This window comes from Streptomyces sp. NPDC003042 (assembly GCF_053591315.1).
This window is the reverse complement of sequence record NZ_JBSFTP010000053.1, coordinates 1-54,882: the sequence shown is the minus strand read 5'-3', so window position 1 is coordinate 54,882 and position 54,882 is coordinate 1. Positions and strand designations below refer to the sequence as shown.

Below are 54,882 nucleotides of genomic sequence, written 5' to 3'. Positions count from 1 at the left end.
GCCCCCCGCGCCGAGCCCGCCCCCGCCACCCCCCCCGCCGCCCGGCCCGATGGCCCCCCCCCCCCCCCCCCGGAACGGTGGAAGGGCGGGGCGGGGAGAAGCCCCGCGCAGCGGCACCCGTACCCGCCCGGCGGACGCCGGCTCCGGCCCGGCCGACCGGCCCCCGCATCGGGATGCGGACCACCCCGCCGCGGTCACGGACCGGCCCCCCGGGGTCACGGCGGCGGGTCACGGACCGGCCCCCCGGGGTCACGGCGGCGGGTCACGGACCGGCCCCCGGTCACGGCGGCGGGTCACGGACCGGCCCCCGGGTCAGGAGGGCGACAGGAGCTCCGCCAGGACGGCGGCGTGGCTCGTCCCCGGATCACGGACCGCCGTCAGCAGCGTCACCGGCCCGGCGGCCGCCAGCGCCCGCAGCCGCGCCAGTTCCTCCACCGCCTCCGGCTCCGCCAGCTCCGCCTCGTACCGCTGCCGGAACTCCCCGGCCGAGCCTCCGCCCCCGTGGAACCACTTCCTCAGCTCCGTCGACGGTGTCACCGCCTTCGGCCACTCGTCCACCCCGGCCGCGGCCTTCGCCAACCCCCGCGGCCACAGCCGGTCCACGAGGACCCTCACCCCGTCGTCCGGCTCCGGCGGATCGTAGACACGCCGCACCCGCACCCGGTCCGCCGACGCACTCACCCCGCACCACCTCCCAACCCCTTCACCTCGTCCCACACCGTCGGATCCAGCGTCCCCAGCCTGGTCCGGAACTCCCACAGCCACACCTCCGCCGGCCGGTCCGCCTCCAGGAAGCCGGCCCGCCCCCGCATACCCGCCACCCCCGGCGGCAGCGGGATCACCCCGGGTCGCCGGTCGTCGTACTTGCCCGTGATCCACGCGACCCGCGCCCGCTCCCGGTGGACCCGTACCGCCAGCACCAGACACGCCCGCCCGTCCCCCAGGCACCACAGCTCACCGGCCCGCACCCGCGGCGGTGGCCCCGGCCCGTGCGGCGGCGGCCGCGCGGTCCTCGCCGGATCCGGCCCCGTCCGCAGGACCCGCCGCGGGAGCAGCACCAGCACCGCCACGGCGACCGCCGCCGCCAAGGCGGGCCACCAGGACGTGTCCATATTCCGACCGTAGCCGCGCCGAAGGCCCCCGGCGCGGCAACTCCTGTACCCCTCGTCGCTCCCCTGGGTGACACGACAGGTGATTCCCCCCACAACGGCCTGCCGCGAAGGAGCGACCGGCGGTTCGGCGCCTTACGCTCGACCCACGCACGGCCCGCATTCCGTCCACGGACCGTCAACGGAGGTTCACGCTCCATGAAGCTCACCGTCGTCGGCTGTTCGGGGTCGTTCCCGTCCGCGGAATCGGCCTGTTCGAGCTACCTCGTCGAGGCCGACGGCTTCCGGCTGCTCCTCGACATGGGCAACGGTTCCCTCGGCGCGCTCCAGCGCCACTGCGGTCTCTACGACCTCGACGCGATCTTCCTGAGCCACCTGCACGCCGATCACTGCATCGACATGTGCGCGTACTTCGTCGCCCGCTACTACCGGCACGAGGGCGGCCGCTGCGGCGCGATTCCCGTCTACGGACCCGAGGGCACCGAGCAGCGCCTGACCACCGCCTACGAGGACGTCCCGGACGAGAGTTCGATGAGCGAGGTCTTCGACTTCCGCTCCCTGAAGTCCGACACCTTCGAGATCGGACCGTTCCGGATCCGTACCGAGAAGGTCCGCCACCCGGTGGAGTCGTTCGGCATCCGCGTGGAGCACGGCGGGCGTTCCCTCGTGTACTCCGGCGACACCGGCGCGTGCCCGGAGCTGGCGTCGCTGGCCGAGGGGGCCGACCTGTTCCTGTGCGAGGCGTCCTTCACGCACGGCAAGGAGGACATCCCGGACCTCCACCTCAACGGCCGCGAGGCCGGCGAGTACGCGCGCGGCGGCAAGGTCGGCCGGCTCGTGCTGACCCACATCCCGCCGTGGACGGACGCCGCGCAGAACCTGGCCGACGCCCGCGCGGTCTACGACGGCCGGGTCGACCTCGCCCACGCGGGCGCCGTGTACGAGGTCTGACGCCACGACAGCACGAAGCCCCCGCCCTCCCTTCCGGGAGAGCGGGGGCTTCGTCCGCGTACGGGGACTGCTACTTGGCCTCGGCCTTCACGAGCTCGGCGAGCTCCTCGTCGGACTCGCGGCCCGGCGTCGGCAGGTTGAACTTCGTGATCGCGAAGCGGAAGACGAAGTAGTAGACCACCGCGAAGCACAGACCGACACCGGCCAGGCCCCACGGGTTGTTGGCGATGCCCAGGTTCAGCAGGAAGTCGACCGCACCGGCGGAGAAGCCGAAGCCGTCGCGCATCCCCAGGGCCCAGGTCAGAGCCAGGGAGACACCGGTCAGCACCGCGTGGATCGCGTACAGCACCGGGGCGATGAACATGAAGGTGAACTCGATCGGCTCGGTCACACCGGTGACGAAGGCGGTGGCCGCGAGGGAGAACATCATGCCGCCGACGACCTTGCGGCGCTCGGGGCGGGCGCAGTGGACGATCGCGAGGCAGGCCGCCGGGAGGGCGAACATCATGATCGGGAAGAAGCCGGTCATGAACTGGCCGGCGGTCGGGTCACCGGCGAGGAAGCGGCCGATGTCACCGTGGACGGCACCGGTGGGGGTGTCGAAGGAACCGGCCTGGAACCACGGGAAGGAGTTCAGCAGGTGGTGCATGCCGATCGGGATCAGCGCACGGTTGGCGACACCGAAGATGCCCGCGCCGACGGCGCCCGAACCGGTCAGCCACTCACCGAAGTTGTGCAGACCCGTGCCGAGGACCGGCCAGATCAGACCGAAGACGATGCCGGCGACCAGACCCGCGAGGGCGGAGAGGATGGGGACCATGCGGCGGCCGCCGAAGAAGCCGGCCCAGTCGGGCAGCTTGGTCCGGTAGAACTTCTGGTAGAGCAGGGCGGTGATGATGCCCATCACGACACCGCCGAGGACACCGGCGTTGACCGCGGCGTCCACCATGACGATTTTGCCGTCGACGACCTTGGCGACCTTCGGAAGGTTGCTGTCGGTGAAGGTGGCGAGCACCTTCTGGAAGACGAGGTAACCGGTGACGGCGGCCAGGGCGGTGGAGCCGTCCGACTTCTTGGCGAAGCCGATCGCGATGCCGACGGCGAACAGCAGCGCCATGTTGTCGAGGATCGCGCCACCACCGGCGGCCATGTAACCGGCGATCTTGAGGATGAACGTCGGGAAGACGTCCTTGTCGCCGAGCATGTCGCCCGCACCCAGGCGGAGCAGGAGCGCGCCGGCAGGCAGCACGGCAACGGGGAGCATGAGGCTCCGGCCGATGCGCTGCATGACGGCCATCACGCCAGCGCCCTTCTTCTTTTCCGCGGCAGCGGTGGCTGTGGACATGGACTTCCTCCAGTGGGCAAGGCGCCGCCCAGGAGCAAGGAAGGGGGAGGCGACGTCTCAGAAAAGGGGGACCGCAGGACTGGATTCAGGCCCGCGTGGTCTACACCAATGGGTGGTGTAGACCAGTTGTAACACGGTGGGGGTTAGATAAGGAACCTTCAATTTCCTGTGGCCTACGCCACACCGGGTCCGGCCCGGCCGGATGGCGGGACCACAGGTCCTGCGGACATGGCGAAGGCCCCGGATCCGGGATCCGAGAGCCTCGCCTACCGGCGCCGAAGGGCCCGCCGCGGCCTGCCGGTCGCCCCTTGGTGGGTACGGCCCGCCGATCACGGCTTGGTGGTCACGGCTTGGTGGTCTCCGCCTGCATCGCCGCGATCTCCTCGTCCGACTCCCGGCCCGGCGTCGGGATGTCGAACTTCGTGATCGCGAAACGGAAGACCGCGTAATACACCACCGCGAAGCCCAGCCCGATCGGAATGATCAGCCAGGGCTTGGTCGCCAGGCCCCAGTTGATGACGTAGTCGATCAGGCCCGCCGAGAAGCTGAAGCCGTCCTTCACCCCCAGCGCCCACGTCACCGCCATCGACACACCCGTCAGCACCGCGTGGATCACGTACAGCAGCGGCGCCACGAAGAGGAACGAGTACTCCAGCGGCTCGGTGATGCCCGTGACGAACGACGTCAGACCCACCGACAGCATCAGACCGCCCACCTCCTTGCGCCGCAGCGGCTTCGCGCAGTGCGTGATGGCCAGCGCCGCCGCCGGCAGGGCGAACATCATGATCGGGAAGAAGCCCGTCAAGAACTGACCGGCATCCGGGTCGCCCGCCAGGAACATGTTGATGTCACCGTGCACCGTCTGCCCGTCCGGCTTGGTGAAGCTCCCGAACTGGAACCACACCGGCACGTTCAGGAACTGGTGCAGGCCGATGACCAGCAGCGCACGGTTCGCGATGCCGAAGATGCCCGCACCCCAGGCACCCAGACCCACCAGCCAGTCGGAGAAGCTCTCCAGCGCCTCACCGACCGGCGGCCAGATCCACAGACAGAGCGCGGCGAACGCGATCGCGACGAAGGACATGATGATCGGGACCAGGCGGCGACCGTTGAAGAAGCCCAGCCAGTCCACCAGCTTCACCCGGTGGTAGCGCTGCCAGAACCAGGCCGTCAGCAGCCCCATGATGATGCCGCCGAAGACCCCCGGGTTCTGGTACGTGTGCAGGGCGAAGGTGTCGGTCGGCGTCAGACAGCCGCCCCCGATGTCCGTCATCCCGGGCGGGCAGTCCTTGGGGAAGGCGTGCAGCACGCCGCGGTAGACCAGGAACCCCGCGACGGCCGCGAGCGCCGTGGACCCGTCCGCCTTCTTGGCCATGCCGATCGCGACGCCGACGCAGAACAGCAGAGGCAGGCCGAGGTCGGCGTCGAGCAGCGCGCCACCCGCGCCGGCCATCACCTTGGCGACGCTCGTCCAGTTCAGACCGTCCGCACCGAACACGTCCGGCTGGCCCAGACGGTTCAGGATGCCCGCGGCGGGAAGGACGGCGATCGGCAGCTGAAGGCTTCGCCCCATCTTCTGCAGCCCCTGGAACAAACCGTTCCACCACTTCGGCCGCGGCACTGCCGCGGCGCTGCTCGCGCTCATCGCGTCCTCCCTGACCGGCCGGTTTTTGGCAGCTGGGACACGTGCGGCACACTGGTGTAGACCAGTTGCCGGACGGTCTGCTGCTGATGGTCATCATTCGGCAGATACCAGACGCACGCCCGCGTAGATGGGCCAACAGTGAGTTACCGTGACGAAGCGGACGACGCTGTTATACGGCCGCCGAGACTCGTTCTTCGAAACACTCAGGGAGAAACACATGGCCACCAAGGCTGAGAAGATCGTCGCCGGGCTCGGCGGTATCGAGAACATCGAAGAAGTCGAAGGCTGCATCACCCGCCTGCGCACCGAAGTCCACGACGCGAGCCTGGTCGACGAGGCCGCCCTGAAGGCCGCCGGCGCCCACGGCGTCGTCAAGATGGGCACCGCCATCCAGGTCGTCATCGGCACCGACGCCGACCCGATCGCCGGCGAGATCGAAGACATGATGTGAGCTGAGCCCACCGGCTCAGCGGTACGCCACGACCCCGTCCCGGACCCGTCCGGACGGGGTCTTCGCACGGAGACACGGGCCCCGCCCCACAGGGACTAGGCTCGAACCATGTCTCGCATCGACGGCCGTACGCCCGAACAGCTCCGCCCGGTCACCATCGAACGCGGATGGAGCAAGCACGCCGAGGGCTCCGTCCTCATCTCCTTCGGAGACACCAAAGTGTTCTGCACCGCCTCCTTCACCGAAGGCGTCCCGCGCTGGCGCAAGGGCAGCGGCGAAGGTTGGGTCACCTCCGAATACTCGATGCTGCCCCGCTCCACCAACACCCGCGGCGACCGCGAATCCGTCCGCGGCAAGATCGGCGGCCGCACCCACGAGATCTCCCGCCTCATCGGCCGCTCGCTGCGCGCCGTCATCGACTACAAGGCCCTCGGCGAAAACACCATCGTCCTGGACTGCGACGTCCTCCAGGCCGACGGCGGCACCCGCACCGCCGCCATCACCGGCGCCTACGTCGCCCTCGCCGACGCCGTCGCCTGGGGCCAGAAGAAGAAGCTCATCAAGGCCGGCCGCAAGCCCCTCACCGGCACCGTCGCCGCCGTCAGCGTCGGCATCGTCGACGGCGTCCCCCTCCTCGACCTCTGCTACGAGGAAGACGTACGCGCCGAGACCGACATGAACGTCGTCTGCACCGGCGACGGCCGCTTCGTCGAAGTCCAGGGCACCGCCGAAGGCGAACCCTTCGACCGCAAGGAACTCAACGCCCTCCTCGACCTCGCCGCCGGCGGCTGCGCCGACCTCGAAGCCATCCAGCTCGGCGCCCTGGACCTGGGCACCCTCCAGACCCCCCAGGCCCCGCAGACTCCGCAGGTCCCGTAGGCCCGCAGCAACCGCCGGGCCCGGCCCGGCGTCTACGCAGTCACGGGTGCACGGTGTCGAAGCCGTGCACCCGTCCACGTATCCACGCCCTTGGGGGACCCGAAGATGAAGCCGAAGCTCCGCATAGCGGCCGTAGCACTGGCGGCCGCACTCACCGTCCCGGCCCTCACCTCCTGCAACGCCATCTCCACCGCCATGGACTGCGCCAACACCGCCGTCGCCATCGCGGACAGCGCCAACGACCTCCAGCAGGCCGTCTCCCAAGCCGGCAACAGCCTCCAGGACGCCCAGACCGCGCTCAACGAGATCGAAGCCAACCTCAAGAAGGTCGGCGACCAGACCGACAACGCCGACCTCTCCAAGGCCGTCGACTCCATGAACACGGCCGTCAAGAACGTCCGCACCGCCATCGAGAACGGCGACACCACCCCCGACATCAAGCCCGTCGCCGACGCCGCCTCCGAGATCTCCAAGGTCTGCACCCCGGGCTGAGACGCCCGGCGGCCGGAAATAATGGGACCCATGACCTCCTCCGCGCCCAGCCGCCGCCTCATCCTCGCCACCCGCAACCCGGGCAAAGTCACCGAACTGCGCGCCATCCTGTCCGACGCCGGCCTGCCGCACGAGCTGGTCGGCGCGGACGCGTACCCCGAGATCCCGGACGTGAAGGAAACCGGCGTCACCTTCGCCGAGAACGCCCTCCTCAAGGCCCACGCCCTCGCCCGGGCCACCGGCCTGCCCGCCGTCGCGGACGACTCGGGCCTGTGCGTCGACGTCCTGAACGGCGCCCCCGGCATCTTCTCCGCCCGCTGGGCCGGCGCCCACGGCGACGACGAGGCCAACCTCCGCCTCCTGCTGGCCCAGCTCTCGGACATCGACGACGCCCACCGCGGAGCCCACTTCTTCTGCGCGGCGGCCCTGGCCCTCCCGGACGGCACCGACCGCGTGGTCGAGGGCCGCCTCCTGGGCACCCTGCGCCACACCCCGTCGGGCACGGGCGGCTTCGGCTACGACCCGATCCTCCAGCCCCTGGGTGAGACCCGCACCTGCGCGGAGCTCACCCCGGCGGAGAAGAACGCCATCTCCCACCGCGGCCAGGCCTTCCGCGCCCTGGTCCCGGTGGTCCGGGAACTCCTGGGCTGACGCAGGGAGGCCGGGTCCCCCGATATCGGGGGACCCGGCCTCGTCCTGGTACGCCCGGTCGGATTCGAACCGACATACGTGGCCACCTAAAGACCACCGCTAACCAGGTCGCGTACGGGCGCGAGCAAGGGACACTCTACTGCTCACCGTGCCGCACAGTGGAAGTGGCATTACCGATTGCTTTGTCCACCACGGCACCACGTGCTGGTGACCGCATGACAGTTGGGGCACAGCAACCGCAGGTTCTCGCGGCGGTCGTCACTCCAGTCGCCGTTGATGTGGTCGACTTCCAATGTCATCGGCCGCCCGAGCCAGTCCGGAGTCGTTCCGCACATGTCGCAGCACTCCGCGACGCCGATCTCGCGCAGGGCGCGCCGCAGGAGGTGGGTGCGGGTGCGTCGTTCTCCGTCGTGCTTGACGAGGATCTCTGTCGCGACCCTCACTGGCGTCGGCCCCGGCTTGCCTCGTTGGTGTGCCTGGCCGAGGAAGTGCTCTGTCGAGAGGCCGTTCTCAGCCGTGAACTGGCGCAGGGCCGCACGCTGCCGACCGTTGTCGGGGAGTTCAAGGCGTCGTAGCGTCTCGGCGATGCTCTAGGACTCGGCCACCGCACTCCGGATCTCATCTCTCATCGCCGGTCGGCCTGCGCCTACCAGTGGGCCTGAAGTGGGAGACGTCGATCCCGTGGTGCGCGAATCGCCCCATCAAGTAGCGCCCAAGGCGCTCGTAAGGCTTGGTGCCTAGGTATGCGATGACCTCATCGATGTCGCCACACCTCTCCGCAGCCTCGGTCAGCAACTCCCGCGTGTAGCCGTTGCCGACGTTCATCGGCGCCCCTTTGCGCGGCCGCGGTACGAGTCGGTGGTGGAGTGGCAGTTGGGGCAGAGCAGCCGTAGGTTCTCGGGCAGGTTGTTGCGCCAGTTGCCGTCGATGTGGTCCACCTCCAGCGGCAGCGGATAGCCCTGCCAGGCCGCTGGGATGCCGCACATCTGGCACGTGTTCGGAACGCCCAGCGCGGTCAGCGCCTGCTTCAGCTGCTCGCTCTGCGCCCGACGGGCCTGGGGGTCGTCCCGCCTGACCAGAAGGCTTTCCGGGCTCCGGCGGACCTTGGTGCGACCGGCAGGCGACGGAAGCTTGAAGTGGGACGTGTCTATCCCGAACGCTTTGACTCTGCGGGTGATGTGCGTGTGGTGGCCGCCGACAACGTCGAGGCCGAGGCGCCGGAGCACCTCGCACATGGTCGTCGAGGCGGCGACGGCCTCCGCCAGGATTTCCCTCGTCCACTTCACCCCCTCCCGCTCGAAGTGGGAGACGTCCACGCCCAGCTTCTGCATGCGGTCGTGCACGTACCGCCGCGAGCCCCCCTTCGGGTCCACCCCCAGCTTCTCCAGCGCCTCCGTCAGCGTGCGTGACGTGCTCGCCGCCTCCGTCAGGCGTTCCTTCGTGTACGGGCTGATCGGCATCCGGCCCCCTCCGCTCCTGGCCGCGCGTGCGACCCTCGTACGGAGTAACGGACCGATAGTCGGACGGTTACGGCATTTCTCGTCCGATAAACGGAGCAGCCCGCACCGGTTTGATGCGGGCCGCTGTGTCGAAACGGGGTGGGATCAGACGCCGAGGTCCTTGATGATCTTGGCTACGTGGCCCGTCGCCTTCACGTTGTAGAAGGCGTGCTCGACCTTGCCCTCTTCGTCGACGACCACCGTGGAGCGGATGACTCCGGTGACCGTCTTGCCGTAGAGCTTCTTCTCGCCGAACGCGCCGTACGCCGTCAGGGTCGCCTTCTCCGGGTCGCTGACCAGGGTGACCTTGAGGTTCTCCTTCTCGCGGAACTTCGCGAGCTTCTCCGGCTTGTCGGGGGAGACGCCGATGACGTCGTAGCCGGCCGTGGCCAGGGCGTCCAGGTTGTCCGTGAAGTCGCAGGCCTGCTTGGTGCAGCCCGGGGTCAGGGCGGTCGGGTAGAAGTACACGATCACCTTGCGGCCCTTGTGGTCCGCCAGCGAGACCTCGTTGCCGTCCGCGTCGGGCAGGGTGAAGGCGGGGGCGGTGTCGCCCGGCTGAAGTCGCTCGCTCATCTGACAGTCTCCTCAGGAAGGGATCGATATGTCACGAGACTAAGCTGACAGACTGTCCATGACCGATCACGACCACGATCACGACCACGACGGAGGCAGCGCGGTGCCCGAAGCCAGGACCCCCGCACAGATCGAGGCGGACATCGTCCGCCGCCGTGAGCAGCTCGCCGAGACGCTCGACGAGATCGGTGTGCGGATGCACCCGAAGACGATCATCGGGGATGCGAAGGCCAGGGTCGCCTCCACCGTCGACCACACGGCCGGTCGGGCCTACGTGGCCGTGAACCGGTTCGTGACCGATGTGAAGGGCGCGCTGCGGCACGAGGACGGGACGGTCCGTGTCGAGCGGGTCGTGCCCGTCGCGCTGCTGGCGGCCGGTGTGGTCGGGCTGCTGGTGATGTCGGCGCGCCGTAAGCGCTGAGGACCCTCCGGCGTGCGGGGCGTACGTGGGCGGGTAGGTTTCGGGGCGTGAGCGACAACACCACTACCCACGACAAGATGCCCATCCGGATGCTGCACGACCGTGTGCTCGTGAAGTCCGACCTGCCCGAGGGGGAGCGCCGCTCGGGTGGCGGCATTCTGATTCCGGCGACGGCCGCGGTGGGCAAGCGGCTGGCCTGGGCCGAGGTGGTCGCGGTCGGGCAGAACGTACGCAGTGTGGAGCCGGGTGACCGGGTGCTGTACGACCCCGAGGACCGGGCTGAGGTCGAGGTGCGGGGGGCGACGTACGTGCTGATGCGTGAGCGGGATCTGCACGCGGTGGCCGCGGAGCGGCTGGAGGGGTCGAAGGATTCGACCGGGCTGTACCTGTAGAGCTGGTGACGTGTGAAGGGGCCGGTGACCGGGGTCACCGGCCCTTGGCATGGGGTTTTGCTACGGTGGTGGGGAACCCCCGACGAGACGCGCCGTACCGGGTTGCAGGACGACAAGACGACGCACCCCCGTTCCGCTCTCGTCCCGGAGGTGCCTGTCATGGCCTGGGTTCTGCTTCTCGTCGCCGGTCTGCTCGAAGTGGGCTGGTCGATCGGTATGAAATTCACCGATGGCTTCACCCGGCTGTGGCCCAGTGTGTTCACGGGTGCCGGGATCGTCGCGAGCATGGTGCTGCTGTCCTACGCGGCCAAGACGCTGCCGATCGGTACGGCGTACGGGGTGTGGGTGGGTATCGGTGCTGCCGGTGCGGCCGTGCTCGGTATGGCGGTGCTGGGGGAGCCCGTCACCGCCGCCCGGATCTTCTTCATCTGTCTGCTGCTGGTCGCCGTGGTGGGGCTGAAGGCGACCTCCGGTCACTGATGCGGTGAGGTCGGCCGGGTCATTCCAGGAAGTCGTCCGGGGGGCGCCGGCCTTCGGTGGCGCCGCCCTGGGTGGTGCCGTCCGTGGTCTGGCCGCTGGTCGTCTGCCCGCCGGTCGTCTGGCCCGCGTCGGTCTGCCCGCCGGTGGTCCGGCCGCTCGTCGTCTGGCCGCCCTGCGTCTGTCCTCCGTCGGTCTGGCCTCCTTGCGTCCGGCCGCCTTGCGTCTGGCCGCCCTGGCCCTGGCCGCCGTCCGTCCGGCCTCCGTTGTCCTGGCCGTCCGTTGGCCGGCCCGGCTGGGTCGGGGGGCTCGGCGGGCGGCTGCCCCGGGGTTGCTGCGGGGTGCTCGGCTGCAGCGGCGCCGGGGGTGGTGGGGGCCGGTCGGCGCCCGGCTGGAGTTCGAGTTCGAAGTCGACGGGGTCCGTGGCTTCCAGGGCCTCCTTCGTGTACGCCGCCCAGATCCGGGCCGGGTAGCCGCCACCGCCGATGCGGGATTCGCCGAGGGCGTTGTACAGCGATTGCAGGCTTCCGGTGTCGGGGTCCTGGCCCATCATCGAGACGACCGTGACCAGGTTCGGGGTGTACGCCGCGAACCAGGCCGAGCGGTCGAGTTCGGCGGTGCCCGTCTTGCCGGCGGCGGGGTGGCCGGCGGCGAGGGCGGCCGTACCGGTGCCGTTGTCGACGACGCTGACCAGCATGGAGGTGGTGGTGTCGGCGGCTTCGCGGCTGATGGCCTGGTGCGGGCTGCGGTCGGGGAGGTCGATGGTGTCGCCGCCCTTGGTGATCTTCTCCAGGAAGGTGTACGGGGTGTGGCGGCCGTGGTCGGCGAGGGTCGCGTAGGCCTGGGTCATGTCGAGGACGCTGGCCTGGAGGGTGCCGAGGGCCATGGCGGGGCCGGCGTCGAAGTTCGGGGTGTTCTCGGGGATGCCGAGGGCGACGGCGGTCCGTTTGACCTCGTCGGTGCCGACGTCGACGACCATCTGCGCGAAGACGGCGTTGACGGAGAGGTCGGTGGCGGTGTTGACGGTGATGTCGCCGTAGGACACCTGGCCCTCGTTCTCGGGGGCGTAGGGGATGCGGGTGCCGACGACGCGGCGTTTGTTGTCGCCGTTGTAGAGGGTGTGCGGGGTGATGCGGCGGCCGTCCTGGGTGCGCGAGTCGTTCTCGACGGCGGCGGCGAAGACGAACGGTTTGAAGGTGGAGGCGACCTGGTAGTCGTGCCGGGTCGCGTTGTTCACGTACTGCTTGGTGTAGTCGATGCCGCCGTAGAGGGCGACGACCTTGCCGGTGGCGGGGTCGATGGAGACCCCGCCGGCGCGTACGAGGCGGTCGGCCGGGCGCTTGTCGGGTCGGAGTCTGGCGACCATCTGCTCCTGGACGGCGTCGACGAAGGCGGTCTGGCGGCGTTTGTCGATGGTGGTGGTGATGCGGTAGCCGCCCTCGGCGAGGGTTTTGTCGTCGAGGATCTCGCGTTCGGTGATGTAGTCCTTGACGGCTTCCACGAGGTAGCCGCGCTGGCCGGAGAGGCCTGATGCCGGGCGGACCTTGCCGGGTTCGGGGAACCGGGCCGCGGCGCGTTCGGCCTCGGGCATCCACTTCTTCTTCACCATGCCGTCGAGTACGTAGTTCCAGCGGCCGACGGCGCGGTCGCGGCTGCGGGGGTGGGCGACGACGTCGAAGGCGCTGGGGGAGTTGAGGAGGGTGGCGAGGTACGCGCCCTCGGCGGTGGTGAGTTCGTCGACGTCCTTGCCGTAGTAGGCCTGGGAGGCGGCCTGGATCCCGTAGGCGTTGCGGCCGAAGTAGCTGGTGTTCAGGTAGCCCTCGAGGATGTAGTCCTTCGACTTCTCGCGACCGAGTTTGAGCGCGATGAAGAACTCCTTGACCTTTCGTTTCACCGTCTGTTCCTGGCCCAGGTAGTAGTTCTTGACGTACTGCTGGGTGATGGTCGAGCCGGACTGCTTGCCCTTGCCGGTGACCGTGTTCCAGGCGGCGCGGACCATCGCCTTGGGGTCCACCGCGCGTTCGGAGTAGAAGTCCCGGTCTTCCGCGGCGAGTACGGTCTGCTGGACGGTGCGCGGGATCTGTGAGAGCGGGACGTTGACGCGGTTGACCTCGCCGTCGCCGGCCAGCGGGGAGCCGTCGGAGTAGAGGTAGACGTTGGACTGGGCGGTGGCGGCGGCGTTGGCCGGGGGGATGTCGACCAGCAGATAGCCGGCGGTCAGGGCGCCGATGAGCAGCAGGGCGAGCAGTAGGAATCCGCCCAGGAGCATGCGCCAGGTGGGGAAGAGGCGGCGCCATCCGGTCCGCTTGCGGTTCCGTCGGGGCTTCTTGGCCGGGGGTGGCCGCTGTCCGGTGACCGGGCGGCCGCGTGGTGGTTGCCGCGGTGTGTGCGTGGGGGTGTGCGTCGGGGTGTCCGGGTCGCGAGGGATCCAGCCCGGTGGTGGTGACTGGTCGCTCATCTCCGGGGCTCCTTGTGACCGTGCGAAATATCCACTTCCGTACCTCATGGTGTCTACCCGATGGCCGGTGATTCTCCTCCGGACGGGCATAAATCGGTCGCGTGGCTCGCCCCTCCGCACTAAGCTCGCGCGCTTTGGCCGACGTAGGAACGACGTGGGAAACGGAGGGATACGGTGCGTCAGAGAGCGCGGCTCTACTTGGCCGTGGCGGCCGGCGGGTTCCGGCGCTACGCCACCTACGGGACGGCGACGGCCGCGGGGGTGTTCACCAACACCGTGTTCGGTTTCATCGTCGCGTACACGTACATCGCGCTGTGGGACCAGCGGCCCGGCCTCGGCGGCTACGACCAGGCTCAGGCCCTCACCTTCGTGTGGGTCAGCCAGTCGCTGCTGGCGGCGGGGTCGTTGCTCGGCGGGGGTTTTCAGGAGGAGTTGCAGGAGCGGGTCCGTACGGGTGACATCGCCGTCGACCTGTACCGGCCGGCGGATCTTCAGATGTGGTGGCTGGCGGCCGATCTGGGGCGGGCGGCTTTCCAGTTGGTGGGGCGGGGGGTGGTGCCGCTGGCGGCGGGGGCGCTGGCCTTTCCGTTGGCGCTGCCCGTGGATCCGGTGCGCTGGCTGCTGTTCCTGGTGTCGGTCGCGCTCGGGCTGGTGGTGAGTTTCGCGGTGCGCTACCTGTTGGGGCTGGCGGCGTTCTGGCTGATGGACGGGGCCGGGATCAACATGATGGCGACGGTCGTGACGATCTTCTTCTCAGGGATGCTGCTGCCGTTGACGGTGTTCCCGGGCGGCTTCGGCGAGTTGGTGCGCGTCCTGCCGTGGGCGGCGATGCTCCAGGTGCCGGTGGATGTGTTGATGGGCACGCACGAGGGGGCCGGGGGCGCGGTCCGGGCGCTGCTGTTCCAGGCGTGTTGGGCGTTCGTTCTGCTGGGTGCGGGACGGCTGGTGCAGTCGGCGGCGACGCGGAAGGTGGTGGTCCAGGGTGGCTGAGGCGACGCTGGTGCGGGAGGGGGAGGCGGTCGGTCCGCTGGTCGTGCCGCGGCGGAGCCGGGCGTGGGAGGGGCTGCGCGGCTACGGGTTGATCGTGGGGATGTGGATCCGGTCGACGATGACGTACCGGACGTCGTTCTTCCTGTCCACGTTCGGCAACGCGGCGATCACGCTGCTGGATTTCGTCGCGATCTACGTCATGTTCTCGCACGTGGACGTGCTGGGCGGTTTCGCGCTGCCCGAGATCGCGCTGCTGTACGGATCCTGCTCGGCCTCGTTGGGGCTGGCGGACCTGTTGCTGGGCAACACCGACCGGATCGGTGCGCGGATCCGGGACGGTTCGCTGGACACGATGCTGGTGCGGCCGGTTCCGGTGCTGGCGCAGGTGGCGGCGGACCGGTTCGCGCTGCGCCGGCTGGGGCGGGTCGCGCAGGGGCTGGGGGTGCTGGGCTGGGCGGTTTCGGCGCTGGAGGTGGAGTGGACGGCCGGGAAGGTGCTGCTGGTGCCGGTGATGATCCTGGCGGGGGCGGGGATCTTCGGGGCGGTGATGGTGGCCGGGGCGGCGTTCCAGTTCCTCGCGGGGGACGCGGCGGAGGTGCAGAACTCCTTCACGTACGGGGGCTGCACGATGCTGCAGTATCCGCCGACGGTGTTCGCGAAGGACCTGCTGCGCGGGGTGACCTTCATCGTGCCGCTGGCCTTCGTCAACTGGCTGCCGGCCCTGTACGTGCTGGGGCGGCCCGATCCGCTGGGCTTGCCGGGGTGGGTGGCGTTCGTGAGCCCGCTGGTGGCCTTCGTGGTGTTCCTGCCCGCGTCGCTGGCGTGGCGCGCGGGTGTCCGTTCGTACCGAAGCACGGGGAGCTGATCCGTGATGTCTGGGGCTGTGGCGGTGGATGCGTTGATCTCGCTGGACGGGGTCGAGAAGGTTTTCGACGTACGGCGCCGGGTGAGCCTGATGCGCCGGGAGAAGCGGCAGGTCAGGGCCGTGGACGGGATCAGCTTCGAGGTGGCGCGGGGCGAGATGGTCGGCTACATCGGGCCCAACGGTGCGGGGAAGTCGACCACGATCAAGATGCTGACCGGCATCCTCACGCCGAGCGGCGGGCGGTTGCGCGTCGCGGGCATCGATCCGGCGCGGGAGCGGATGCGGCTCGCGCACCGGATCGGGGTGGTGTTCGGGCAGCGCACGACGCTGTGGTGGGACCTGCCGCTGAAGGACTCGTACGGGCTGATGCGGCGGATGTACCGGATTCCGGCGGCGCGGTTCAAGGAGAACCTGGAGCGCTGCGTGGAGCGGCTGGACCTGGCGGAGCTGCTCGACGTACCGGTGCGGCAGCTGTCGCTGGGACAGCGGATGCGCGGGGACATCGCGGCGGCGCTGCTGCACGATCCGGAGGTGCTGTACCTGGACGAGCCGACGATCGGGCTCGACGTGGTGAGCAAGGCGAAGGTACGGGGCTTCCTGCGGCAGCTGAACGAGGAGCTGGGGACGACGGTGCTGCTGACCACGCACGACCTCCAGGACATCGAGCAGCTGTGCGAGCGGGTGATGGTGATCGACCACGGGCGGCTGATGTACGACGGGCCGCTGGGCGGGCTGCACGCGGCGGGGCCAGCGGGGGAGAGCGAGCGCACGCTGGTGGTGGACCTGGAGCGGGAGCTGGCGCCGATCGAGGTGGAGGGGGCGCGGGTGGTGAAGGTGGAGGGGCCGCGGCAGTGGCTGGCGTTCCCGGCGCAGGCCTCGGCGGCGCCGCTGGTGGCGGCGGTGGCGGCGCGGTATCCGCTGCTGGACCTGTCGGTGCGGGAGCCGGACATCGAGGACGTGATCGCGCGGATGTACGCGGGGCGGGGGTGATGCACGGGGTGGAGGGATCAGGGATGAGTCAGGGGTGGGGGGCGGGGTCGGGCCATTCAACTGCGCGGGATCAGTGCATAGGGTGGTTGGCATGACTGACGAGCGGCCGGACCGGCCGGAGCAGCCTCGCGTGCCGGAGCTGAGGGCGTCGGATGCCGACCGGGACCGGGTGGTGGAGCGTCTGCGGGACGCCGTCGCCGAGGGTCGGCTCGACATGGAGGAGTTCGAGGAGCGGCTGGGGGCGGCGTACGCGTCGCGGACGTACGCGGAACTCGAACCGCTGACGGCCGACCTGCCGGGGCCGGGGCCGGGGGTGTCGGTGGCGCCGGTCGCCCCGGTGGCGGGACCGGCGTCGGGCTCGTCCTGGCCGGCCCGGATCGGCGGGGCGGGTACGTCGGCCACGGCGGTCGCCGTGATGTCGGGGTTCCAGCGCAAGGGGTACTGGACGGTGCCGGCCCGCTTCACCGCGGTGGCGTTCTGGGGCGGCGGTGAGCTCGACCTGCGCGAGGCCGACTTCGCGGAGCGCGAGGTCGTGATCAACTGCGTGGCGATCATGGGCGGCATCCAGATCACGGTGCCGCCGGGTGTGGAGGTCGACGTACGGGGCTTCGGGTTCATGGGCGCCTTCGACGACCGGCGCGAGCGCCCGGGTCCGGCGGAACCGGGCGCGCCGCGGGTGGTCGTGACGGGCTTCGCCTTCTGGGGCGGGGTGGACGTCAAGGTGAAGCATCCGAAGGGCTCGAAGGCGGTGGAGGGCGGCGACACGGCCCGCAAGGAGCTGTAGGGCCGCCGGGGCCTCCCGGCGCTGGACCGCCCGCCCGGGACACGCCTGCCGGACGGACCCGTACGGCCCAGTGCCCGCCGGGGACTGGCCCGTACGGCGCCGGGCCGCCCGTGATGTGGCCGTCCGGGACCAGCCCGGCGCCCGGGACGCGCCTGCCTGGACGGGCCTGCCTGGACGGGCCAGCCTGGAGGGACCCGCCAGGTCCCGTGCACGCCCGTTCCCGTGCACGCCCGGGACTGCCCGCCGACGACCCGGCCCGTACGGCGCGGGAACGCCCGGGACGTGCCCGTACGGGACCGGCTCGACGCCCGATACGTGCCCGTACGCGACCGGCCTGGCGCCCGGGTCGGGGCCGCCCGGACCGGTCCGTACGGCGCGCCGGGAACTCCCCGGACCTCCCGGGAGTCGGATGCTATGCAGACGAAACCGGCCACCGGGGGAAGGCAGGAGCCCGTGGAAGACCTGGACGACCGCACCAGAGCCGACGGGGCGGAGGCCACCGTGCCTCCGCCACCGCCGGTGCGCGGCGTGTTCGTGTTCAGCCCGGCCGACGCGGAACGGCAGCGCGGGGTCCGCCGGATGAAGATCACCGCGACGGGTCTGCTGATCCTGGTCGCGCTGGTCTACGTACTGGCCAAGTACGCCCAGCACGGGTGGGGCGCGGGCGGCTGGGCCGGGTACGTCGCGGCGGCGGCCGAGGCGGGCATGGTCGGCGCGCTCGCGGACTGGTTCGCCGTCACGGCCCTCTTCCGGCGTCCGCTCGGCCTTCCCATCCCGCACACGGCGATCATCCCGACGAAGAAGGACCAGCTCGGGGTCACGCTCGGGGAGTTCGTCGGCGAGAACTTCCTCTCCGCGGACGTGGTGCGCGCTCGGCTGCACGCGCTCGGCATCGGCGGCCGGCTCGGCGCCTGGCTGGCGGAGCCCGCGCATGCCGACCGGGTCACGGCGGAGCTGGCCACGGCGCTGCGCGGGGCGCTGACCGTGCTGCGCGATTCCGATGTGCAGGCGGTCGTGGGGGAGGCGATCACGCGGCGGGCCGAGAGCGCCGAGATCGCGCCGGGGATCGGCAAGACGCTGGCGAAGGTCGTCGCGGACGGCGGTCACCGCCGGGCGGTGGACCTGGTGCTCGTCAAGGCGCACGACTGGCTCGTCACGCACGGGGAGTCGGTGATGGACGCGGTCCAGGGCGGGGCGCCGGGCTGGACGCCGCGTTTCGTCGACCGGAAGATCGGCGACCGCGTGTACAAGGAGCTGCTGCGTTTCGTCACGGAGATGCGGGACATGCCGGAGCATCCGGCGCGGGGGGCGGTGGACCGCTTCCTGACCGACTTCGCGTCCGACCTCCAGTCGGACACGCAGACGCGGGCGCGGGTGGAGCGGCTGAAGTCGGAGATCCTGGAGCGCGACGAGGTCCAGGACGTGATCGCCTCGGCGTGGTCGGCCATCCGTACGATGATCATCTCGGCGGCGGAGGACGAGCGCAGCGAACTGCGCCTGCGCGTCCGCTCCTCCCTGCTGGCCCTCGGCGCCCGCCTGGCCACCGACGGCCGGCTCCAGAGGAAGGTGGAGGGCTGGCTGGAGGGCGCGGTGGTGTACGTGGTCACCACGTACCGGACCGAGATCACCTCCCTGATCACGGACACGGTGGCGGGCTGGGACGCGGAACACACCTCCCGCAAGATCGAGGCCCACATCGGCCGCGACCTCCAGTTCATCCGCATCAACGGCACGGTGGTCGGCGCCCTGGCGGGCCTGCTGATCTACTCGGTCTCGCGCGCCTTCGGGGCATAGCGGGTCTCCGCCGGCGGAAACGGCAGCTCCAGCTGTCCGTACCCCCGGGCGGTGACGGCCGGCGGCGCGGCGCGGCTCGCGCCGAGCACGAGGAGTGCGCGCAGGGCGGCGATGACGTCTGCCGGTGTGTCGCGGAAGATCGCGGGCGTCGTGCTGGCGACGAGGACTCCGTGGGATTCCAGGCGGAGGCGGCGGTGCAGGGTGGCCTGCCATGCGTCACGTGTGTAGTGGTACTCGGCGGAGTCGATCTCCAGAGCCACCCCCTCCTCCGGCCAGTACGCGTCCGGGCTGGCCAGGAAGCGGCCCGACGGGCTGTACAGGCGGGCGTTCCAGAGGGGCGTCGGCAGATCCGTGGCCGTGAGGGTGTCGCGAGCGTGGCCCTCGGCGACCGAGCGGACCCCGGCGATCAGTTCGGCGGCTGCGGCCCGGATGGCGGGGCGATTGCGGATACGGCCGGCACGGAGTTCGGCGTGCAGATCGTGTGGGTGGCACCAGCCGCCCTGGACGACGTTGGCCAGTACGGAACGCACCAGATCCGCATCGGCGGTGCGCGCCGCGAAGTCGGCGGCGGCCCGGACCGGGCGGGCGCTGGGCACGCCGCAGACCTGGATGGTCGCGGGCCAGCGCGTGGTGGACCGGGGGCGGACGGGGCCGACGGCCGCGACGGATCGCGGAGAGCGGACGAGTACGTCCAGCGGCTGGGGCGGGGCGTCGCGAATGCCGAGGAGCGCGAGCGCCGCACCGCCGGTGAGCGCGGCGGTGGAGCCGGAGAGCGGATCGGAGACGGGTTCGGCGGCGTAGAGCACCGTGGACAGCGCGCGTTGACGGTGATCGGGCGGGCCGGTCTGCAGGAGGTACACCCGTGGCAGGAGCCGCTGCCAGGGGCCTCCCCGGCGGCTGCGGCCGCTGATCGTGCCGGAGGGGATCCCGGCCTGCTTGAGCTGGTGGTAGGTGACCAGGTTCTGCTGGCGCCGCGCGATGCGAGTGATCATGCCCCCGGTATGCCCGGCTGGGCGCGCCCGATACTCAGGCCGAGGGGTGGTTGGGGGCGAGGAAGACCACGACGCCGTTCTGCGTGCCGGGCAGTGGGGCGACCTCGTGCCAGCCGAGGCGGCGGTACGTGGCGATGGTGTGGGTGGCGACGCGGGCGGTGAGCAGCCAGGCGCGGGCCTCGGGGGCGTCAGCCGTGATCTCGGCGAGCAGGGTGCGGCCCGTACCGTGCCCGCGGGCGTGAGGGCGGACGGCCAGCTCGTCGATCTCCAGGGCCCCGATGAGGAGTTCGCGTACGCGCGGGCGGCCGAGCTGGGCGGCGACCTGGCCGTATCCCCGGTCGGAGGGAAAGGTCTTGGGGGTGAGCCAGCCGGTGGCGAAGCCGTCGATCCCCACTGCGGACTGCGCGATGGCGGTACGGAATCCGGCGCGGCGGGTGTCGGCCTGTAGTCGGGACGAGAACTGACGAATGGTTTCTTCGTTCTCGTTCCACGGCGGGGCGGAGAAGACCTCTTCGTAGGTGTCGACCAGTTCGTCCGACAGGTCGAGGACGGCTGATCCGTAACAGATCACGTGTGCAGCTCCTTGGGCGTCTTGGGCCGTATCGCCCCTCTCGGAGAGCGAATCTACGCCGGAGCGGTTGCCTGAGGTGCTGCTCCTCACATCCGGAGTGTGTGAGACAAATCCGACTTCCGTGCGGGGCCCCGATCCCCCCGTATCGGCCTGGCCGGCGCGGCGTTGAACAACACGTGCCCAACACCCTCCTACACAAAGCACTTCTCGGCCTGGGCGGCTGCGCACTCGTGTTCTTCATCCTGCTGGGCGTCCTGGCCGCGCTCCCCCCTGCCGTCCGCGCCGCCGTCCCGCACGAGGTCCTCGGCGGAGCCGTCCTCGTACTCGGAGCCATGACCACTCGCCGCTTCACCCGGGGCCCGCGCTAGCCTCGGGCCCAACCCGATCAGGCGACCGTCGTGGTGATTCCGTTGCGGGGGTCTTGCGGCGTCCGTATCCTTTCGGGCAACGCGTCGACGGAGACGAGTAGCCACGGATCACGCGAGCAGAGAGAGCCGCCGGCAGCTGTGAAGGCGGACTCGCACCCGAGGTGAAGACCCTCCCGAGCGCGGGGAGGAAAGGCCCACGGGCCCAATGCCCCGCCGGTTTGCCCCCGTCATCGGGCTGAATGAGGCCGCCGCTGTCTGGCGGCGGCAAAGGCGTGGTGGCACCGCGAGTACCCTTCTCGCCCACGCTTCCAAGGGATCATGACGACGCCCCTGGAGGGCTGCGATGATCCACACCACTAGCCGCGTACTGGCTTCTGACCTACGCGCACACGTCGACCAGACCGTCACGGTCTCCGGCTGGGTGAACGCACTCCGGCTGCAACGCAAGATGCAGTTCGTCATCCTGCGGGACCACTCCGGCATGGTCCAGGTGACCCACAAGCGCGACGGCGGCCCGCTCGAAGCCGCCATCGAATCGCTCACCCCGGAGTCCGCCGTCCGGATCACCGGCCGCGTCGTAGAGGCGGCTCAGGTCAACCTGGGCGGTCTCGAGATCGTCCCCGAATCGGTCGAGGTGCTGAACCGGGCAGAGACGCCCCTGCCGATCGACGAGCACACCGGCCCCGAGCACCGACTCGACTGGCGGTTCCTCGACGTACGCAAGCGGGCCACCGCGCAGATGGTGTTCGCCGCGCAGACGACCCTGGAGCAGGGGCTGCGCGAGTACGCCATGCAGAACGGCTGCACGGAGATGCACACGCCGAAGCTGATGGGCACTGCCTCGGAGTCCGGCGCGGAGGTGTTCAAGCTCGGGTACTTCGACCGGTCGGCCTACCTCGCCCAGTCGCCGCAGTTCTACAAGCAGATGGCCGTGGCCGCCGGCATCGACAGGGTCTTCGAGATCGGTCCCGTGTTCCGTGCCGAGCCGTCGTTCACCTCCCGGCACGCGACCGAGTTCACCGGCGTGGATGTCGAGCTGTCGTGGATCTACGACGTCGAGGACGTGATGGTCTTCGAGGAGCGGATGCTCGCCCACGCCATCGCGAAGGTCGCCGAGGTCCACGGTGAGGCGATCCGGGAAGTCTTCGGCGTCGAGGTCGTCGTGCCGGAGGCCCCGTTCCCTCGAATCACGATGGCCGAGGCGCAGGAGATCCTGCGGGCCGGCGGGTGGGACCCGGAGGGCCTCAAGGAGGACCTCGACCCGGAGGGGGAGCGGGCCATCGCCGCCCACATGAAGAAGCTCACGGGCCACGAGTTCGTGTTCATCACGCACTACCCGGCCAGCATCCGGCCCTTCTACCACATGCGTCCGGCGGACCGGCCGGACCTGACGCTCAGCTTCGACCTGATCTGGAAGGGCCTGGAGATCACCACCGGGGCCCAGCGTGAGCACCGCTCCGACGTGCTGCTCAAGCAGGCGGAGGAGAAGAGCATGGACACCGAGCCGATGCAGGACTACATGAACATCTTCCGCTTCGGGTGCCCGCCGCACGGCGGCCTCGGCGCCGGCCTGGGCCGGATCCTGATGGTCATGCTCGGCCTGGACTCGATCCGCGAGGCCGCGTTCCTGTTCCGGGGACCGAACCGCCTCACCCCCTGAGCCAGGGGTAGACGCACAGCTGCCCCACCGCCTGTCTGGCGGTGGGGCAGCTGGGGCTCGCTCAGTACCGGGTGCGGCCGAGGTCGAGGGTCCACGCCTCGGCGGGGTTCTTGTCCCAGTGGTCGCGCAGCGCCAGCTCGCGGTCGGCGTACCGGCCGCGGCGGGACAGGCCGCCGTGGGAAATCGTGACGCTGAGCGCGAGCGGCGATTCGGTGGTGACCCAGTGCGGGGTCAGGGCGTGGCTCCACAGCTGGTCGCCTGGCTGCATCGTCACCGACTGCCGCTGCGCCTCGTCGTGCGGTGGGGGATCTTCGGCGGTGGTCTCACCGAGGACCGCGGCTTCGGGGGACAGGTGCTTGTCGGGGTTGTGGTAGCTGTGGAAGGTCTTGACCCCTTGTACCTGCCAGACCAGACCGTGCGAGTTGTCGTTGTGGTAGGTCGAGGCCGCGCCTTCGGTGGACAGGAACAGGATGGGCGCGCACCGCTGCCACGTGAATCCCTGCGACGACAGGTAGGTGCGCCAGGGCACCATGACCTCGTCCTGGAAGCCGGCCAGGATCTCGCCGTAGAACCGGGCGAGGTTGAAGTGCACCAGGCGGAACGGCCACGTGGCGATCTCCTCGACCGGGGCCGTGCGGAACGCGGCGGTGCGCTCCATGCGCACCGCCCAGTCGTCCTCGCCGAGGACCGTGAAGCGAACCTCCTCGTCCCGGCGGACGTGGTCGAGGATGTCGATCGCCGGCAGGAACAGGTAGTCGAACGGGACGTGCATACGGAAGTTCGGCGGCTGCCTCCAGTGGGTGTTGAAGTCGTCGGGATCGGTGACGGAGACCGACGGTCGCACGTGGACCCCCAAGGTCAGGCCGCCACGCAGTCGCGGGACGCGGGGCGGCAGATGGCGGCGCAGTCGGGTCCGACGCGGTCCGTGGCCGGCGCGTCGAGGAAGGCTCGGATCTCGGTACGTGGGGCGTGAACACTGACCTCGGATGCTCCGTAGGGGCAGTGCCGCACCTCGCCGTCAGCCGACATGTAGAGGGTGGCCGACCGGCAGGGGTGGCTCTCCTCTTTAGACAGCTGTAGCTGCCGCAGGTCGTCGAGGTAGGAGCGGTATCCGTTGGACAGGCGGAAGTACTGGTCGAGTGCCGCCGTGTCGCGGGCCCTCTGCATCAGGGAGTCCTGGATCGATCGGCTGTCCCGGCGCAGGGCGCTTTCGGAGAGGAGGACGGGGCTGAGCTGGACGTCGATCCCCGTTCCCGCCACGAGATCGGCGAGCTGCGCGGCTTCCTCGACGGCCACATCCCAGTAGGTGAGGTGAAGGACTTTCGAGGGGGTGTCGACGGCGTCCAGTGTCGCGACAGCCGAGGCCGCACTCCGGGTGGTGCGGCCAAGCGTCATCGCGCCCTGCGAGTCTGCGGAGACGGTCACGTTGGTCAGTAGGTGACCGACCTCCGCGAGGGCGGTGACCTCAGCCTCCGAGCGTGCCGAGGTCACCATGGACACCGTCATGCCGAACTGGAGGGCCAGGCGGACGAGCTGCCGGAGCTCTGGGTGGTGGGTCGGCTCACCGCCCGTGAGGCACACGCCCTCGACCCCGGTCTCCTTCAACCGCGACAGGGCACGCGTGTACGTGGCGGTGGTGAGGAAGCCGCGGGCGCGGTCGGCCCGGAAGCAGAAACTGCACGCGACCTCGCAGTGCCCCGCCGTCGAGACGAGCGCCGTACGGACGGGGGCGCTCATTGGACCCCCGTGTTGTCCCAGACCGCGATGGCCACGGTGCTGGTGTAGAAGGCGCACATCTGGGGGTCGGGGGTGCTGCCGCCGATGAGCGCCTGTTCGTTGCGGGACGGGCCGCCGCAGATGGCCAGCGCCGGGCAGTCGCCGCACGCGGGGATCGGCGCGACCTTCTTCGTCGCCCTCGTGAGGAGGTCGGGGTCCGAGCGCAGTTCGTCGAGTGTGTGGAGGAACGAGGGCTCGGTGAAGTTGATGTCGCAGACGCTGACCCGGTTGCCCGGCAGCAGGGCGGCGTTGAGGCTGCGGTCGCCCTGCATGTGGTCGAACAGCATCGGCCGACGGGTGTCGAGGGCCTGGAATGCCCGGTCGAGGACGGAGAAGAGCATCCCGCCCTTCCCGAGTGCGGTCAGGCGGGCCTCGTAGAGCTCCCGGGCCAGGTCGGCGCCGTTCACCCGCCACTCGCCCCCGGTGGGGATGGGCGTGTTGACGTAGATGAACTTGAGGCCGAGGTCGTCGATGATCCACTGCACGCTCTCGGCCAAGCGCCCGATGTTCGACGCCGTCGGGGTGAGGTTGCAGCCGACGTGCAGGCCCTTCGCCTCGACCAGGCGCCGGACGTTGCGGCGGATGCGGTCGTCGGCGGGCTGTCCGCCCAGGAGGAGCCGGTTCGCCGAGTTGATCCCAGGCGGGCCGTCGATGGAGATGCCCACGCCGTACTCGCGCTGTACGAAGTGGTCGAGGGCCTCGTCCGTCAGGCGAGCGCCGTTGGTTACAACCGTGCGCCGGACCCGCTCTACGCCATAGCGGGCCGCGAGGGTGTCGGCGAGTTCGTCGCCGTACTGCATGAGGTCGAAGCGGATGGTCGGCTCGCCGCCGAACCACTGGATCGAGACCTCCTCCTGCCCGGCGTTCTGCTCGAACAGGAACTCAAGGCCGGCGGCGAGCTCCTGCTCCGTCATGTCCGGCTTGCCGCTGTTGGTGTCGACGAAGCAGTACGTGCAGGCCATGTTGCAGCGGTCGGTGAGCACCACCCGCAGGCCGCTGATCCGGCGCGGCGTCGGGTCGATACCCAGGGTGTGGAGGCGGTGGTGGAGTGCTTCACGGCGGTCGGCCGCGGGGCCGTCCTGGGTGAAGCCGAGCCCGGCGAGGGCTAAGTGCGTCGCGGTCGGGGGGACCCCGGCGAGGTCAGAGACCTCGCCGGAGTCGAGAAGCACACTCTCCAGCGTGACCGGGTCGAGGAGGACAGCCTCCCCGTCCCGGTCGTACTGGAAGTATTTCCCCCACAGCAGCTGGGGAGTGGCCACTGGGTCAGGCCGCCGTTTCCTCTTCGGCGATGCCCAGCTCGGCCATGACGGCGCGGACCTTGTCCTCGGCGTCGGCCTGGAGCCGGGCGGAGGCCGCGGGGGAACCGCCGTCGGAGAGGACGATCACACCGGGGAGCGTCGGGTTCGGCGCGATGACCGTGAGGCCGGCGGGCTCTGTGCTGATGACCATGACAGCGCCCTCCAGGCTGACCCAGTCGGTGCGGTCCTTCAGGGCCTCCAAGATGCGGCCCTGCTTGTCGCGGAAGGAAGCACGCTCACCCATCCACACGCCCGCCTTGGACTTGGAGTCCACGACGTCCGCGTAGATCAGGTGGTTCTGCTTCTCTTTCCTGGGCTTCGGCATAGCTGATCTCCTTGGTGGAAGGGTGACTGCCCGGGATGGGCAGCTTGGATCCGCTCTGGTGCCGCCGGTCTGGTGCCGTATGGCATCTCGCCGGGTTCGTGCGTGGCGCCCGGGGCGCCGTTCCCCGCCCGGTGTCGACTGCTGGGTCAGCACCGGGCGGGAAGCCTGTTCAGCCCTTCGCGCCTCTGGGCTGTGCCGAGTGGGTGATCGGCTGGAGCAGCTGGAGAGTGTCCGGATCGGCGGTCCATTCCCGACCCGAGTGGTCCAGCGGGCGCATGTGGGCCACCTTCCTGACCGGCCTATCGGTGAGTTTCGATACGTAGATCAGGACCGCGCCCACGGTTCCGCGACGTCCGCTGGAGGGGTGTGCGACGTCCTGGCCGAGGAGCCGGTGCCCGGTGTCCTCCGCGATCCAGACGTTCGCCTCCGTGGTCGTGCTCATTGGGCACCCCCGAGGCCGAGGAAAGCGTCGAACTGGGCGGAGCTCCAGGTGGAGGGATCGCCGTTCCTGCTACGGAAAGCCTCGGCCGCCCGGGGCAGACCGCGGCGCTCCGACGGGGTGCCGGCGTCCGTCTCCAGGTACGGGGCCACGACGGCCTCGTAGCGAGTGTTGGTCGCGCCGGGGGTTCGTCGAGGAAGCCGGGGGCCACTCACGTTTCACTCCCTTTCGCCGGGGGTCTTCGAGGTGGCGTAAGAGTCCTCTTGGTGCGGGTGTCACGGCCATGACGCGGTTGGTGTCATCTGGTGCTCGCCAGGGTGGCCGGGGTGTCATGGAGATGGCACCGCGATGTCATCTGCACGGATTCCATTGCGCAGTAGGGATGTTGAGCAGTAGGCACGAAGTGGAGCGGGGCGCTATGTGGCCCGTCTCCCGACCTTGAGGGAGCTACCGATGGACGAACCGGCGACGCTGCTGCGCGTGTTAGTGCAGCAACGGCATTGGCGTTACAGGGACTTCGTCACGGCGTTCGAGCGCGCGGCCGTACAAGCTGGCGTGCAGGGCATGTCGGTGTCGGAGGCACAGTTCCGGCGGTGGACGTCGGGCCGGATCAAGACCATGCCGGGACCGGACACGTGCCGGGTACTAGAGCCGCTCTTCGGCGTGGACGCCGCGGCGCTCTTCGGGCCACCGCCCGTGCTGTCGACCTCGGCATCGGTGACTCCCACTGCGTACGACCTCGAAAGTGAAATCGCCATGACCGCACGTGACGCCGCTGATGAGGCGGGGGCTGCCGCCGCGCAGTCCGTATCCGACACGACCATCGACCAGCTCCGTGACGACGCCCTGTCCCTCGCCCGCTCGTACGGCGCCGCGAGCGCCTTCGAGGTATTCCGGCGGGCCAGGGTCCTCCGCTCGGAGGCGGAGCACCAACGTGGACTCACCAAGGTGCCTGTGCAGCAGCAGGACCTGCTGCTCGTGGCGGGACAGGCGTGCGCGCTGCTGTCGACCGCCGCGTTCGACCTCGGCGCCCTGGACGACTCGGCACGCCTCGCCCGGTCGGCGGCCCTGTACGGGGAGATGGCCCGGTTCGATCCGCTACGGGCCTATGCCACCGGGTCCTTGGCGATCTGCGCGTACTTCACAGGCCGCCCTTCGGAGGCCGTACGGCATGCGCGGACCGCACTGGCCTACCCCGGACTGGGCGACACGGCCAGGCGGCGGCTGCTGTCCATCGAGGCCCGCGCTCACGGACACCTCGGGGACCGGGAACGGGCCACCCGCGCGCTCGTTGCGTCCACGCGGCAGGACAGCGGCGAGCGGGACGCCCTGCACGACGACGTCGGCGGTGAGTTCGCCTTCAACGAGGAGCGGCTGCTGATGTCCAACGGCACAACCGCCCTGCTCGTCGGCGACGGGGCAGGGGCGGAGGTGACGGCGCAACGGGCGCTGGATCTGGTCGCGTCCCGGCCGCCGGCCCGGCAGTCGGTATCGGTACGGGGCAAGGCCGCGGCCGATCTCGCCGCGGCGCAAGTGCTTCGGGGCGACCTGGACGCGGCAGCGGCGACGCTGGAGACGGTGTGGGTGATCCCGGCGGAACAGCGTGTGGCCGGGCTGTTGGAGCGCACCGGCGGCTTGCGCCGAGCTCTGACGGCCCCCGCGTTCCAGGGAACGCGGGTGGCTGTCACGCTCGGCGAACAGATCGAGGAATTCGGGCGCCTCTCGGCGCCGAGGCAGCTGGGTACGGGGAGCGGGCTCCTTGCCATCGAGCCCTGACCTTGACCCCCGTATCTACGGGTGGCCGAGTGCGGCGAGGATCTGGGCTTCCTTGCCTGGGTCCACTCCGTGCTCGGCCCACCTCGGGTGTTCGACCGGTCGACCGTCTGCCTGCATCCACGCCCAGGTGTCGGCAATGGTGTCGGCGAGCGGACGGCAGCGGAGCCCGGCCGCCACGGCACGGGAGGCGTCCACGGACCACACCCCGGAGTGGGTGCGCCACAGCGGAAGCTCCGTCCACTGCTTCACACCGTGCGCGGTGAGCGTCGCCGCATCGGCCCACACCGGGCTTCCGGTGCTACCGGTGACGGCCAGGCACTCAGCAATGAAGTCGGCCCAGCTGATGCCCTCGGGGTGGGCGATGTTGAACGCCCGGCCAGGGCCATCGGTGTAAGCGGCCTGATCGACCGCGAAGGTGGCGACGTCCCGCACGTCCACGGGCTGGATCACCTGGGCGGCCGGCGCCGGTACGACAATCGGGCCGCCTCGCTGGGCACGCGTGAGCCACCAGGGGAGACGGCCGACGTACTCGCCAGGACCCAGGATCACTCCCGGCCGCAGGAACACCACGTCGTCCCCGAAGGCCGCTCGTACGGCAGCCTCTCCACCAGCCTTCTGGAACCCGTACTTCGTCGGGCTGCCATCGGCGCCTGTGTGCCCGAACGACTCATCGGCGTCCGGCGGGCACTCCAACAGCGGGGAGTCCTCGGTGAGCGGGTGGTGGGGCCACCCCTGATAGACGGACACGGTGGAGACGTGCACCCACCGGGCGGCGGCCGGGCGCAGGATGTCGGTGGCGAGGAGCACGTCACGGGGTGGGAACTCGCTGCTGGAAGTGTCGATCACGGCATCCCATGGTCCGCGTGAGGCAAGCCGCTTCAGGTCGTCGGCGCTCGTCCGGTCACCCCGGACGGTGTCGGCGCCCTCGACCACACCGGAGCGGCCCCGGTTGAACGTCGTTACCTCCCGCCCGCGTCGAAGTGCATCGTCAACGATCGCCCGACCAAGGAACCAGGTGCCACCCATCACGAGAATCCGCATGAGGGCGACCCTATCTACGGCGAGGACATCACGGTTGTGCTTCGGCGAGGCGGCGGCTGCTGGGGCCGACCGAACCCGGTGCGGCCGCCGCGGTCGCTTTGGCTTCCTACGTTGCCGTGGCCACCGCTAGGGCTGCTCGCTCCGCAGCCCTTCCAGGAAGGCACGCCAAGCCTCATCCCTGAACAAAATCGTTCCGCCCATTGGTCGCTTGGAGTCCCGCACGCCGGTCGAGCCGACGAGGAAGGCGGCCTCGACGCACTCGCTGTGCTCGGCCCCACTGTAGGAGGACTTGATCCATGTGGCGCCGCTTATGGATGGGGAAACGGAATGCATTACAACTCCTCATGGACGCGTTTGATCAGGGCTGATGATGCAGCCATGTCCAACGCTTGTGCGCGGAGGTAGTCGAAAGCAAGCCGGTAGCGGACTAGTTCCTGTTCCTGCTCCATGAAGAGTGAGCCGACGTGCGTGTCGATGTAGACGACGTCCAGGGTTGGTTCGGGGCCGCCGATGATCACGAAACTGCCCATGGCGGCAGAGTGTGCCCCCTTGGAGAAGGGCAGCACCTGCAAGGTGATGTGCTGAGACTCATTGGCCTCAAGAAGCCGTTCCAGCTGTCCCTTCATCACCTGCCGCGAGCCCACGACACGACGGATCACCGACTCGTCGAGGATGGCCCACAGGTGCGGAGGCGTGGGGCGGTCGAGGATCTCCTGCCGCTTCATCCGGATATCGACGAGCCGCTCGATCTCCTCGGGCGGCAGTCTCATCTCCGAGGCGTATTGCACGGCCTCTGTATAGCCGCGTGTCTGTAGCAGCCCGGGCACGTACAGGCAGTTGAAGTGGTCCTCTCGCACGGCCTCGCCCTCCAGGGTGAGCAGCAGGTTCATGCTCTCCGGAACCGAGTCGGCGATGGAGTTCCACCACCCTTGCTGCTTCGCGCCCTTCGCAAGTTCCACGACGGCCCTGCGCTCAGCCTCGGTCGCCTCGTACCCCCTGCACAGCGCGTCCACGATGGGCCACTTCACTGGACCTTCCTGGGTCTCGTACCGGCTCACCGTGGCTTTCGACACGCCGACAAGTCGGCCGGCCTCCTCCAGGGTCATGCCCGCGCGAGCGCGCAGCTTGCGCATGGTCGCCCCGAGCTGGCGGCGTCGGGTGGTTGCCCTGGCTGACATGCGTGCAGTCTCCCGAGGTCCTGTCCTGCTGCCGAGTGAAGGCAACCAGGCTATGTGTGACGGATGTTGAGGCGCGGCAGATTCACCCGGACGATTCTCGTGAGAAGTTACATTGAGAGACTTCTCAATGCCATACTCCAACCGTGACGCTACGCAGCGCAGCGGTCCGAATACGGCTGGTGCAGGCGCTGCCGTGGCATGGGAGGGAGCGATTCCATGAGCGGGTACCCGACTGCTGGACGCCGACCCCGCTGTGTTCTGCCCTTCGCGGCGGAGCCTGCGGAACTGTGTCTTCTGCGGCGCATGGTCAGAGATCAGCTCGCGGTGTGGGGCCTCCCGGCCCTCGCCGACGATGCGCAGCTGGCCATCACGGAACTCACTACTAATGTGATCAAGCACGTGGGTGCTGGCACGTCCGCGACGCTGGTCCTGGAGCCGGCGCTGACCGAGGGGCGTCTGCGCGTTGAGATCCACGACAAGAGCCACACCGCTCCTGCGGTGGCACGGCCGTCCCGTGATGAAGAGTCCGGCCGGGGCCTTCACATGCTCGCCGCCCTGGCGGTCGACTGGGGCACGGTCCTGACGGCCACGGGCAAGGCGGTCTGGTGCGAGCTCGCGCTCCAGTCTGACCGGCAGTGCCGCCGGATCCAGCGCGGAGCGGCCGTCCTGGCGGCCTACCGCGGCCTCTCCGACAGCCCGTACCCGCCTGCTGCGTGGCGCCCGCAGGTGATGGAGGAGTCGGTAACCGACCTCATCGCTGACGTCCTCCATTGGCTGGCGGCCCAAGGGTGCGACCCGGACGACATCCTGGACCGCGCCCAGACTCACTACGAGGCCGACGCGGACGCCGCGTGAGAGGTCAGTACGGGCGTGGGGCCCCTGACGGCTGTGGGTGCGGAAAGTCCGCGACCTGCTTCATCTCCGCCTTCAGCTCATCGGGGGTACGCCAGGACGCGCCGCGGTGGCTGCGATGACACATGCGGTGGCAATTGGCGCACAGCAGCGCGAGATCGTTCAGCTTGGTCTCGCGAGGGCCCGAGATGTGGAGCGGCAGTACGTGGTGCACTTCGATGTAGCCGTCCCCGAGCGACCCGAATACGGAACCAAAGTCGAAGGTGCAGACAGTGCATCGAAGCGGCAGTCCAAGCTTGCGAACCTGGGCGATCTTGCGGCTGCGCAAGGCCGGGTTCCGCTCGCGGGAGATAGCCCACCGTGCGAGAAGACGGCCCTCGGCGGCGGTCGTCCCGTCCTCGTCAGCTTCCTCGGGTTGCTCGGGAATCAGGATGAGCTGTCCGGACCCGATGCCTGTTTCGATGGCCTGCGCAGCTTGAAGCATCGAGGCCTCGCGGCTGACGAACGCCTCAATGATCCGTTTGTCGAGGCTCCCACCCTTGGTGGGTTTGCCGGCATAGCCGGGATGGTTGGAAGCAAGATCCGTGGTCTTGCGGGAGACACTCCCAACCGACCGGTACTCGGGAAGTCGTGCAGCCAGGCCTGTGCGCTCGGGCAGGGGCAGAGACCGGAGCAGTTCAGAGAGCTCGGTCACAGCGGGATCCCCGACTCGCAGTTCACGCCAGCCGTTTTTGACCACCAGCGCGCAGGCCAGCAGCAGTTCGTCCCATGTCCAGGCAGGGCTTCGCATGACGGATATCGTACGGGCGTTCGCTGCGGCGTGCGGAGCGTACTGGTCAAGCCGGATCGTGTCGCACACTTGTGGAGGTCGCGTTGTCAGTGGGGTCTGTCACCCTCTGTGAGGACGGAGTGCAAGATGCGTCCGTCACGCAAGTCTGGAAGGAGGGTGCATGATCAGCACTGAGAAGAAGTTCACCTCGTTTGAGATCTGCGCCGGGGCAGGTGGGCAGGCCCTCGGGCTTGAGCGTGCAGGTTTCGACCATGCACTCCTCATCGAGATGGACGAGAACGCGTGTAGGACCCTCAGGGCCAACCGGCCATCGTGGGATGTGCATGAGGGAGACCTCCGCGCCTACGTCAAGAGCGAGGCTGCCCTTGACCTCAAGGGCAAGGTCGACTTGCTGGCTGGTGGGGTGCCGTGCCCGCCCTTCTCTCTGGCAGGGAAGCAACTCGGCAGGGATGACGAACGCGATCTATTTCCCACGATGATCGAGCTGGCCGGTCAACTGGAGCCGGCGGCGGTGATGATCGAGAACGTCCGCGGATTGATGCAGTCCAAGTTCGAGGGCTATCGCAAAGAGATCATGGTGGACCTGGAGAAACTGGGCTACCGGTGCTCCTGGCAGGAGCTGCAGGCTAGCGACTTCGGGGTCTCGCAGCTCCGTCCGCGAAGCGTGCTTGTAGCACTGAAGCCTAAGTACTGGAAACACTTTGATGAGGAGGGCTGGCACCTGCCCGCGCCTAATCAGAGGAAGCCGCTCTCTGTTGGGGACCTTCTCAAGGACTCAATGAAGGAACGCGGGCTGAAGGGCAAGGCCTTCAAGGATTGGTACAAGCTGGCCTCCACGGGTATCGCCCCCACGCTCGTCGGCGGATCGAAGAAGCACGGCGGAGCTGACCTGGGCCCCACAAGGGCTAAGAAAGCATGGGCGGCCCTTGGCGTTTCCGGGCTTGGTGTAGCCGACGCGCCTGACCCAGAGACCGGGACAACGAAGAACCCAGATCGTGATCTCGGGAAGGAAGGGGAGACCCTTCCTATGATCACTGTTACGCAGGCCGCGCTGGTCCAAGGCTTCGGGCCCGAAGGCAACGAGCCGGCCTGGGAGTTCACGGGGCGCAAGACTGCGGCATATCGGCAGGTGGGGAATGCGTTTCCGCCTCCCGTGGCGAAGGCTGTGGGACTTCAGATCAGATCGGCCCTGGAGGCGTACAGCAAGCAGGAAGCCAGGGGAATCTCAGCCTCGGTTCCTGGCCCCGCGGAGCCTGTTGACGGTGTCGACGATTTGGTCAGCGCTAGCCTCCGGTGACTCGTGTTCCCAGAAGCGGAGCACCGTCCATCCTGCCTGCCGTAGCTGAGCGTCGGTATCGCGGTCACGGGCGATGTTTCCGGCTACCTTTTCAGACCAGTAGCCGGGATTGGTTCTGGGGGCGATGTAGTGGACAGGGCATCCGTGCCAATAGCACCCATCGATGAAAACAGCCACCTTCGCCGGACGGAAGACAAGGTCCGCCGTCCGGCGAAGATCGGACAGGGGCCGTGCGGCGACACGGTAACGAAGTCCGTGTGCGTGAACGAGGCGCCGTACGACCTGTTCGGGCTTGGTGTCCCGGCTGCGAATCGCCTGCATATTGCGTCGGCGGGCAGCTGACGATGCCCAGGAGCCGACGGGTGGCTCCCAACTCTCCTGGCGCGTCATGAGAGTGTCCTTCCTGACGGCTACAGGATACTTCCGCTGTTCCGGAGGTCTTCCGCAAGGGTGTCGAGCCCATTCAGTGCCATTGTTCCCGCGGCGTGTTCACCCTGGACACGCAGGGAGTTCAGATCTGGCCATGCCAATGGGCTGCCGCTCTTGGGCAGGTCGTTCACCACAGACCAAGCACCGACCCAGCCGGGGCACAAGTGGTAAATCCGGTCCTCGATGCTCTCCCGTGCGACGCTGGCCGCACGAGGAAATTCTGCAGTTGCCATCGCATAAGGGACATCTGGACGGTACCTGGTCAGTGGAACCATCTGGGCTGCTTCGGTCCCACGGTCGGATCTCCAAGACCACTTTGAAGAGATGGCGGCAACGAGTCGCGAACCTGAGTCAGTGACTAGGATGTCACTCTTGCGGTCGCCGACGTCCCGGCGCATGTGAAGTCCGCGAATGTGAGTGAGGGGAACCTCATGCCGGACCTGCCATCCACTGGGCAGGCTGCACTGGAGATAGTGCATGAGGAGGTCGCGAAAAAGTGCCCCTCGGCTGCCAGCGCTCAAGCTTTCCGGGCGATCCAGGTCGATTCCGTTCCTGTTGACCGCATCAGTCCATAGGGCGAGTAGGGCTATTTCCCCTGAGGTCCGGCGGCGGTACGGTGCACTCCCCGGCTTCGCGGAATCTCCGATAGCGTCATGAACCCGGCATGTTAGCACCGGGGGATCCCAATGAATAGTCCCCGGGGTTGAAATGGCTCCGGCGATTTCTGTACCGTTCGCATCAAATGCCGAGTATCCGGCATCTATTAGCCATTGAGGATTCCATCCCAGAGTTTCGCATGAGTCGCCTAGTTCCTGTCCTGCCTTCACTGTGAAATCGGACGCTATGGCGAGTTGTGAATGATTTGGCCAGCATAGCCCTAGGATGATTGCACTGATCGACTCGGGGCTATTGAGATGTTTCTCGATCAGATTCCGATGTGCGGTGCTAAGGGGCATAGCGTTTCCTTGTGCTCCCTTACTGGATGCTGGCCCCGGTGTGGGCAGGAAGGCTGGGCGCCGGGTGCGGTGGATCGGTATCCGCTGCAACTTTCCACGTCTGACCGTCGAGGGTTACAGTATTTCCACTGGCCTGAAGGGGTGCCGGGGTCACTCTGATGCTGACGAACTCGCCTTCCCGAGGAACGGCCACGCCGAGGCGTTCTGCGATACTTCTATGGCTTTTATAGTCGCCCATGATGAGGATTCCCTTATTCTGTAGCGCGCTCCTTGAACCGCCGTTGCCGCGGACCCGCTTCAGATAGTCCTTCTGCTGGGCAACGGTGCGCACAATGTTGCGGCTGATCCGCCGGTTCTGCACTCGGGAGAACAATTCATTCAGGCGGGCTTGGCCGGAAGCGTGGGCAAAAATATGCCTACGATCTTCCGGGTCTATATGCAGGAGGACGTTCTCAGGGAGAAGAGCGTCCCTCCAGAGCCATCTGATCTCATCTCGATGGGCGGCGCTAATTGTCATCTTGAGATCCCGGTTGTTTCCCCGGTTGAGCCACTCTTCCCTGATGCGGAGCAGTCCAGCGCTCCACCTGGTTTTGTGATCATCTGCCCAGACGAGCAAACACAGGTGGCCAAGCGCCTCAGGCGGGATCATCCAGGAGCCGAACCGTTGTGAATACTTGCAGTCGACGTCGATTCCGGCAATCTGGTAGTCCATAGCGCTTCCATCTTTGAATCGGAACTCGCGCTGGAGATTGATCTCGATGACAGTTCCTGCATGGGTCTTCTCTGTCTTAAATAGACTCTCCCAGTCGTACCGGCCTGTGGCCTCGCCGTTGAGTAGCTGATCGATAGTGTCCCGCAAGACTCGGGCGAAACGACCGCCATCCGGGTCGAGACTAAGGAGTTCGCGGCAAACGATCTCCAGTTCGCTATCGTCGCTCCCGGGAGGGTCTGCTGAGATGTTTGCAGCTGCCGATATGTCGAATAGAGGCGTACCTCCGATGCTCGCATTCACTGCACCTCAACCCCTCCGTGGCACTCGGCGTACGGCTTGCCCGAGGTGCACCAGCAGGGGGACGTGGGGGTCGGGGGCCAGGGGGTGGCTTTGCCGCGGGCTGCGAGGGTGGTGGCGTATTCGGGCAGGAGGGCCGGGGAGGACGGGGAGGTTTTTTCGGACGCCGCGAAGGCCTCGTACGACGGGACGCTCGCCGTGACGATGCCGAGGTTTGTGGTGCCCGAGGCCGCGAGGGCGCGGAGGGAGGCCTCGACGCGGGCGAGGTGGGTCGCGTGGGAGGGGTACTCCGCGGCGAGGGTGGGGTACGACGTGAGGAGCTCGGCCAGTTCGCGCTGGGGCCAGTGCAGGATGGCCACCGGGAACGGGCGGGAGAGAGCGGCGCGGCGGTCGCCCAGTTCGGCGCGCAGGCGGGCGATCTCGGCGCGGAGTTCGGCCGGGTCGTCGGAGCCCAGGGCCCAGATGCGCTTCGGGTCGTGGAGCTCGTCGAGAGGGATCGGGCCGATGTGGCGGGTGTCGGCGACCATGTCCCAGTCGTCGTGCGGGAGCCCGAGGAGGCGGCGGACGCGGTGGCGGCCCGTGAGGAGCGCGGTGGTGGCCGGGGTGAGGGGGGTGTGCTCCGAGGTCAGGAGGGTGGCCGCCTCGGTGAAGCACTCGTGCGAGGCCTCCAGCTCGTCATGGGATTCCAGGGCTTCCGCGATGACCTCCCAGGGCGCCGGGTCCGTCGGGGCGGCGGCGCGGATGCCGGAGATGAGGGCGCGGGCCTCGGCCTCGTGGCCGTACTCCCACAGGTTCGCGGCCTGGAGGGCCTTGATCAGGTGGGGGTTGGCGGGGGACGCGGAGAGGAGTTGGTCGTACAGGGTGCTCGCCCGGTCGCGTGCGTCGGCCAGTTCCAGGTGGGCCGCGGCTTGGAGGAGCAAGGGCTCCTGGTCCTCGGGGTAGCGGGTCGCCGTGCGGATGAGGCGCTCGGCTTCGGCGATGTGCTCAGCAGGCGTATCGGGGCGCATGGATCACACCGTACTGCGGCTGGTCAGTTGAGGGGGGAGGTCTTAAGGTGCCGCCCGTGCGGGATGACGTGGCGGTGGTGGTGCAGGGGCGCGGCCGGCGGGGGCGGGGGGCCGGGCTCGCACGGTTGTTGTGGGTGGGCGCGGAGGTGATCACCACCGTGGGGGTGGTGGTGGCGTTGCTGGTGGTGCACCAGGTGTGGTGGACCAATCGGCAGGCCGTGGCTGCCGCGCAGGAGCAGGTACAAGAGTTGGAGAGGGACTGGGCCGCCGGCGGTGGTTCGCGTGTCGTGGGTGACGAGCCCGTGGTCGTTCCCGAGCCGTCTGCCGGGTCGGAGGTGCCCGCGCCGGTGCCCGCACCGGCTTCCGACGGGCCGCCGGTGTCCGCTCCTGCCGTGAAGCCCAAGCCGAAGCCGGCGCCGCCGGTGCGGGAGGAGGCGTACGCGGTGCTGCGCATCCCGCGGATCGGCGTCGCCGTGCCCGTCGCGCAGGGGATCGACAAGCGGACCGTGCTGGACAAGGGGTATGCCGGGCAGTACCCGGGGACCGCGCGGCCCGGGGCGCAGGGGAACTTCGCGCTGGCCGGGCATCGGAATACGCACGGGGAGCCGTTTCGGTACATCAACCGGCTGCGGGCGGGGGACGAGATCTTCGTCGATGTACGGGGGCGCAGGTATACGTACGTGGTGGGGAAGACGCTGGGCGAGACGACCGAGCGGGACACCGGGGTGATCGCGCCGGTGCCGCGCAGCGTGGTCAGGCCCGAGTACGGGTACAGCGAGGCAGGCGCGTACATCACACTCACCACCTGCACGCCCGAGTACTCCTCGAAGTACCGCTTGGTGGTGTGGGGGACGCTCAGGTCCGAACGCGTTGTCAGTGGGTCCGGTTAATATCGATCGTGAGTACCTGATCTCGTAAGGGAGTTCGGGTCCTTGGGGTGGGAGGGGGTGGGGCGTATGGCATTTCCGTTGTTCTCGCGGGCGTCGCAGCTGCTCGTCGCCCTGCTGCTGCTCGGCGGGTTCCTCGGTCTGATGCTGGGGGAGAACGGGCTGGCCGCCGCCGTGGTCGTCCTGGCTGCCACCGTGGCCATAGGTACGGCTGCGTTGGGCGCACGTCTCGTACGGCCCGTGCCGCCTCACCGAATACGCACCGCCATCCGTGATCGCGAGCGGCGTACCGCCTTCCTGTCGCAGCGTGATCCCGATGCCTCGGGCCGGTCGCGGCCCAGGGCGCCCGGCCGTCTGGTCCTGACGGCCGCGTAGGGGCGCGCAGTACCTCTCGCCTTCTGCTGACTGATCACTGGTGTCGCCCCGCGCGGGTCGTCACGCCGAAATGCACCTTTTCGACGTTTGACGAGACCCCTCGGAGGGCCCGCGTGTCCGTTTTCACTCATCTTGTCGCCGAGCTGGGCCGGCTCCTGGAGCCGGTACTGGCCGAGTCCGCGACCGCTGCCGCGATCGTGCTGTTCACCGTGCTCGTACGGCTCGCCCTGCATCCTCTGAGTCGTGCGGCTTTTCGGGGGGCGACCCCGGTGGCGGGGTGTCTGCCCGTGCTGTTGCAGCTGCCGGTGTTCTTCGTGATGTACCAGGCGTTCTCCTCGTCGAAGGTGGGCGGCGCGGCCAACGAACTGCTGGGGGAGCGGCTGTTCGCCGCGCCCCTCGGTGCCCGCTGGACCGAGGCGCTGGCGGAGGGTGGCCTGTTCGGGGCGCAGGGGCTGGTGTTCCTCGGGCTGTTCGCGGCCATCGGGGTCGTGGCGGCCTGGAGCGCGATGCGGGGACGGCGGGCTGCCGCGCTCGCATCTGTCCTGCCGTCGGCTGCTTCGGGGTCGGCTGCTTCGCGGTCGGCTGCTTCGCCGGCGGCGCCGGTCGGGCTGACCTCCGAGCAGCAGGCGGCTCTGCGCAAGCTGGGCGGCGTACTGCCCCTGCTGTCGTTCGGGACGCTGATCACGGCCGGCGTGGTGCCGCTGGCCGCCGGGCTGTATCTGCTCACCACCACCGCGTGGTCGGTGGCGGAGCGGGTGTGGCTCCAGTACCGCAAGGAGCGGGCGGAGTCGGCGGCGACCGGTGGAGGGGGGCGTTCCAGTCTGTGAACAGGGTCTTGCGGATTGGGTCGACTTCTTGGAGGATCGGCCAATCCTCCGATGGCCGCAACCCATCGGCCGGCCCATCGGCATGCCCTGGGCCGACCACCCACGACCACGGGAGAATGCCCATGAAGCTGCTGCGTGTCGGACCGGTCGGGTCGGAGCGCCCGGCGCTGCTCGACCAGGACGGGACCCTGCGGGACCTGTCCGGCCTGATCACGGATGTGGACGGCGCTCTGCTCGCCGACGACTCCGTGCTGTCCCGGGTACGGGACGCGGCGGCGGCCGGGGAACTCCCGGTCCTGGAAGCGGAAGGGCTGCGCACCGGCGCCCCCGTCGGCCGGATAGGCAAGATCGTGGGCATCGGGCTGAACTACTTCGGCCACGCGGCCGAGATCGGCGCGGAGCCGCCGGCCGAGCCCATCCTCTTCCTCAAGGCGGCGGACACCGTGGTCGGCCCGGACGACACCGTGCTGATCCCGCGCGGCAGCGTGAAGACCGACTGGGAGGCCGAGCTCGGCGTCGTCATCGGCGCCACCGCCCGCTACCTGTCCTCCGCCGAGGAGGGCCTCGCGCACGTCGGCGGGTACCTGCTGGTCAACGACGTATCGGAGCGCGAGTTCCAGATCGAGCGCGGCGGCACCTGGGACAAGGGCAAGAACTGCGAGACCTTCACCCCGCTCGGCCCCTGGCTGCTGACCGCCGACGAGGTCCCCGACCCGCAGGCCCTGAACGTGAAGCTGTGGGTCAACGGCGAGCTCAAGCAGGACGGCAACACCGCCGACCAGATCTTCCCGGTCGGCGAGGTCGTGCGGTACCTGAGCCAGTTCATGACCCTGTACCCGGGCGACGTCATCGTCACCGGCACCCCGGCGGGCGTGGCCATGGGCCAGCCCGAGCCGAAGCCGTACCTGCGGGCCGGTGACGTCGTGGAGCTGGAGATCGAGGGTCTGGGCCGGCAGCGCCAGGAGTTCAAGAGCGCCTGACCGATCCCGTCCCAATCCCCCCGCGGTTCCCGTAGGAGGCCGTCGCGCGTGCGCGGCGGCCTTCGGGCTGTGGTGGGGCTGTGGTCGGGCTGCCGTCAGGGTCCGGCGGGATCGATCTCCACCGTCACCCCGTCGCGGGACGACGTGCGCGCCGCCTCCAGCACGTCCAGGCAGCGCGCCGCCTCGTGCGCGGTGACCGGCGCCGGGCCGCCCGTGCGCAGTGCGGCCGCGACCGCCGCGTAGTACGCGGGGTAAGCGCCCGGCACCGTAGGCACCGGGACACCGCCGCCGGTCAGCGGGGACTCGCCGGAGCCCAGCCTGCCCCACAGGTGCTTCGGCTCCTCGCCCCACGGCTGCCCGTCGGCGCCCGGCCGCAAGCCCTCGCGCAGTGCGGCCTCCTGCGGGTCCAGGCCGTACTTGACGTACCCGGCCCGGGAGCCGAGGACCCGGAAGCGCGGCCCGAGTTGGGCCGCGGTCGCGCTGACGTAGAGGTGCGAGCGGATGCCGTTCGCGTGGGTGAGCGCGATGAAGGTGTCGTCGTCGGCCTCGGCGCCGGGGCGGCGTACGTCGGTCTCCGCGTAGACCCGTACGGCCGGGCCGAACAGCACCAGCGCCTGGTCCACGACGTGGCTGCCGAGGTCGTACAGCAGGCCGCCGATCTCCTCCGGGGCGCCGGACTCGCGCCAGCCGCCCTTGAGGTGCGGACGCCAGCGCTCGAAGCGGGACTCGAAGCGCTGGACCTCCCCGAGTTCGCCGTCCGCGAGGAGCCCGCGCAGGGTGAGGAAGTCGTTGTCCCAGCGGCGGTTCTGGAAGACGGAGAGGAAGGTGCCGGTCCGGTCGGCGAGGGCGGCCAGTTCGCGGGCCTCCGCCGCAGTGCCGGCGAGCGGCTTGTCCACGACGACGGGGATGCCGGCGCTGAGCGCGGCCGTGGCGAGGGGGACGTGGGTCTTGTTGGGGGAGGCGATGACGACGAGGTCCGGGGCGTCCTCCCCCTCCGTGCGGTCCCACAGCTCGGCGGCGGAGGCGGCGATGCGGACGTCCGGGTAGGCCGAGCGGGCCTGGTCCTGCCGACCGGGGTCGGAGGTGACGACCGTGTCGAGGACCAGCCCTTCGGTCGCGGACACGAGCGGGGCGTGGAACACGGAGCCGGCGAGTCCGAAGCCGACGAGGGCGACGCGCAGTGGGGCCGATGGGGAGGCGGAGGGGTTCATGGGAACTACTTTGGCAACAGTGTTGCCTAAGTGCAAGGAGCGTGGACAATGGGCAGGTGAACAGGGGCAATGGGGGCAGCCGGGACAGCCGTGGCGGGGCGAACCTCCCCGCTCTGCGCGGGTACAACGAGGCGTTGCTGCTGGACCTGCTGCGCGTCGCGGGCGCGCCGGGGCTGGGCCGCGCCGAACTCGCCGGCCGTACGGGGCTCACCCCGCAGGCCGTCAGCAAGATCACGGCCCGGCTCGTCGCCGACGGTCTGGTGGCGGAGGCCGGGCGTGGCGCGTCCACCGGCGGCAAGCCGCGCACGCTGCTGCGGCTGGTCCCACAGGCCCGGCACGCGGTGGGGGTGCACCTGGACCGCGACGAGCTGAAGGCCGTACGGGTCGACCTCGCCGGCCGTGTCGTCGCCGGATGGAGCGGCCCGCTCGACTTCGGGGCAGGGCCGGAGCTGGTGGTGGACGCGGTGGTGGGGGCTGTCGTACGGGTCTCCGCGGGCGCGGGCGGGCGCGCGGGCGCGGACGGGCGCGCGGGCGCGGGCGCGGACGGGGAGTCGGGGCCGGAGCCGGGGCCAGGGCCGTCGTTGCTCGGCGTGGGGGTCGCCGCGCCTGGGCCGCTCGACTGGCGGACCGGGGTGCTGGGCCGGGTGACCGGGTTCCCGGACTGGGCGGGATTCCCGTTGCGGGAGGTGCTGGCGGGGCGGCTGGGGCTGCCGGTGGTGCTGGACAAGGACACCAACGCCGGTGTCGCGGCGGGCGGTAAGGGAGACCGGGGAGCCGGCACCTCCGTGTACCTGCACGTCGGGACCGGGCTCGGCGCGGGACTCCGGCTGGACGGCGAGGTGTACCGCGGTGCGCGCTCGGCGGCGGGGGAATTCGGACACCAGGTGCTACGGCTGGACGGGCCGCCGTGCCGGTGCGGGGGGCGGGGCTGCCTGGAGGTGCTGTGCCTGGAGGCGGTGGCCCGTGGGGACCTGCCGCAAGCGGCGCGGATCCTCGGGGAGGGGGCGGCGAACCTGGTCGCGCTGCTCGACGTGGACCGGGTGCTGCTCGGGGGGCGGGTGGTGGCCGCCGCACCGGAGGTCTTCGTGGCCGGGGTCCACGCGGTGCTCGCGGCCCGGACCTTGACGGACGGCGCCCCGCCGACGGTGGCGGTGGCCTCCGGCAGCGTGGCGGAGGGCGCGGCGGAACTGGCGCTGGCCCCGTTCTTCGGCCGAGCCTAGGCCCTGGCCGGGCGGGGTGCGGGTGAGGTCGGCCCCGGCCCCGGCCCCGGTTCCGGCCCCGGTTCTCCGGTCGTCCTACGGCCCAGGCCGTGCGGGTGCGGGTGCGGGGGCCGGTCTTCGGGGGCGCCGGGCCTGGATGCGCGGCAGCCACGGGACGAGCCCTTGCAGGCTGTGTATCCGGCGCAGCGCCAGAGGCGGGCCGCCGACGAAGGGTCCGTCGGAACCTCGCCGCCGGGCGGGGCGTGGACCGGCCCGGACTTGCGCGGCATGCGCAGCGGCGCCCCTCAACCGCCGCGGAACTCGCCGTCCCTGGGGCCTCGTACGTCGCGGGTCCGGCGGCCGGGACCTCCGCCGGAGGGCGCCCCGGGCACGGCCCGCCGCAGGCGTCTCCCAGCACCGTGGGCCGGGGGCTGTTGCTCCCCCCTGCTGGGCGCGGGGGGCCGCCGGATCCCGCGTCCGTGGCCCTGTGTGCCGTGGGGTGAGGCGGCCGGGATGCCTGTCGGAGGTGCGCAGCAGGGGTGCCCCGACGTCGGCCGCGACCAGGGGCTCCCGCCCCGCCGGGCAAGGGGCGGCCCGGCCCTGGCGTCGAGGGGCAGGGGTCCGCGACCCCCTGCGGAGCGGCCGGGGGGAAGCGGCGAGTGCCTCGCCCGCACCCCCGGCCCTGACCCTGGGCGTTTGGCGGCCGTCCCGTCAGCGGCGATATCGTGGGCCATTCAGGCGTAAAGCGGGAGGGGTCGGGCATGGCGCCCGGCGAGGGGTCGCGCGCGCGTGGGAGGGTGCCGGGAGGGCCGGGGTGATTGTCACCTTGTCCGATACTCCGATACTCCGATACTCCGATACCCAGTCCGTCAGTCCGTCCGGCGAGCAGCGAAGGTCTTCCATGCGACTGCGCAAAGCCCTTGCCCTCACCGCCGTCCTGCTCGTCACCGCCGCGCCCACCGCCGCCGCGGACATCGGCACCGGTGGCGGCGCCCGCCCCGCGCCCGCGTTGCCGTCCCGCGTGCAGGCCACCTGCGGCGACGGCAAGAGCACCGCCTTCCCCATCGGGGCGCGGATCCGGGGCGGGCCGGCCGTCTACCGGGTCGGCGGCGGGGCACAGACCTGGCTGCTGGACCTGACCAACACCACCAGCGGCGCGTGCACGGCCGTCCATCCCGTCGTCGTGTTCACGGACACGGCCCGCGCCCTGCGCCCCGCCCACCTCCGGATGGAGTTCGACGCGCCCGGCGGTTCCCTCCCCGTGAGCCTGGAGCGCACCGACCGCGACGAGATCATCGCGGTGTTCGACGGAGGGGACGCCTTCTCCGGGTTCTCCGTCGGCGCGGGCGGCTCGCTCACCGTCAAGGTGCGGCTCGCCTTCTCCCCCGACGCCCCCCTCGGCGAGGTCGTCGTCGACGCCGCCCTCGTCCAGCGCAAGGGCGGCCAGGGGGACAACGGCGACAAGGGCGACGACGGCGACTGGGTCGGCGAAGCCGGCGGTTACCGGTTCACCGTCGAGGGGGCGCAGGAACCGGTCGAGGCCGGCTCGCTCGCGGACACCGGCCCCCGCCCGTGGGCCTACGGCGCCGGCGCCGGAGCGGTCGCCGCCGTCGCCGCCGGTGGTGGGCTGCTGCTGGCGGTCCGGCGCGCCCGCGTCCGGCAGCAGCCCCCGCCCGCGCGCTGATCTCCGTACACCTGGCGCACGTACAGTCCCAGCGTGGAAGAACAGATCCCGCCCCACCGCCCCGGCTCGCCCGTCCGCTCCGGTATCCCCGAGCACGGCCGCATCCCCAAGTACTACGCCGTCAAGGCCCGGATCGCCGACCTCCTCGACGAGCTCGGCGAAGGCGGCCCGCTGCCCACCGAGCGTGATCTCGCCGAGCGGTACGAGGTGTCCCGCGAGACCGTACGACAGGCCCTGCGCGAGCTGTTGCTGGAAGGCAGGCTCCGCCGCTCCGGGCGCGGCACCGTGGTCGCCGGACCCAAGCTGGAGCAGCCCCTGTCCCTCGCCAGCTACACCGAGGGCGTGCGCCGCCAGGGCCGCCGGCCCGGCCGGCATCTCATCGGACTGGAGCAGTTCCCCTGCCCGCCCGAACTCGCCCCGGGCATCGGCGCCGAGGCCGGTGAGCCCGTCTGGCACCTGGAGCGGGTCCTGCTCGCCGACGACGAGCGCGTCGGCCTGGAGAGCACGTACGTCCGGGTCGCCCGCGCGCCCCGCCTCGACGTCGATTTCCAGCCGGACTCCTCCTTCTACGCCTATCTCCGGGACCGCCTCGGCATCCCCTTCGGCGACGCCGACGAGAAGCTGGAGACGGTCCTCGCCACGCCCCGCGAGGCCCTCCTGATCGGTACCCCGCCCGCTCTTCCGATGCTGCTCATCCACCGCTTCTCGCGGGACGGGGAGGGCCTGCCCCTGGAGCGGGTGCGTTCGCTCTACCGTGGCGACCGGTTCAGCTTCACGACCCACCTGCGGCCCAAATAGTCCCGAAAAGGGTCCCGAGAAGTCCGGCGTGGAACCGGTGCCGACCCGGTACTGGCCGCCCTTGGCATCACAGAATGGTAACGGGTCTAGTCCAAGCGTCGAGGACTGTTCACCGCGACGTCCCCGGGCCGACCCTCCCGGGACACCGGTCCCCACCACCTTGAACGGCATGAGAGTCATAGTCGTCGGAGGCGGCGTGGTCGGCACCATGCACGCCTGGCAGGCAGTCGAACGCGGCCACGAGGTCGTCCAGATCGAGCGCGAGGCCGAGGCACGCGGCGCGTCACTGCGCAATTTCGGCCAGATCTGGGTCAGCGGACGGGCCGGTGGTGAGGAACTGGACACCGCCCTGCGCGCCCGCGAGCTCTGGGAGCGGATCGGCGCGCGGGTGCCCGGCCTGGGCTTTCGCGCCATCGGATCCCTCACCCCCGTACGGGGCGCCCGCGAACACGCGGTCGCCGAGGCGGCCTTGGCCCGCCCCGACGCCGCCGCCCGCGGCTACGAGCTGCTCACCCCCGCCGAGGCGCGCACGCTCAACCCGGCCCTGCGCGGCGACTTCGACGCCGCCCTGTGGTGCGAGCGGGACGCGGCCGTCGAGCCGCGCACCGCGCAGCTCCACCTGCGCGCCGCCCTCGCCGCCTCCGGCCGCTACACCTTCCTCCCCGGCCGCGAGGTCCGCGAGGTCGTCGGGGCCGGCGCCGTCCGCGACGACCACGGCGACGTGCACCGCGGCGACGCCGTCGTCCTCGCCACCGGCGCCTGGCTGTCCGGCCTGGTGCGCGAACTGGTCCCCGATCTGCCCGTGCGCCGCGTCCGGCTCCAGATGATGCAGACCGCCCCGCTCGGTGAGCCGCTGACCACCTCGGTCGCCGACGCCGACAGCTTCCGCTACTACCCCGCCTACACCTCCGCCGCCCTCGACGCGCTCAACGCCGAGCGGCAGCAGGCCCCCGTCGCCGCCGCGCACAGGATGCAGCTGCTGATGGTCCAGCGGCAGGACGGCGGACTGACCATCGGCGACACCCACGAGTACGAGCACCCGTTCGCGTTCGACACCCTCGAAGACCCCTACGAGCACCTCACCGAGGTGGTCGAGTCCTTCCTGGGCCGCCCGCTGCCGAAGATCAGGCACCGCTGGGCGGGCGTGTACGCGCAGTGCACCGACACCACCCGCGTCGTCCACCGCCAGCAGGTGGGCGACGGCGTCTGGCTGGTGACCGGGCCCGGCGGGCGCGGCATGACCTGCTCGCCCGCCATAGCCGAGACCACCGCGAACGAACTGGGCTGGTAAGTCAGATGACCGACACGCACAACGACAAAGACAACGGCAACGACCTCAAGCGGCTGATCGTCCTCGACATGGCCGGCACCACCGTCGCCGACGGCGGCCTCGTCGAGCGCGCCTTCGAGCGCGCCGCCGAACGCCTCGGCGCCCCGCCGGGCACCGCCGACCACACCGCCAAGCTCCGTTACGTCCGCGACACCATGGGCGAGTCGAAGATCTCCGTCTTCCGCCACCTCTTCGGTACGGAAGACCTCGCCCAGCGCGCCAACTCCGCCTTCGAGGAGGCGTACGGGGACCTCGTCGGCGGCGGCCTCGTCGCCCCGCTCCCCGGCGCCCGCGCGACGATCGAGGAGCTCCGTGCCGACGGCCACACCGTCGCCCTGACCACCGGCTTCGCCCGCGTCACCCAGGACGCCATCCTCGACGCCCTCGGCTGGCACGGCCTGGCCGACCTCGCCCTGTGCCCCGCCGACGCGGGCGGCCGCGGCCGACCGTACCCGGACATGGTGCTGACCGCGTTCCTGCGCACCGGCGCCGTGGCCGACGTACGCCGGATCGTCGTCGCCGGCGACACGGCGTACGACATGCTCAGCGGGCGGCGCGCCGGAGCGGGCCTCGTGGCCGGCGTCCTCACCGGCGCGCACGACCGCGCGACGCTGACGGAACACGGCGCGACCCACGTCCTCGGATCGATCGCCGAACTCCCCGCGCTCCTGGCGGAGTCGGCATGAGCGGCATCCGTTTCGACGGGGTCAGCGTCGCCTACGACGGGCACACCGTCCTGGACTCCCTCGACCTGACCGTCGAGCCGGGCGAGGTCATGGCGCTCCTCGGCCCCTCCGGTTCGGGCAAGACCACGGCGCTGCGCGCGGTCGCCGGTTTCGTCCGGCCGGTCAGGGGCCGGGTGCTGATCGGCGGGCGGGACGTCACCGCGCTGCCGCCGCACAAGCGGGGCATCGGGATGGTCGTCCAGCAGTACGCGCTGTTCCCGCACATGCGGGTCGAGGCCAATGTCGCATTCGGTCTGAAGGCCCGGAAAACGCCCAAGGCCGAGATCCCCGCCCGGGTCGCCGAGGCCCTGGAACTCACCGGGATGGCCGCCTACGCCGTCCGCTACCCGCGCGAACTCTCCGGCGGACAGCAGCAGCGCGTGGCCATCGCCCGCGCGCTCGCCATCCGCCCCGGCGTTCTCCTGCTGGACGAGCCCCTGTCCGCCCTCGACGCGCAACTGCGCTCCGGGATGCTGGCTGAACTCGCCCGGCTGCACCGCGAACTGCCCGACGTGTCCCTCCTCTACGTCACCCACGACCAGGTCGAGGCCCTCACCCTGGCCGACCGGATCGCCGTCATGGACCAGGCCCGGCTCCAGGACTGCGGCACCCCGCAGCAGCTGTACCGGGCGCCGCGCACCGAGTTCACCGCCTCCTTCGTCGGCAACGCCAACCTGCTCCCGGTGACGGTCGCCGACGGCGGCGCGGTGTTCGAGGGGCGGGCGCTGGAGCTGGACCGCGGCCGCGCGGCGCCGGGCGCCCGCGCCACCCTGTGCGTACGGCCGCACCTGCTCGGGCTCGGCGAGGGACCGAACCCGCTGCGCGGCAGGATCACCGAGGTGCAGTGGCGGGGCTCGACGCACCGGCTCTACGTCGATGTCGTCGGCCACCGCGTGAAGGCGGACCTGCCGGAGCTACGGGAGACCCCGGCGCTGGGGGACGAGGTGACCCTGCACTTCGAACCGCGGGACGCCGTGCTGCTGGCCGCAGGGGTGTCGGATGCCTGAGGCCCCCCACCGTCCGGCCCCGGCCCCGGCCCCGGCCCCGGCCGAACCGGCCGCGCCGACGGTCGCCGTCCCGGCCGAACCGGCCGAACCGGCCGCCGCCGGGGGCCGACCGCCCCGTACGGATCCGTCCCAGCCGGCCGGCGCCGCCCGCGCGGCCCCGTCCCGCCCTGCCGCCGGCTCGGCGTCCGCCACGGGCGAGGCCACCCCGTCCCGCCCCGCCGCGGCACCCGCGTCCGGCACGGCCGAGGCCGCATCGGGCTCGGCCGAGACCCCGCAGGGTCGAAGGGATGCCGGTCCCGGCGGGCCGGAAGGGACGTCGTACGCCCCGGGGCACCCGGCCGGTGTCGAGTCCGCCGATATCGACGCCCCTGGGCCGACCCCCGGCCTCGTGGCCCGACCGGTCGAAGCGACCGCCGCCGCCGAAGCGACCCCGCAGAGGCCCCGTACGTTGCCGCGGAGCCTATGGGCCTGGCCGCCCGTCGCCGTGCTGGCACTCGTCTTCCTCTACCCCCTCGCCCTGGTCGTCCAGCAGTCCCTGACCCCCGACAACGGCGGCGGCGCCTTCGACGCGTACGCCTCCGTCTTCGGCTCGGCCGCCTTCCGCGAAGCGCTCGTCACCACCGTCTGGCTGGCCGTCGGCGCCACCGCCGGCTGTCTCGTCCTCGGCTTCGCGCTCGCGCTGGTCATCGCCTTCGTCCCCTTCCCCGGCTCCCGCGCGGTCTCCCGGTTCATCGACGTCTTCCTCTCCTTCCCCTCCTTCCTCATCACCCTCGCCCTCCTCTTCCTCTACGGCACCGTCGGCATGGCCAACGGCCTCTGGACCGACCTGAGCGGCGCCGCCGACGGGCCCTTCCACTTCCTCGCCACCCCCTGGGGCGTTCTGCTCGCGGAGATCACGTACTTCACGCCCTTCGTGATGCGCCCGCTGCTCGCCGCCTTCTCGCAGGTGGACACCGCCCAGCTCGAAGCGGCGGCCGGCCTCGGCGCCCGCCCCGCCCGGATCATCCGCCGGGTGATCCTCCCCGAGGCGCTCCCGGCGCTCGCCGCGGGCGGCAGCCTCGTCCTCGTCATGTGCCTCAACGAGTTCGGGATCGTCCTGTTCACCGGAGCCAAGGACGTCACGACCCTCCCGATGCTCATCTACGGCAAGGCGATCCTCGAATCCGACTACGCCGCGGCCTGCGTGGTCGCCGTCGTCAACATCGTCATCTCCGTCGGCCTGTTCGGCCTCTACCGGGTGGTGGGCAAGCGTGCTGGTGCATAGCAGGAGCGGCCGCTGGGCCGCCTGGGGCCTGTTCGGCCTCCTCTTCCTGCCCCTCTTCGCCCTGCCCCTCCTCGTGGTGGTGGCCGCCTCCTTCTCCACCCACTGGTCCGGTGCCTTGCCCTCCGGACCGACCACCGAGAACTACGCCGCCGCCGTGCGCGGCGAATCCCTCCAGGCGCTGACGACCTCCCTGGTCACCGCCCTGACCGCCAGCCTGCTCGCACTCACCGTCGGCACCTGGGCCGCGCTGGCCGCCGCCGGGCTGAGGAAGACCGGGAAGCGGGCTCTGGACGCCCTGTTCATGCTGCCGGTCGCCGTGCCGTCCGTGGTCGTCGGCCTCGCCGTGCTCGTCGCCTTCAGCCGGCCGCCCGTGCTGCTCAACGGCACCGGCTCCATCGTCGTCCTGGCGCACACGATCCTGGTCACGGCGTTCGCCTACCAGTCGGTCTCGGCCGCGATCGTACGACTCGACCCCGCCTACGAGCAGGCCGCGGCCTCGCTCGGCGCCCGCCCCGCGTACGTCCTGTGGCGGGTCAGGCTGCCGCTCCTGCTGCCGTCCCTCTCGGCGGCGGCCGGGCTCTGCTTCGCCCTGTCCATGGGCGAGCTGAGCGCCACGATGATGCTCTACCCGCCGGACTGGATGCCCCTGCCCGTCCGCGTCTTCACCGCCACCGACCGCGGCTCGCTCTTCACCGGCTCCGCCGTCGCCGTGGTCCTGATGGCCACGACCCTGCTGGTGCTGCTGGCCGTCTCGCGCGTCCGCACCAGAGCCTCGTACCGCTGATCACCCCGACTCGCTTTCCCCGTAAGGAAGATCCATGCCCATGCCCAGACTGTGCCTGCCCAGACTGTGCCTGCCCGGAATCGCCGCCGTCACCGGCAGTCTCGCCCTCGCCGCCTCCCTCACCGCCTGCGGCGGATCCGCCACCTCCGCCGACTCCGAGGGCGGGGAGAAGGTCGTCACGGTCTACAGCGCCGACGGCCTCAAGGGCGAGAAGGGCGACGGCTGGTACGACAAGGTCTTCGCCGACTTCACCAAGAAGACCGGCATCGAGGTCAAGTACGTCGAAGGCGGCTCCGGCGAGATGGTGCAGCGTGCCGTCCGCGAGAAGACCAACACCCAGGCCGACGTACTGATCACCCTGCCGCCCTTCATCCAGCAGGCCGACGGCAAGGGCCTGCTCCAGGCGTACAAGCCGCAGGGCTCCGACAAGGTCAACGGGGCCGACAAGGCCGCCGACGGCAAGTGGACCTCCGTCGTCAACAACTACTTCGGCTTCGTCTACAACAAGAAGGAGCTCACCGAGGCCCCCAGGACCTGGGAGGAACTGCTCGACGCCAGGTACAAGGGCAAACTCCAGTACTCCACCCCGGGCGTCGCGGGCGACGGCACGGCCGTCCTGATCAAGTCGATGCACGACTTCGGCGGCAAGGAGCCGGCGATGGAGTACCTGAAGAAGCTCCAGGCCAACAACGTCGGCCCGTCCTCCTCCACCAGCAAGCTCGCGCCGAAGACCGACAAGGGCGAACTGCTCGTCGCCAACGGCGACGTCCAGATGAACTTCGCACAGTCCAAGTCCATGCCGAACCTGGGCATCTGGTTCCCCGCCAGGGAAGGCGGCAAGCCCACCACCTTCGCCCTCCCGTACGCGGCCGGCCTGATGGACAAGGCCCCACACACCGAGAACGGCAGGAAGCTCCTCGACCACCTGCTCGGCGAAGAGGCCCAGAAGCTGGTCAGCGAGGTCGGCGGCGGCTTCCCCGCCCGCGCGGACATCAAGCCGACCGACGCCAACGCCGTCGAACTCACCAGGATCATGGGCGGTGTCGAGGTCTTCGAGCCGAACTGGGACGACATCGACGAGAACCTCACCGCCTACGTCGACGCGTGGAAGTCGGCGACCGGAAGCTGACCGGTTACTTCCTGGCCACCCACGGCCGGGAGAGTGACGCTTACGTAACAGGTATGGACCCCGAGGACCGCACCTCCGGCCCGTGCCCGGCCCCGCCGATCACCCGCATCACCCGCACTTCCCCCCTGCCTGCCCACTTGCTCCTGGAGGAGTACGTGTCTCCTGTCCTGCGCGGACGCACCCTCGCCGTGGCCACCACCGCCACGGCCCTGCTCGCCACCGCCCTCGGCACCGCCACCGCCGAGGAGGCCCCCGGTGCAAGCACCGGCTCCACTGGAGCGGCTGCCGCCGCGCCCCTGGTTGCCGACAAGGTCCTCGTCATCGGCCTCGACGGTGTGGTCCTCGACCGGCTCAAGGCCGCCAACGCCCCCCACCTCAACGGCCTGATGGCCCAGGGCCTGACCGCCCACAGCACGCTCTACGCCAACCCGATGGGGGCCACCTCCTCCGGCCCCGGCTGGTCCACCATCGCCACCGGCGTCTGGCCCGACAAGCACGGGGTGCGGGACAACTCCTTCACCGGCAAGAACTACACCGCCTACCCGGACTTCCTCACCCGCGTCGAGAACGCCAAGCCGGCGCTCAACACCTACGCGGCCGCCGACTGGGAGCCCATCACCTCCACCGACCAGAACGGCCCGATCTTCTCGGCCAAGGTCGACAAGCGCCTCTCCCTCAAGGGCGACCGCGACGGCTACGGCAGCGAGGACCCGAAGATCGCCGCCGCGGCCTCCGCCGAACTCCAGGGCCAGAACCCGGACGCCGCCTTCGTGTACTTCGGCGAGGTCGACCACGCCGGACACACCTCCGGCGCCGCGAGCCAGGAATACCTGAACGCCATCGCCCGCGTGGACACCCTGGTCGGCAAGCTGCTCACCGCCGTACAGAACCGCCCCGCCTACGCCCAGGAGAACTGGAAGATCCTGGTCACCACCGACCACGGCCACACCGCCACCGGCGGCCACGGCGGTTCCAGCATCGCGGAGCGCGGCACCTTCGTCATCGCCAAGGGCGCCGGGATTCCGGCCGGTTCGGTACGCGACGACGTACGGCTGACCGACGTCGCCGCGACCGCGCTCGCGCACGTCGGCGTCCCCGCCGCCGGGCTGGACGGCGCAGCGCTGAACACCCCCGACAACGACCCCTTCGACGCGCTGCGCCCCAGCCTCCAGGCCCGCGTGGACGAGACGGGCATCCCGGCGGGCACCAAGGGCTTCACCCACACCCCGCCCGCGGGCTGGGCCGTGGACAACTCCAGGATGGGCACGGGCGGCGTCACCGAGTGGGCCGGTTGGGCCTTCGCCACCGACGAGTTCTGGAGTCAGGCGCAGCGCGACCAGTGGCGCGAGCTGAACGTCCGCTCCCGTGACGTGTTCGCGGTCGCCGACTCCGACGAGTGGGACGACAAGAGCCACACCGGATCCTTCGACTCCACCTTGATCACTCCCAAGTGGCCGGTGACCGGCGGCACCACGCGCACCCTCGCCTTCCAGACGCACTACCGCCACGAGGCCGGGCAGAGCGCCCAGGTCCTCGTCTCCTACAACGGCGGGGCCCCCGTCGTCGTCAAGAACTACACCGCCGACGCGGTCGCCAGGGCCGAATCCCTGACCCTCCAGGTTCCCGCCGGCGCCACCGACGTCCAGGTCCGATTCCGCTACAGCGGGAGCAACAACTGGTACTGGACGGTCGACAACGTGACGCTCGGCTGACCTCCCCGCGGTCCGGTTGTCCGGGCCGTGGACGCACCCCGCGTCCGCGGCCCCGCACGACTAGGGTGGTTCAGACCAGAGGCCCCCGTGGTCAGAGGCCCCGCAGAGCGGAGAACAATCCCGTGGCAGAGCGCAAGCCGATCGAATCCTGGCTCACCGACATGGACGGCGTCCTCATCCACGAGGGCACCCCGATCCCCGGAGCGGATGCCTTCATCAAGCGGCTGCGCGAGTCCGGCAAGCCCTTCCTGGTGCTGACCAACAACTCCATCTACACCCCGCGCGACCTCCAGGCCCGGCTCAGCCGGATGGGGCTCGCCGTGCCCGTCGAGAACATCTGGACCTCCGCGCTCGCCACGGCGAAGTTCCTCGACGACCAGCGTCCGGGCGGCACGGCCTACGTCATCGGCGAAGCGGGCCTGACCACGGCCCTGCACGACATCGGCTACATCCTGACCGACCACGAGCCCGACTACGTGGTCCTGGGCGAGACCCGTACGTACAGCTTCGAGGCCATGACCAAGGCCGTCCGCCTGATCAACAACGGCGCGCGCTTCATCTGCACCAACCCCGACGAGACCGGCCCCTCCGCCGAGGGCCCGCTGCCGGCCACGGGCGCCGTCGCCGCGCTGATCACCAAGGCGACCGGCAAGAAGCCGTACTTCGCCGGCAAGCCCAACCCGCTGATGATGCGTACGGGCCTGAACGCCATCGGCGCGCACTCCGAGAGCAGCGCGATGATCGGCGACCGGATGGACACCGACGTCCTGGCCGGTCTGGAGGCGGGGATGCAGACCTTCCTGGTGCTGACCGGGCTGACCTCGGTCGAGGACACCGAGAAGTTCCCGTACCGCCCGACCAAGACGGTCGACTCCATCGCCGATCTGGTGGATCTCGTCTGACGCGGCCCGACGCGGTCTGACGCGGTCTGACACGTACGGGCCAAGAGAGCGCCGCTCCGGATGCGGAGCGGCGTACCGCGCGTGAGTCTCCTTGTTGAGGAGGTTCACCATGCGCAGTCCACTGATCGCTGTCCGTGCCGCAGGGGTGGCCGTCGCCCTGACGGCATGCTCCGCGGTGACCGCCCCCGCCGCCGTCGGACACGAGTGGGACCGGGACCGGCCGGGTGTCACGGCGGACCCGAACCCCGCCGAGCCCGGAGCCCAGGTCAAGCTGCGCGTCCACGGCTGTGAGGGGCACCGGGGGGTGGCCCTCTCGCACGTGTTCGTGTCGGAGGCCCACCTGTTCCCCGGCCATGACGACCGCCGGACGCTCCGCGGCGATGCGATGATCAGCTCGCACGCCCGGCCCGGCTGGCACGAGATCAAGGTGAAGTGCGGCGGCCGCGACGGCAGCGTGCGCGGCTCGATCGAGATCCGCCACCGCGAGCACCACCGCCCCCACCCCCACCACTCGCCCGTCTGGCCGGTCCACGCGGGCGGCGGCGGCATGGCCGCGGAACTCGCCGACACCGGCAAGCCGACCCCGGCCCCGGCTGCGGCCACGGCCGCGAAGAAGACCGAAGGCGACGACGGCCCCGGCATGCCGCACACCGTGATCGGCGCCGTCCTCGCCGCCGCGGCGGTCCTGGCGGCCGCCGGCCGGGCCCTGACCCTGCGCCGTCGCCGCAGCGGCGAATGAGCGAGGCGAGGGCCCGCGGCGGCAACCGGCTGCTGACCTTCGCCGCCTGGTCGGTACTGGTGCTGGGCCTGTGGCTGTGGGGCAAGGAGATCACCGGGGTCCCGGACGGTGCGCTCGCCGGACAGCCCGGCGGCCCGGTGGGCGCGGGGCTGCCTCCCGCGCACGCCCCGCTGTCGGCGGCGGTGCCCGCGCGGGTCGACGTACCGTCCATAGGCGTCCAGGCCCCGGTGATTTCCCGGGGCCTGGACCGCGACGGGGCGATCGATCCGCCGCCGTACGCGCTCCCGGGCACCGTCGGCTGGTGGGGGGCGGGAGCCGCGCCGGGCGCGACCGGGACCGCACTGATGGTGGGCCATGTGGACACCCGGTCCAAGCCCGCCGTGTTCTTCGGCCTCGGTTCCACCCGGCCGGGGGACAAGATCCGGGTGGCGCGGGCGGACGGGTCGGTCGCCGAGTTCACGATCGAGGACGTACGGACCTACGAGCGCGCCGGTTTCGACCCCCACCAGGCGTACGGGCCCCGGGTCAAGGGCCGGGCCGAACTGAGGCTGGTGACCTGCGGCGGCACCTACGACAAGGCGACCAAGCGGTACTCGGCGAATGTGGTGGTCTCCGCGTACCTGACGGGAGCGGGATTCCGGCCGTCGGGCACGGCGGCGTGACGTGTGACACGTGAGGCATGACGAAGAAGCCCCTCACAGCTTTCGCTGTGAGGGGCTTCTTTCGTCTGTGCGCCGCCAGGGACTCGAACCCCGGACCCGCTGATTAAGAGTCAGCTGCTCTAACCAACTGAGCTAGC

Annotated in this window: 57 protein-coding genes, 1 tRNA gene, 1 pseudogene and 1 riboswitch; of the genes and pseudogenes, 35 read left to right on the top strand and 24 right to left on the bottom strand. The window is 70.2% G+C overall.

Going from position 1 to position 54,882, the window contains the following annotated elements:
• Positions 1-312: 312 nt before the first annotated feature.
• Together ACWDYJ_RS24235 and ACWDYJ_RS24230 are read right to left on the bottom strand one after the other, a co-directional pair.
• On the bottom strand, positions 313-681 hold the full coding sequence (locus ACWDYJ_RS24235; RefSeq protein ID WP_451567688.1) for a DUF488 domain-containing protein: 369 nt from the start codon (positions 679-681) through the stop codon (positions 313-315).
• Complete coding sequence (locus ACWDYJ_RS24230) at positions 678-1,112, bottom strand: hypothetical protein (RefSeq protein ID WP_451567687.1); 435 nt, start codon at positions 1,110-1,112, stop codon at positions 678-680. The genes ACWDYJ_RS24235 and ACWDYJ_RS24230 overlap by 4 nt, the downstream gene beginning before the upstream one ends.
• A 195-nt stretch (positions 1,113-1,307) precedes the next feature.
• On the opposite strand from ACWDYJ_RS24230, the gene ACWDYJ_RS24225 reads away from it, so the two are divergent.
• Positions 1,308-2,060 carry an MBL fold metallo-hydrolase gene (locus ACWDYJ_RS24225; RefSeq protein ID WP_451567686.1) on the top strand — a complete coding sequence of 251 codons (753 nt, stop codon included), beginning with the start codon at positions 1,308-1,310 and terminating at the stop codon, positions 2,058-2,060.
• A 70-nt stretch (positions 2,061-2,130) separates the two neighbouring features.
• Here ACWDYJ_RS24225 and ACWDYJ_RS24220 read toward each other — a convergent pair whose 3' ends face one another.
• Both ACWDYJ_RS24220 and ACWDYJ_RS24215 read right to left on the bottom strand, forming a co-directional pair.
• Complete coding sequence (locus ACWDYJ_RS24220; RefSeq protein WP_451567685.1) at positions 2,131-3,405, bottom strand: PTS transporter subunit EIIC; 1,275 nt, start codon at positions 3,403-3,405, stop codon at positions 2,131-2,133.
• Positions 3,406-3,748: 343 nt separating this feature from the next.
• Positions 3,749-5,050, bottom strand: a complete 1,302-nt coding sequence (locus ACWDYJ_RS24215; protein ID WP_451567684.1) for a PTS transporter subunit EIIC — start codon at positions 5,048-5,050, stop codon at positions 3,749-3,751.
• 166 nt (positions 5,051-5,216) lie between these two features.
• Between ACWDYJ_RS24215 and ACWDYJ_RS24210 the strand changes: the two genes are divergently transcribed.
• The 4 genes from ACWDYJ_RS24210 to rdgB all read left to right on the top strand — a co-directional run bounded on the left by ACWDYJ_RS24210 (position 5,217) and on the right by rdgB (position 7,523).
• The gene (locus ACWDYJ_RS24210; RefSeq protein ID WP_451567692.1) at positions 5,217-5,501 is read left to right on the top strand and encodes a glucose PTS transporter subunit EIIB; all 285 of its coding nucleotides are present in this window, start codon (positions 5,217-5,219) and stop codon (positions 5,499-5,501) included.
• A gap of 108 nt (positions 5,502-5,609) precedes the next feature.
• A complete protein-coding gene (gene rph / locus ACWDYJ_RS24205; RefSeq protein WP_451567683.1) occupies positions 5,610-6,380 on the top strand; it encodes a ribonuclease PH in 771 nt (256 codons plus the stop codon).
• Positions 6,381-6,485: 105 nt separating this feature from the next.
• A complete protein-coding gene (locus ACWDYJ_RS24200; protein ID WP_451567682.1) occupies positions 6,486-6,872 on the top strand; it encodes a hypothetical protein in 387 nt (128 codons plus the stop codon).
• A gap of 30 nt (positions 6,873-6,902) precedes the next feature.
• Complete coding sequence (rdgB, locus tag ACWDYJ_RS24195; protein ID WP_451567681.1) at positions 6,903-7,523, top strand: RdgB/HAM1 family non-canonical purine NTP pyrophosphatase; 621 nt, start codon at positions 6,903-6,905, stop codon at positions 7,521-7,523.
• 46 nt (positions 7,524-7,569) lie between these two features.
• On the opposite strand, the gene ACWDYJ_RS24190 is transcribed toward rdgB, so the two are convergent.
• The 4 genes and pseudogenes from ACWDYJ_RS24190 to bcp form a co-directional block, all read right to left on the bottom strand.
• Positions 7,570-7,645: transfer RNA gene (locus tag ACWDYJ_RS24190), tRNA-Leu, on the bottom strand.
• 48 nt (positions 7,646-7,693) lie between these two features.
• Positions 7,694-8,348, bottom strand: a pseudogene (locus ACWDYJ_RS24185) (HNH endonuclease).
• Positions 8,345-8,983 (bottom strand): HNH endonuclease, encoded by a 639-nt coding sequence (locus ACWDYJ_RS24180; protein WP_451567680.1) that lies wholly within the window; start codon positions 8,981-8,983, stop codon positions 8,345-8,347. Before ACWDYJ_RS24180 ends, ACWDYJ_RS24185 begins: the two are co-directional and overlap by 4 nt.
• Positions 8,984-9,127: 144 nt before the next feature.
• A complete protein-coding gene (bcp, locus tag ACWDYJ_RS24175) occupies positions 9,128-9,595 on the bottom strand; it encodes a thioredoxin-dependent thiol peroxidase (RefSeq protein ID WP_451567679.1) in 468 nt (155 codons plus the stop codon).
• A gap of 103 nt (positions 9,596-9,698) precedes the next feature.
• Between bcp and ACWDYJ_RS24170 the strand changes: the two genes are divergently transcribed.
• The 3 genes from ACWDYJ_RS24170 (at position 9,699) to ACWDYJ_RS24160 (ending at position 10,888) form a co-directional block, all read left to right on the top strand.
• Positions 9,699-10,016, top strand: a complete 318-nt coding sequence (locus ACWDYJ_RS24170; RefSeq protein ID WP_451567691.1) for a DUF3618 domain-containing protein — start codon at positions 9,699-9,701, stop codon at positions 10,014-10,016.
• 47 nt (positions 10,017-10,063) lie between these two features.
• Positions 10,064-10,408: a GroES family chaperonin gene (locus ACWDYJ_RS24165; protein WP_451488556.1), complete on the top strand. Its 345-nt coding sequence runs from the start codon at positions 10,064-10,066 to the stop codon at positions 10,406-10,408.
• Positions 10,409-10,462: 54 nt separating this feature from the next.
• Positions 10,463-10,535: riboswitch (guanidine-III (ykkC-III) riboswitch) on the top strand.
• Between the two features lie 32 nt (positions 10,536-10,567).
• Positions 10,568-10,888 (top strand): DMT family transporter, encoded by a 321-nt coding sequence (locus ACWDYJ_RS24160; RefSeq protein WP_030009036.1) that lies wholly within the window; start codon positions 10,568-10,570, stop codon positions 10,886-10,888.
• 19 nt (positions 10,889-10,907) lie between these two features.
• Here the strand turns inward: ACWDYJ_RS24160 and ACWDYJ_RS24155 are convergent, their stop codons facing one another.
• Complete coding sequence (locus ACWDYJ_RS24155) at positions 10,908-13,343, bottom strand: transglycosylase domain-containing protein (RefSeq protein ID WP_451567678.1); 2,436 nt, start codon at positions 13,341-13,343, stop codon at positions 10,908-10,910.
• Between the two features lie 174 nt (positions 13,344-13,517).
• Between ACWDYJ_RS24155 and ACWDYJ_RS24150 the strand changes: the two genes are divergently transcribed.
• The 5 genes from ACWDYJ_RS24150 to ACWDYJ_RS24130 all read left to right on the top strand — a co-directional run bounded on the left by ACWDYJ_RS24150 (position 13,518) and on the right by ACWDYJ_RS24130 (position 18,766).
• Complete coding sequence (locus ACWDYJ_RS24150) at positions 13,518-14,333, top strand: ABC transporter permease (protein ID WP_451567677.1); 816 nt, start codon at positions 13,518-13,520, stop codon at positions 14,331-14,333.
• Positions 14,326-15,198 carry an ABC transporter permease gene (locus tag ACWDYJ_RS24145; protein ID WP_451567676.1) on the top strand — a complete coding sequence of 291 codons (873 nt, stop codon included), beginning with the start codon at positions 14,326-14,328 and terminating at the stop codon, positions 15,196-15,198. Before ACWDYJ_RS24150 ends, ACWDYJ_RS24145 begins: the two co-directional genes overlap by 8 nt.
• A gap of 6 nt (positions 15,199-15,204) precedes the next feature.
• Entirely contained in the window at positions 15,205-16,188 is a 984-nt protein-coding gene (locus ACWDYJ_RS24140; protein ID WP_451567675.1) for an ABC transporter ATP-binding protein, read from the top strand.
• 91 nt (positions 16,189-16,279) lie between these two features.
• Positions 16,280-16,972 (top strand): DUF1707 SHOCT-like domain-containing protein, encoded by a 693-nt coding sequence (locus ACWDYJ_RS24135; protein WP_451567674.1) that lies wholly within the window; start codon positions 16,280-16,282, stop codon positions 16,970-16,972.
• A 414-nt stretch (positions 16,973-17,386) separates the two neighbouring features.
• A complete protein-coding gene (locus ACWDYJ_RS24130; RefSeq protein ID WP_451567673.1) occupies positions 17,387-18,766 on the top strand; it encodes a DUF445 domain-containing protein in 1,380 nt (459 codons plus the stop codon).
• Here ACWDYJ_RS24130 and ACWDYJ_RS24125 read toward each other — a convergent pair.
• A complete protein-coding gene (locus ACWDYJ_RS24125; RefSeq protein WP_451567672.1) occupies positions 18,736-19,758 on the bottom strand; it encodes a hypothetical protein in 1,023 nt (340 codons plus the stop codon). The two genes, ACWDYJ_RS24130 and ACWDYJ_RS24125, sit on opposite strands and share 31 nt — an antisense overlap.
• Before the next feature lie 34 nt (positions 19,759-19,792).
• Positions 19,793-20,329, bottom strand: coding sequence for a GNAT family N-acetyltransferase (locus tag ACWDYJ_RS24120; RefSeq protein ID WP_451567671.1), 537 nt, complete (start codon positions 20,327-20,329; stop codon positions 19,793-19,795).
• Positions 20,330-20,505: 176 nt separating this feature from the next.
• On the opposite strand from ACWDYJ_RS24120, the gene ACWDYJ_RS24115 reads away from it, so the two are divergent.
• Positions 20,506-20,697: a hypothetical protein gene (locus ACWDYJ_RS24115; RefSeq protein WP_451567670.1), complete on the top strand. Its 192-nt coding sequence runs from the start codon at positions 20,506-20,508 to the stop codon at positions 20,695-20,697.
• Between the two features lie 343 nt (positions 20,698-21,040).
• Positions 21,041-22,357, top strand: a complete 1,317-nt coding sequence (gene aspS, locus ACWDYJ_RS24110) for an aspartate--tRNA(Asn) ligase (protein WP_451567669.1) — start codon at positions 21,041-21,043, stop codon at positions 22,355-22,357.
• A gap of 61 nt (positions 22,358-22,418) precedes the next feature.
• On the opposite strand, the gene ACWDYJ_RS24105 is transcribed toward aspS, so the two are convergent.
• The 5 genes from ACWDYJ_RS24105 to ACWDYJ_RS24085 all read right to left on the bottom strand — a co-directional run bounded on the left by ACWDYJ_RS24105 (position 22,419) and on the right by ACWDYJ_RS24085 (position 26,198).
• A complete protein-coding gene (locus ACWDYJ_RS24105; protein ID WP_451567668.1) occupies positions 22,419-23,201 on the bottom strand; it encodes a hypothetical protein in 783 nt (260 codons plus the stop codon).
• Positions 23,202-23,215: 14 nt separating this feature from the next.
• Positions 23,216-24,094: a radical SAM protein gene (locus ACWDYJ_RS24100; protein ID WP_451567667.1), complete on the bottom strand. Its 879-nt coding sequence runs from the start codon at positions 24,092-24,094 to the stop codon at positions 23,216-23,218.
• Complete coding sequence (locus ACWDYJ_RS24095) at positions 24,091-25,392, bottom strand: radical SAM protein (protein WP_451567666.1); 1,302 nt, start codon at positions 25,390-25,392, stop codon at positions 24,091-24,093. The genes ACWDYJ_RS24100 and ACWDYJ_RS24095 overlap by 4 nt, the downstream gene beginning before the upstream one ends.
• Positions 25,393-25,396: 4 nt before the next feature.
• Positions 25,397-25,756, bottom strand: a complete 360-nt coding sequence (locus tag ACWDYJ_RS24090; protein WP_266907177.1) for a hypothetical protein — start codon at positions 25,754-25,756, stop codon at positions 25,397-25,399.
• A gap of 169 nt (positions 25,757-25,925) precedes the next feature.
• Complete coding sequence (locus ACWDYJ_RS24085) at positions 25,926-26,198, bottom strand: hypothetical protein (RefSeq protein WP_392932886.1); 273 nt, start codon at positions 26,196-26,198, stop codon at positions 25,926-25,928.
• A 450-nt stretch (positions 26,199-26,648) separates the two neighbouring features.
• On the opposite strand from ACWDYJ_RS24085, the gene ACWDYJ_RS24080 reads away from it, so the two are divergent.
• Positions 26,649-27,971 (top strand): DNA-binding protein, encoded by a 1,323-nt coding sequence (locus ACWDYJ_RS24080; RefSeq protein ID WP_451567665.1) that lies wholly within the window; start codon positions 26,649-26,651, stop codon positions 27,969-27,971.
• A 15-nt stretch (positions 27,972-27,986) separates the two neighbouring features.
• Here the strand turns inward: ACWDYJ_RS24080 and ACWDYJ_RS24075 are convergent, their stop codons facing one another.
• The 3 genes from ACWDYJ_RS24075 to ACWDYJ_RS24065 all read right to left on the bottom strand — a co-directional run bounded on the left by ACWDYJ_RS24075 (position 27,987) and on the right by ACWDYJ_RS24065 (position 30,190).
• Positions 27,987-28,997: an NAD-dependent epimerase/dehydratase family protein gene (locus ACWDYJ_RS24075; protein ID WP_451567690.1), complete on the bottom strand. Its 1,011-nt coding sequence runs from the start codon at positions 28,995-28,997 to the stop codon at positions 27,987-27,989.
• Positions 28,998-29,138: 141 nt separating this feature from the next.
• On the bottom strand, positions 29,139-29,345 hold the full coding sequence (locus ACWDYJ_RS24070; protein WP_451567664.1) for a DUF397 domain-containing protein: 207 nt from the start codon (positions 29,343-29,345) through the stop codon (positions 29,139-29,141).
• Entirely contained in the window at positions 29,345-30,190 is an 846-nt protein-coding gene (locus ACWDYJ_RS24065; RefSeq protein ID WP_451567663.1) for a helix-turn-helix domain-containing protein, read from the bottom strand. The genes ACWDYJ_RS24070 and ACWDYJ_RS24065 overlap by 1 nt, the downstream gene beginning before the upstream one ends.
• Positions 30,191-30,388: 198 nt before the next feature.
• On the opposite strand from ACWDYJ_RS24065, the gene ACWDYJ_RS24060 reads away from it, so the two are divergent.
• Complete coding sequence (locus tag ACWDYJ_RS24060) at positions 30,389-31,045, top strand: ATP-binding protein (RefSeq protein WP_451567662.1); 657 nt, start codon at positions 30,389-30,391, stop codon at positions 31,043-31,045.
• 4 nt (positions 31,046-31,049) lie between these two features.
• Here the strand turns inward: ACWDYJ_RS24060 and ACWDYJ_RS24055 are convergent, their stop codons facing one another.
• Complete coding sequence (locus tag ACWDYJ_RS24055; RefSeq protein WP_451567661.1) at positions 31,050-31,832, bottom strand: HNH endonuclease; 783 nt, start codon at positions 31,830-31,832, stop codon at positions 31,050-31,052.
• 160 nt (positions 31,833-31,992) lie between these two features.
• Here ACWDYJ_RS24055 and ACWDYJ_RS24050 point away from each other — a divergent pair, with 160 nt between their 5' ends.
• On the top strand, positions 31,993-33,129 hold the full coding sequence (locus tag ACWDYJ_RS24050; protein ID WP_451567660.1) for a DNA cytosine methyltransferase: 1,137 nt from the start codon (positions 31,993-31,995) through the stop codon (positions 33,127-33,129).
• Here ACWDYJ_RS24050 and ACWDYJ_RS24045 read toward each other — a convergent pair.
• The 3 genes from ACWDYJ_RS24045 to ACWDYJ_RS24035 all read right to left on the bottom strand — a co-directional run bounded on the left by ACWDYJ_RS24045 (position 33,058) and on the right by ACWDYJ_RS24035 (position 36,530).
• A complete protein-coding gene (locus ACWDYJ_RS24045) occupies positions 33,058-33,519 on the bottom strand; it encodes a very short patch repair endonuclease (protein ID WP_451567659.1) in 462 nt (153 codons plus the stop codon). The genes ACWDYJ_RS24050 and ACWDYJ_RS24045 overlap by 72 nt on opposite strands.
• A gap of 1,014 nt (positions 33,520-34,533) precedes the next feature.
• Entirely contained in the window at positions 34,534-35,526 is a 993-nt protein-coding gene (locus tag ACWDYJ_RS24040; protein ID WP_451567658.1) for a NaeI family type II restriction endonuclease, read from the bottom strand.
• Positions 35,523-36,530, bottom strand: coding sequence for an SEC-C metal-binding domain-containing protein (locus ACWDYJ_RS24035; protein ID WP_451567657.1), 1,008 nt, complete (start codon positions 36,528-36,530; stop codon positions 35,523-35,525). The genes ACWDYJ_RS24040 and ACWDYJ_RS24035 overlap by 4 nt, the downstream gene beginning before the upstream one ends.
• 56 nt (positions 36,531-36,586) lie before the next feature.
• Between ACWDYJ_RS24035 and ACWDYJ_RS24030 the strand changes: the two genes are divergently transcribed.
• The 4 genes from ACWDYJ_RS24030 to ACWDYJ_RS24015 all read left to right on the top strand — a co-directional run bounded on the left by ACWDYJ_RS24030 (position 36,587) and on the right by ACWDYJ_RS24015 (position 39,599).
• Positions 36,587-37,420, top strand: coding sequence for a class E sortase (locus ACWDYJ_RS24030; protein ID WP_451567656.1), 834 nt, complete (start codon positions 36,587-36,589; stop codon positions 37,418-37,420).
• A 66-nt stretch (positions 37,421-37,486) separates the two neighbouring features.
• Positions 37,487-37,792, top strand: a complete 306-nt coding sequence (locus ACWDYJ_RS24025; protein ID WP_451567655.1) for a DUF6412 domain-containing protein — start codon at positions 37,487-37,489, stop codon at positions 37,790-37,792.
• A gap of 113 nt (positions 37,793-37,905) precedes the next feature.
• Positions 37,906-38,619 carry a YidC/Oxa1 family membrane protein insertase gene (locus tag ACWDYJ_RS24020; protein WP_451567654.1) on the top strand — a complete coding sequence of 238 codons (714 nt, stop codon included), beginning with the start codon at positions 37,906-37,908 and terminating at the stop codon, positions 38,617-38,619.
• 122 nt (positions 38,620-38,741) lie between these two features.
• Entirely contained in the window at positions 38,742-39,599 is an 858-nt protein-coding gene (locus ACWDYJ_RS24015; protein ID WP_451567653.1) for a fumarylacetoacetate hydrolase family protein, read from the top strand.
• 95 nt (positions 39,600-39,694) lie between these two features.
• On the opposite strand, the gene ACWDYJ_RS24010 is transcribed toward ACWDYJ_RS24015, so the two are convergent.
• Positions 39,695-40,810: a Gfo/Idh/MocA family oxidoreductase gene (locus ACWDYJ_RS24010; RefSeq protein ID WP_451567652.1), complete on the bottom strand. Its 1,116-nt coding sequence runs from the start codon at positions 40,808-40,810 to the stop codon at positions 39,695-39,697.
• A gap of 56 nt (positions 40,811-40,866) precedes the next feature.
• On the opposite strand from ACWDYJ_RS24010, the gene ACWDYJ_RS24005 reads away from it, so the two are divergent.
• The 13 genes from ACWDYJ_RS24005 (at position 40,867) to ACWDYJ_RS23945 (ending at position 54,745) form a co-directional block, all read left to right on the top strand.
• Complete coding sequence (locus tag ACWDYJ_RS24005; RefSeq protein WP_451567651.1) at positions 40,867-42,030, top strand: ROK family protein; 1,164 nt, start codon at positions 40,867-40,869, stop codon at positions 42,028-42,030.
• Between the two features lie 880 nt (positions 42,031-42,910).
• Entirely contained in the window at positions 42,911-43,693 is a 783-nt protein-coding gene (locus ACWDYJ_RS24000) for a hypothetical protein (RefSeq protein ID WP_451567650.1), read from the top strand.
• 33 nt (positions 43,694-43,726) lie between these two features.
• Positions 43,727-44,491, top strand: a complete 765-nt coding sequence (locus tag ACWDYJ_RS23995) for a GntR family transcriptional regulator (protein WP_451567649.1) — start codon at positions 43,727-43,729, stop codon at positions 44,489-44,491.
• A 169-nt stretch (positions 44,492-44,660) separates the two neighbouring features.
• Positions 44,661-45,782 carry a TIGR03364 family FAD-dependent oxidoreductase gene (locus ACWDYJ_RS23990; protein WP_451567648.1) on the top strand — a complete coding sequence of 374 codons (1,122 nt, stop codon included), beginning with the start codon at positions 44,661-44,663 and terminating at the stop codon, positions 45,780-45,782.
• Between the two features lie 5 nt (positions 45,783-45,787).
• The gene (locus tag ACWDYJ_RS23985; RefSeq protein ID WP_451567647.1) at positions 45,788-46,507 is read left to right on the top strand and encodes a phosphonatase-like hydrolase; all 720 of its coding nucleotides are present in this window, start codon (positions 45,788-45,790) and stop codon (positions 46,505-46,507) included.
• Positions 46,504-47,553 carry an ABC transporter ATP-binding protein gene (locus tag ACWDYJ_RS23980; RefSeq protein WP_451567646.1) on the top strand — a complete coding sequence of 350 codons (1,050 nt, stop codon included), beginning with the start codon at positions 46,504-46,506 and terminating at the stop codon, positions 47,551-47,553. The genes ACWDYJ_RS23985 and ACWDYJ_RS23980 overlap by 4 nt, the downstream gene beginning before the upstream one ends.
• Before the next feature lie 388 nt (positions 47,554-47,941).
• Complete coding sequence (locus tag ACWDYJ_RS23975) at positions 47,942-48,817, top strand: 2-aminoethylphosphonate ABC transporter permease subunit (protein ID WP_451567645.1); 876 nt, start codon at positions 47,942-47,944, stop codon at positions 48,815-48,817.
• Positions 48,804-49,601, top strand: coding sequence for an ABC transporter permease (locus tag ACWDYJ_RS23970; RefSeq protein ID WP_451567644.1), 798 nt, complete (start codon positions 48,804-48,806; stop codon positions 49,599-49,601). Before ACWDYJ_RS23975 ends, ACWDYJ_RS23970 begins: the two co-directional genes overlap by 14 nt.
• A 40-nt stretch (positions 49,602-49,641) precedes the next feature.
• Positions 49,642-50,730, top strand: a complete 1,089-nt coding sequence (locus tag ACWDYJ_RS23965; RefSeq protein WP_451567689.1) for a 2-aminoethylphosphonate ABC transporter substrate-binding protein — start codon at positions 49,642-49,644, stop codon at positions 50,728-50,730.
• A 53-nt stretch (positions 50,731-50,783) separates the two neighbouring features.
• On the top strand, positions 50,784-52,442 hold the full coding sequence (locus tag ACWDYJ_RS23960) for an alkaline phosphatase family protein (protein ID WP_451567643.1): 1,659 nt from the start codon (positions 50,784-50,786) through the stop codon (positions 52,440-52,442).
• 122 nt (positions 52,443-52,564) lie between these two features.
• Positions 52,565-53,344 carry an HAD-IIA family hydrolase gene (locus ACWDYJ_RS23955; protein WP_451567642.1) on the top strand — a complete coding sequence of 260 codons (780 nt, stop codon included), beginning with the start codon at positions 52,565-52,567 and terminating at the stop codon, positions 53,342-53,344.
• A gap of 109 nt (positions 53,345-53,453) precedes the next feature.
• Positions 53,454-54,083, top strand: coding sequence for a hypothetical protein (locus ACWDYJ_RS23950; RefSeq protein ID WP_451567641.1), 630 nt, complete (start codon positions 53,454-53,456; stop codon positions 54,081-54,083).
• Positions 54,080-54,745: a class F sortase gene (locus tag ACWDYJ_RS23945; RefSeq protein WP_451567640.1), complete on the top strand. Its 666-nt coding sequence runs from the start codon at positions 54,080-54,082 to the stop codon at positions 54,743-54,745. The genes ACWDYJ_RS23950 and ACWDYJ_RS23945 overlap by 4 nt, the downstream gene beginning before the upstream one ends.
• Positions 54,746-54,882: the final 137 nt, after the last annotated feature.

Bases quoted from the DNA above. Each gene is read 5' to 3' on its own strand.
- ACWDYJ_RS24085 (WP_392932886.1), bottom strand. From the start codon at position 26,198: ATGAGCACGACCACGGAGGCGAACGTCTGGATCGCGGAGGACACCGGG.
- ACWDYJ_RS24070 (WP_451567664.1), bottom strand. From the start codon at position 29,345: ATGCATTCCGTTTCCCCATCCATAAGCGGCGCCACATGGATCAAGTCC.
- ACWDYJ_RS24155 (WP_451567678.1), bottom strand. From the start codon at position 13,343: ATGAGCGACCAGTCACCACCACCGGGCTGGATCCCTCGCGACCCGGAC.
- ACWDYJ_RS24125 (WP_451567672.1), bottom strand. From the start codon at position 19,758: ATGATCACTCGCATCGCGCGGCGCCAGCAGAACCTGGTCACCTACCAC.
- ACWDYJ_RS24060 (WP_451567662.1), top strand. From the start codon at position 30,389: ATGGGAGGGAGCGATTCCATGAGCGGGTACCCGACTGCTGGACGCCGA.
- ACWDYJ_RS23945 (WP_451567640.1), top strand. From the start codon at position 54,080: ATGAGCGAGGCGAGGGCCCGCGGCGGCAACCGGCTGCTGACCTTCGCC.
- ACWDYJ_RS24130 (WP_451567673.1), top strand. From the start codon at position 17,387: ATGCAGACGAAACCGGCCACCGGGGGAAGGCAGGAGCCCGTGGAAGAC.
- ACWDYJ_RS24050 (WP_451567660.1), top strand. From the start codon at position 31,993: ATGATCAGCACTGAGAAGAAGTTCACCTCGTTTGAGATCTGCGCCGGG.
- ACWDYJ_RS23990 (WP_451567648.1), top strand. From the start codon at position 44,661: ATGAGAGTCATAGTCGTCGGAGGCGGCGTGGTCGGCACCATGCACGCC.
- rdgB (WP_451567681.1), top strand. From the start codon at position 6,903: ATGACCTCCTCCGCGCCCAGCCGCCGCCTCATCCTCGCCACCCGCAAC.
- ACWDYJ_RS24230 (WP_451567687.1), bottom strand. From the start codon at position 1,112: ATGGACACGTCCTGGTGGCCCGCCTTGGCGGCGGCGGTCGCCGTGGCG.
- ACWDYJ_RS23985 (WP_451567647.1), top strand. From the start codon at position 45,788: ATGACCGACACGCACAACGACAAAGACAACGGCAACGACCTCAAGCGG.
- ACWDYJ_RS24075 (WP_451567690.1), bottom strand. From the start codon at position 28,997: ATGGGTGGCACCTGGTTCCTTGGTCGGGCGATCGTTGACGATGCACTT.
- ACWDYJ_RS24180 (WP_451567680.1), bottom strand. From the start codon at position 8,983: ATGCCGATCAGCCCGTACACGAAGGAACGCCTGACGGAGGCGGCGAGC.
- ACWDYJ_RS24065 (WP_451567663.1), bottom strand. From the start codon at position 30,190: ATGTCAGCCAGGGCAACCACCCGACGCCGCCAGCTCGGGGCGACCATG.
- ACWDYJ_RS24100 (WP_451567667.1), bottom strand. From the start codon at position 24,094: ATGAGCGCCCCCGTCCGTACGGCGCTCGTCTCGACGGCGGGGCACTGC.
- ACWDYJ_RS24135 (WP_451567674.1), top strand. From the start codon at position 16,280: ATGACTGACGAGCGGCCGGACCGGCCGGAGCAGCCTCGCGTGCCGGAG.
- ACWDYJ_RS24225 (WP_451567686.1), top strand. From the start codon at position 1,308: ATGAAGCTCACCGTCGTCGGCTGTTCGGGGTCGTTCCCGTCCGCGGAA.
- ACWDYJ_RS24140 (WP_451567675.1), top strand. From the start codon at position 15,205: ATGTCTGGGGCTGTGGCGGTGGATGCGTTGATCTCGCTGGACGGGGTC.
- ACWDYJ_RS24160 (WP_030009036.1), top strand. From the start codon at position 10,568: ATGGCCTGGGTTCTGCTTCTCGTCGCCGGTCTGCTCGAAGTGGGCTGG.
- ACWDYJ_RS24215 (WP_451567684.1), bottom strand. From the start codon at position 5,050: ATGAGCGCGAGCAGCGCCGCGGCAGTGCCGCGGCCGAAGTGGTGGAAC.
- ACWDYJ_RS24025 (WP_451567655.1), top strand. From the start codon at position 37,487: ATGGCATTTCCGTTGTTCTCGCGGGCGTCGCAGCTGCTCGTCGCCCTG.
- ACWDYJ_RS24200 (WP_451567682.1), top strand. From the start codon at position 6,486: ATGAAGCCGAAGCTCCGCATAGCGGCCGTAGCACTGGCGGCCGCACTC.
- ACWDYJ_RS24080 (WP_451567665.1), top strand. From the start codon at position 26,649: ATGGACGAACCGGCGACGCTGCTGCGCGTGTTAGTGCAGCAACGGCAT.
- ACWDYJ_RS24010 (WP_451567652.1), bottom strand. From the start codon at position 40,810: ATGAACCCCTCCGCCTCCCCATCGGCCCCACTGCGCGTCGCCCTCGTC.
- rph (WP_451567683.1), top strand. From the start codon at position 5,610: ATGTCTCGCATCGACGGCCGTACGCCCGAACAGCTCCGCCCGGTCACC.
- ACWDYJ_RS23950 (WP_451567641.1), top strand. From the start codon at position 53,454: ATGCGCAGTCCACTGATCGCTGTCCGTGCCGCAGGGGTGGCCGTCGCC.
- ACWDYJ_RS24000 (WP_451567650.1), top strand. From the start codon at position 42,911: ATGCGACTGCGCAAAGCCCTTGCCCTCACCGCCGTCCTGCTCGTCACC.
- ACWDYJ_RS24055 (WP_451567661.1), bottom strand. From the start codon at position 31,832: ATGCGAAGCCCTGCCTGGACATGGGACGAACTGCTGCTGGCCTGCGCG.
- ACWDYJ_RS24035 (WP_451567657.1), bottom strand. From the start codon at position 36,530: ATGCGCCCCGATACGCCTGCTGAGCACATCGCCGAAGCCGAGCGCCTC.
- ACWDYJ_RS23965 (WP_451567689.1), top strand. From the start codon at position 49,642: ATGCCCAGACTGTGCCTGCCCAGACTGTGCCTGCCCGGAATCGCCGCC.
- ACWDYJ_RS23980 (WP_451567646.1), top strand. From the start codon at position 46,504: ATGAGCGGCATCCGTTTCGACGGGGTCAGCGTCGCCTACGACGGGCAC.
- bcp (WP_451567679.1), bottom strand. From the start codon at position 9,595: ATGAGCGAGCGACTTCAGCCGGGCGACACCGCCCCCGCCTTCACCCTG.
- ACWDYJ_RS24220 (WP_451567685.1), bottom strand. From the start codon at position 3,405: ATGTCCACAGCCACCGCTGCCGCGGAAAAGAAGAAGGGCGCTGGCGTG.
- ACWDYJ_RS24090 (WP_266907177.1), bottom strand. From the start codon at position 25,756: ATGCCGAAGCCCAGGAAAGAGAAGCAGAACCACCTGATCTACGCGGAC.
- ACWDYJ_RS24045 (WP_451567659.1), bottom strand. From the start codon at position 33,519: ATGACGCGCCAGGAGAGTTGGGAGCCACCCGTCGGCTCCTGGGCATCG.
- aspS (WP_451567669.1), top strand. From the start codon at position 21,041: ATGATCCACACCACTAGCCGCGTACTGGCTTCTGACCTACGCGCACAC.
- ACWDYJ_RS24015 (WP_451567653.1), top strand. From the start codon at position 38,742: ATGAAGCTGCTGCGTGTCGGACCGGTCGGGTCGGAGCGCCCGGCGCTG.
- ACWDYJ_RS23960 (WP_451567643.1), top strand. From the start codon at position 50,784: ATGGACCCCGAGGACCGCACCTCCGGCCCGTGCCCGGCCCCGCCGATC.